Consider the following 57,671-nt stretch of genomic DNA (forward strand, 5'->3'; position numbering starts at 1 on the left):
ACCGTCCGCGCCGACGTCACCTCGACGTGGACGACGACCTCCGCCAGCAGCGTCCGCATCAGCACCGTCCGCTTCCTCGGACTCGGCCGCACCAGTTGTGCCTGACCCGATCCCGCCCTCGTGGGCGGGAGGTCACGACGTCCGCGAAGGCGCCACGCGGAGCCCGGTGGAGCGCCGCTCGAGATCGGCCAGCGCGCGGATGACCTCCGGATCCCGGTGCCGCCATCGGTCGACGACGTCGACGCCGAGCCGGCCGGCGGCGTTCCGGGTCGTCAGCGCGCGGACGGCGAGCAACTCGGCTCCGTCCGGCTGCTGACCGAGGCGCTGTGTGAGCGTGGCGAGCCGGATGAAGCCGCCGCGGTACCGGATCCAGACCACCACCAGGACGATGATCAGCACCGCGGTCGACGAGGTACCCAGGAGGTGCGCCACGTGCAGCGTCTCCTGCTGCTGTTCTGCTCCGGCAGCCGCGATCCGCTGCGCGCTCTGGCTCGCGTCCTGCAGCGGTGCGCTGACCGACTTGCCGATGAACGGCACCTTCTCGAGTGCCGTTGCGGTGCTGCGCAACTGCTCCTGGAACGCGGTGCCCTGGTCGTGGACACGAGTTCCGATGTCGGCGAGGGCGCTGATCGATGCGGAGACCGCTCGCCCGAGCAGAACCGCGGCGACCATCCCGGCCACCACGACGACATCGAGCAGCACCTGCCCTGCCGTGCGGATCGGACGTGCGTCGTAGAACACCATGGACAGGTCCTACCACTCGCGCGATGCTGTGCCTCTCGGCCATCGGCCCATGTGGAGTCGGCGGGGCCGGCCCCCGTCGTCAGGCGCTGGGGATCGTGGGCAGGTCCCAGTAGGCGGGTCGTTCGTAGTGTTCGGTCCAGCCCCGTCGCATGCGCGACGCGGCGCGGTCGAAGGCGTCGACGACGTCGGTGTCCGGTGTGAGGAGCGCCTGCAGGCGGATGCCGTCGTAGAGGGCGAGGAGCTGCTGTGCACCGCGGATCGGATCCATCGTGGCGGGTTCCCGCCCGGCACGGACGTCTTCGGCGAGGGCGGTGCGCACGGTCTCACGGAACTGGAGGTAGGCGGACCGGTAGTAGTCCGCTCCGTCGGTCGACGGGTCGGTCGACGTGGCGAGTGTGGACGCGATCAGGCGCATCAGGGCGGGTTCCTCGGCATGGGCGGCGAGGAGCGCGTGCAGGAACGCGATCGTGCCCTTCTCGGCGGCGAGGGGGAGCAGGGGAGCGGAGACTGCTCGGGTCCACCGCATCACGGTCGCGGCGAGCACGGCGTGCTGCGACGGGAAGAGCCCCAGGACCTCGGGGACGGTCATCCCCGCGCGTTCTGCGACGTCCTCGAGGGTGAACCGGGACGCGCCGCCGGCGTGGACAGCGGTGATCGCGGCGTTCAGGATCCGGGTTCGGGGGATCTCCTCGTCGGCCGCGTCCTGGTTCGTCAAGGGAGCGAGCGGGTGCTTCCGGAACCAGTCGAGCAGAGCACGCGCGCGGGACGCACCGAAGGTGGAGTCGTTGGGGCGGTTGGCGGTGAAGAGGTCGCTGAACCCCGGCACGTCGTGCAGCAACGGGTCGAGCGGCTGGAACGCCATCGACCAGTCCGGGAAGGACCGGTGTCGGATCGGCTCGTTGAGGAGCACTCGGACGTTGGTGTGGCGGGGATCGGCTCGGACCTGATCGAAGCGTTCAGCGACGACGTCGTCGTTGCCCTCGATGATGCCGATGCAGTTGTCGTCGCGGTGTGCGAGCATCCCGGTGACACCGAGGCGGGTGTTCTTCTCCCGGCCGACGGCGAGGATCTGCGCGAGTTCCGAGTCCGTGATCGGTCGGGTCTGCGTGCTGGTGTAGACGAGCGATCGCATGATGGTTTCCCCTCAGGTGCTGACATGACCGGACCGACCACAGCGTGCTCCACCTCGACCGCCGCGGCAACCCCCTGAACGGGAGACGCCGCGGCGACCGCAGTACTCACACGGATGACGTCTTGGTGAGACCGTGCTCCGTCTTCTCCCAGTAGTGGGGTCGGGTGATGAGCTGCCACAGGCCCTTGTAGGCGGCGACCGAGTGCAGCACCCAGTACGCGGGGTTCAGCAACGCCCAGAGCATCAGGTCGAACCGAGCGCGTTTGTACGGCCCCATCATGGTCAGGTAGATCATCGTGGCGTTGCCGAGCAGGAAGTCGAGCACGCACAGCCAGAGCACCGGGGCGGGGAACACCGGGGCCGTCCACGCCGTGGGCAGCACGAAGGTGGCGATCGTCACCGCGATGCCGGGCAGCATGCCGAGGAACGTCAACGGTGTCCCGGCGATGAGCAGCGCGAACGCAGCAGCCCGGCGCAACCCGATCTCCCGCACGAGCGCACGGGGGCGCCGGGCGTGGACGAGGGCGGTCTGCATGTACCCCTTGATCCACCGCGACCGCTGCCGGACGAAGTTCGGGATCGAGGTGTTCGCCTCCTCCATCGTGGTCGAGTTGACGACGGAGACGCGGTACCCGACCGCGGACGCACGGATCCCCAGGTCGGCGTCTTCGGTGACGTTGTAGGGGTCCCAACCACCGAGCTCGCGCAGGAGCTCGGTGCGGAAGTGGTTCGAGGTCCCGCCCAGCGGGATCGGCAGGTTCCGGGCGTCGAGGCCGGCGAGCATGTAGTCGAACCAGTACGAGTACTCCAGCGTGAACATGCGCGTCAGGGCGTTCTCGTCGGCGTTGAAGTAGCTCAGGGCGGCCTGGACGCACACCGTGTCGGTGCCGGCCCGCTCGAACGTGGTGAACACCTTCTTGAGCTGGTCGGGGTCGGGGCGGTCCTCGGCGTCGTAGATGACCACGTACTCGCCGCGGGCGATCGCGAGGCCGACGTTGCAGGCGCGCGGCTTGGTCTGCGGCGCCCCGGGAGGGACGATGACGATCCGCATCCAGGCCGGTGGTTCAGCGTCGAGGACGGCCTGGCGTGTCTCGTGGTCCTCGGCCTCGACGAGGACCAGGACCTCGAGGCGGTCCTTCGGCCAGTCGAGGACCTCGAGGTTGCGGACGAGGTCGCCGACGATGTTCGCCTCGCGGAACACCGGGACCAGGACGGTGTACGTCGGCAGCGTGGTGTCATCGAGCGCGGCGACGTCGGCCGCTGAGACCTGCTCGACGAGGTCGAAGCGCGCGCCGACCATGGAGACCCAGAACTTGAAGACGATGCCGGCCAGGAACCCGAGCGAGAGCACCGCGGTGACGATGGCGGCGGTCGTACCCGGAGCGATCACCAGGCAGCCGGCGAACGCGAGCAGGGCGATGCCGCCGCCGACCTGTTGACCGCGGGACAGCACCGTGCGGGCGGACATGGCCGGGATCGTGCGGGCGAGGTCGTGTGCGGCGAGGTCGGCGACCTCGTCGTCCAGCTCCCACATGATGCGCTGGCGGACCTCGGCCTCATCGACCGTCCGGAGCACGACCGGCTCGCCGAACTCCTCGGTCAAGGCGGCCCGGAGCACATCCGGGTCCGACCGGCCGCTGGTCAGGACGAGGACACCCTCGCGGATCCGTGCGGAGGCGACCCAGCCCTCGTCGACGTGCCGGCGGACCGAGCACCGGTGCGGCGGGCGCCAGTCGGACTCGCCGCCGCGGTGCCGGGCGGTCGTCTCGTCGATCGACGGGGCGTCGGTCTCGCTGGAGACGGCGGACGCACCGGACACGACGGCGGTCATGCGCCCACCGCCGAGACCAGGGCGTGCATCCACTCGGCGACGACCTCGCGTTCGAACGCCGCGGTCCACGCGAGCGGGATCTGGAGGGCGGCGAGCACCATGACGAGAGCGCTCGTGACCCGGCTGCTGACACGCGGGAGGATCGCGATCGCGACGGCGAGCATCGTGACGAACGTGTTGCCGGCGGTGGCGACCGGGATGAGCCCGATCGCGTAGCCGGCGAGGATCCCGGCGAACAGCGCGACCACGATGACGATCGCACCGGGTCGGTGCACGAGCAGGGCCAGAAGGCACCCCGCGACGACCATCGCGAGGAGCAACAGCCCGTCGAACGAACCCACCAGGTGCTCGAGGCCGCTCAGCCGGGTGCTGTCGGTGTGCACGGTGTTCCGCAGTGCCGCGAACGGGTCGCGGAGGACGAGCAGGTCGAGCACGGACATCGAGCCGATGACGGCGATGCTCGGGAACACGAGGACGAGCGTGTTCGCTCGGCGGATGCCCGGCTGTCCGTGCCGGGCGAGCTCCAGCAGCGGGGCGGTCAGAGCTGCGATGACGACGTAGACGAGGCCCATCGGGTCGACGAGCGTCGACACCATCAACGACAGGCCGGCACGGAACCCCGCCTGGGTGTCGCCGTACGAGAAGAACCGCACCATGTCGGCGATCGCGAGCGCGAACAGCGCGATGCCGAGGAAGGCCTGCAGGTCGTTGAGGGCGACGAAGGCGTAGAGCGGGTTCGCGCCGAGCGCGATCGTGAAGACGACCACCTTCCGCATCCGGAGACCGCGCCGGAGCATGGCCTGCGCCAGGAGTTGCAGCAGCACGCCGGCTGCGAGGCCGCCGAGGACCGCTGCACCGTGCACGCCGAACGGCAGGAACCGGAGCAGGACGCCGGAGAGCAGCGGGTAGAGCTGACCGACGGCCTGCACGACGCCGCCGTCGAGTGCTGCCGTCGCCCGGTCGAGGGTCGTCTGGTTGCCGGTGAGCTCCAGGATCGGTGTGGTCGGGATCTCGATCGAGAGCACGGCGACCACGACGTAGGGCACGGCGAACGCGAGCCGGAGGAGCCACCGCGTCCACGCGCGGGGGAGCGGCCGGAGCGCCGATCGGTGCGGCGGCTCGGCCGACGACAGGACGGCGCTCAGACGCGGGACGGTGACGGTCATGCGCGCTCCTTCGGGTGGATGCGGACAGTGGAGCCCAGGCACCCATCACAGTCGGAGGACAGACGAATCGGTACACCCAGAACGGGGTACAGGCGAGTCCCCTAAAGTGAGGACCCCTGCGCGTCTCGTGAATGGGGGTGCCGCCGCGTCGAACCCGAATCGACACGCCGGCACCCACCGTGACCGCCCCGCCCGAGGGAGGTCACCTTCGCTTGGTGCCAAAGCTCCGCGCGGATCTCGTCCGCAACGGAGTTGCTGACTCGATGACCCAATCAGGCGACGCCCCTCGTTGGTATCCCCCAAACGGGGAACGCGCGTTCTCTGGATGGCAGCGGGGCCGCTCCCGTGGATTTCCGCGTACCTGTGCGCCCGGAGAGCGGCACGTCCGTACCGTCTCGTGAGCTACCCCGCGCCGCTCAGCTGCGGGGGCCCGATCCCTGTTCCGGGCTGGCATCGTCGCGGACCGCCGCGCCGAACCCGACGTCGTCGTAGCGCGAGGGCGCCTGCTCCTCGACCCGAACGAGGAGCAGACGCCCTCGGTCACCGTCCGGTGTCCGACGAGGCGGTCGCAGCTGTCCGGTCTGCGCATCCATGCCTGGCGGGGTACGTGCGCGAGCCGGGACCACAGCGGCCGCCCGGTACAACGACACGATGACCACTTCTGCCCGCACCCCGCTCGGCGTCACGCTCGTCGACGGCGGCGCCAACGTCGCACTCTTCTCCAGCACCGCGGAGCGCGTCGAGTTCTGCACGTTCGACGACGACGGGAACGAACACCGCACCGAGCTGCAGCACCGCACCGGCTACATCTTCCACGACATCGTCCCCGGCGTCGCCGTCGGCACCCGCTACGGCTTCCGCGTGCACGGCGCGTGGGACCCGGCCAAGGGCCTGCGCCACAACGGCGCCAAGCTCCTGCTCGACCCGTACGCCACGGCGGTCGACGGCTCGTACGAGTGGGGCCAGGCTCTGTTCGGCCACGACATGAACGACCCCGAGACCCGCGACGACACCGACTCCGCCGCCGCGATGCCGAAGTCGGTCGTCGCCGACCGCTCGTTCGACTGGGGCGACGACGTCCGTCCCTCGACCAGTCTGGCCGACACCGTCTTCTACGAGGTCCACGTCAAGGGCTTCACGAAGCAGCACCCGGACGTCCCCGAGGCGATCCGCGGCACCTACGCCGGCATGGCGCACCCGGCGGCGATCCAGCACCTGGTCGATCTCGGCGTCACGGCCGTCGAGCTGCTCCCCACGCACCAGTTCGTCCAGGACTCGACCATTGCCGACAAGGGGCTCCGCAACTACTGGGGTTACAACTCCATCGGGTTCTTCGCACCGCACGACGAGTACTCGTCCAGCGGCACCGCCGGCGAGCAGGTCGCCGAGTTCAAGGAGATGGTCAAGGCCCTGCACGCCGCGGGGCTCGAGGTCATCATGGACGTCGTCTACAACCACACCGCCGAGGGCAACCACATGGGCCCGACGTTGTCGTTCAAGGGCATCGACAACGAGTCGTACTACCGCCTCGTCGAGGGTGACGAGGCCAACTACTTCGACACCACCGGCACCGGCAACTCGCTCAACGTCGGCCATCCGGCGGCGCTCGGGCTCATCATGGACTCGCTGCGCTACTGGGTCGAGGAGATGCACGTCGACGGCTTCCGCTTCGACCTGGCGACGACGCTGACGCGACAGGACGGCGAGGCCGAGAAGCATTCAGCGTTCCTCGACATCGTCCACCAGGACCCGGTGCTCCGTCGGGTCAAGATGATCGCCGAGCCGTGGGACACCGCGGGGTACCAGGTCGGCGGGTTCCCGGCCGACTGGTCCGAGTGGAACGGCAAGTACCGCGACGACCTCCGTGCCTTCTGGCGCGGCGACGAGGGGGCGCTCGGTGACGCCGTCCAGCGTGTCCTCGGCAGCCCGGACGTGTACGAGGGGTCCCGCCGCTCGCCGCTGTGCTCGGTCGACTTCGTCACGGCACACGACGGCTTCACCCTGGCGGACCTGACCTCGTACGCCGAGAAGCACAACGAGGCGAACGGCGAGGACAACAACGACGGCGAGAGCGACAACGCCTCGTTCAACGGCGGCGTCGAGGGGCCTACGGACGACGCCGGCGTCAACGCGTACCGCGATCGACAGCGCCGGAACTTCCTCGGCACCCTGCTGCTGTCGGCCGGTGTGCCGATGATCCTCGGCGGCGACGAGATCGCTCGGTCCCAGGGCGGCAACAACAACGCCTACTGCCAGGACGACGAGATCTCGTGGTTCGACTGGGAAGCGGCCGACCGGGACCTGCTCGCGTTCACGACCGCGGCCATCGCGTTCCGGGCGCAGCACCGTTCCCTGCGTCCGGAGTGGTACCGCACGGCACCCGGTGACTCCGACTCGACCGTCTCGGTGCTCCGCGCCGACAACGCCGGCTTCGAGGACGCGGACTGGGCCGACGGCGGCAACCGGGCGGTGATGCTCGTCCTCGAACAGGGCGACGACACCGTCGCGGTCCTGCTCAACGCCTCGGACACGACCGTCGAGTTCACGCTGCCCGCGAAGCCGGGTGGCGGCGACTGGCAGCTCGGGTTGTCCAGCGACCCGCAGCAGCAGGTCGCTGCCGGAGCCGCAACTGTGCTCATCCGCGACGCGTCCTTCTCCGCCCTGTCCTGACACCGACAGGTCATCGGCGATCGGCTCGTCCGGGCCGATCGCCGGTGACCTGTACGTTCGACCCATGGGGACTGATGACGTGGCCGGACAGCAGCGGCGGGAGCGGAACCGGTGGTGGCTCTGGTGCGCCGGCGGGTTCGTCCTGTCGCTCGGGCTGCTGCTCGTGCTGGGGCAGTGGTTCCCGGTGAGCGCTGGGGTGCCTGGGGTGTGGTTGGTGCTGGCGATCTCGACGTCTGCGCACCCGCAGGCCGCTCCACGCGCGGGGAACCGTCCCGCGACGATCTTCGCGTTCGTACTGGTGGCGACCGGTCTGAGCCTGCTGATCGGTGCGCTCATCCCGAACCGCGACGACGGTGAACTCCGCGTCGAGGGGACCGTCCTCGGCGTCGCGATCACCGCGGTCGGCTCGATCTGGGCCGCGCTCGTGGCGAAGCGGTCCTCGCGGCGGCAGGTCGATGCCGAGATCGAGCGCTTCCGGCGCGAACAGGCAGCGGCGCCGGAGGACCGTCAGTGAGTCGGCGTCGCCTCGCATCGCTCGGGTGGTTGCTGCTCGGCTTCGCAATGGGGATCTGTACACTCACGATCCTCCAGCGCTGGTTCCCGGTCGAGAGCCTCGTCTTCGTGGCGTGGGCTGCGTTCGGCACCGCCATGTGGTTCGAGACCGGGCGAGATGCCCCGCGGAAGGAACGGCGTCCGCACTGGGCACGGAACCTTGCGGTGTTCTACACCGTCGAGACCGTTGGGACGGGACTGCTGTTCGGCGGTCTCTGGCCCGACGACGACGCAAACGGTGACCGCGTGACCGGCGTAGTGATCGGTGGCGTCCTGGTGCTCAGCGCGTTCCTGGTCCCGCTGCGCAGTCGACGTCGACGAGTGTCCGAACCGGTGTCAGTGGGGCCGGGTGAGCAGGAAGGCCACGGTGTTGCACAGGACGTGCGCCAGGATCGCGCCGCCGATGCGCACGGTCATGGTGACGAGCGTCCCCGTCAGCAGGCCGAGCACGAACATCGGCTCGAAGCCCGCGACTGACGATGTGGTCGTGCTGATCGCCAGGTCACGTGCGCTCTCGGCGCGCCGGTTGCGCGGGCAGCGCGGAGGCCACGGTCGCCACCGGTGCTCGTCGGATCGCGATCACCGTCACGTCGTCGTCGTGCGCGACCTCGTCCGCCCGCGCGGACAGTGCGGCCACCAGCGCCGTGGGTTCGGAGCCGCAGGCCCGTGCGAGATCGGCCACGGCGTCGACGGTGTCCTCACGCCCGCCGAACAGGTCGAGCACGCCGTCACTGAACGAGATGAGCAGGTCGCCGGTGTCGAGGAACCCCTCGGTCGTCGCCCACTCGTCGCGGAGCCCCATCCCGAGCGGGAGGTCGCTCGACCGGAGCCGGTCCACGGCACCGTCGGACCGGAGCACCAGGCTCAATCCGTGGCCCGCGTCCGCCCACCGGAAGGTGCCGTCGGTCGAGATGCGCGCGTGGAACAGCGTGGTGAACGTCACGTCGGTCGCGCTGCCCTCGGCGGCGAGCCCGTCGGCCGCCCGCAGGAGCGCCTCGGACGGGTCGTCGACGGCACGGGAACTGCGGACCGTGGCCCGCACGGCCGCTGCGATGAGCCCCGCCCCCACGCCCTTGCCCATCACGTCACCGAGGCTGACGGCGATCCCGCTGTTCGTCTCGTACCAGTCGAAGAAGTCACCACCGACCGACTTCGCCGGCAGGCAGGCGCCCGCCACCGCGACGTCGGCGCCCAGGTGGTCGGTCGGCGTGGGGAGCAGCGAGCGCTGAACGGCGGCGGCACGGTCGATCTCCGCGCGGACGCGTTCCTCGCCCAGTCGGGCAGCGCGGACGTTGCGCCGCGCTCGCCGTGAGAGCTCCTGCACGACTGCCGCGACCGTCCCGAACACGATCACGGTGACGCCAAGGCGGACCAACTCGCTCGCTCCGGGCACGTTCGTCGGCGTCAGGACGTAGGGCGCCATGATCACGAGCGTCACGCCCAGCGCCGCGTACACGACGGTCAGGCGGCCACGGAGCGATCCGCACCAGACGACCGGCAGGACGGCGAGCGAGGTGAAGACCGAGGCACCTGCGCCCGTGCTCGTCCGGAACAGCGCGATCGCCACGAAGTCGAGCACCAGCAGCGCCGGCACGAGCCCGACGGAGTGCGGCAACGCCAGTGCCACCGCAGCCACGACCGTCGCGAGACCGGTGACCGCGAGGCTCGCGACGAACAGGCCGCCGTCCGTCACCTGGAGCGACGGCACCGTGATGCTCAGGACGGCGCTGAGCGCCAACAGCGCACTCAGGGGAGCCTGCCGCGCGAGGGGGCTCTCGAGGATGCTGGTTGGGCGAGACATTCGAGGAGGACGTTACCGGTCGGTGCGTCTGCTGGTGCGATCGATGTCAGCGCGGCCAGGTGAGCACGACGGCCACGGTGTTGAACAGGACGTGCGCCAGGACCGCCCCGCCGATGCGTCCGGTCATCGCGACGAGCGTCCCCGTCAGCAGGCCGAGCACGAACGTCGTCACGAAGACCTCGAACCCCGCGACCGACGATGCGGGCGTGCTGATCGCCAGGTGCATCAGCGCGAACGCGAACGCGGTCACCAGCACGGCCAGGAACCGCGTGCGCGGCGTCAGCTCGGCCGACAGCCGGCGCTGCATGAGACCACGGAACACGATCTCCTCGAGCACCGGACTGACCAGGCACACCCCGATCGCCGAGACCACGAGCAGCAGCACGTCCGGCGTGCCGAGGGTCGGCTGCGGCGTCAGCCCGGTCACACCGAAGAACGCGACGGACAGCACGGCGTCGAGCCCGCGGCACACGATGAAGATGCCGATGGCCGCGACGGCGTCGGCCCACCCGAGCCCGAGCCGGCGCACCAGCAGTGCCGGAGAGGACCTCCGGAGCACCCACCCGACGCCGAGCACGAGCGGCACCCACACGGCCAGGTCGGCGACCAGCACCTGCGTGATCGGGGAGGGCAGACCCCCAGTCCGGGCGACGCCACCGACGACCCGGGACAGCAGCACGGCGACCAGGAGCGCGATCACGATGACCTGCAGGTCCCGCACCGCCGAGGAAGGGCGGGCGGCGGTCGGCGCGTCCGGTTCGGGCTGCATGTCGCCACCGTACGGGACGCAGAACGAGACTCGACGTCGCGCGACCCCGAGCGCGTCTCATCGGTGTGGCAGTATTTCCCTGCCGAACGCTGGGACGATCCCGGTCGACCTGCGACAGGGACTCTGCAGGGCGCGGCGACTTCCGGGGAAGGGTGCCGCGTGGAGCTACGCGACTACATAGCGGTCTTGCGCAAGGGATGGGTCTTCATCCTGGTGCTGGCACTGGTCGGGGTCGCGGCCGCTGCGGGCTTCTCGCTGGTGAAGAAGCCGGTCTACGCAGCATCCGCGCAGGTCTTCGTCTCCACGGAGACGTCCGGCAGCGCGAGCGACCTGGCGCAGGGCAACACGTTCACCCAGCAGCGCGTGCTGACGTACTCGAACCTGGTGTCGACGCCCATCGTCCTGTTGCCGGTCATCTCGTCGCTCAAGCTCGACATGAACGCCGATCAGCTCGCGACCATGGTGTCCGCGACGGCGCCGACGAGCACCACCCTCATCTCCATCTCGGTGGAGGGCACCGACCCGGTGCAGGCCGCGAACATCGCGAACGCGACCTCGCAGAGCCTGACCAACGTCGTGCAGGACATCGAGGCCACCGACGCGAGCGGCAAGAGCACGGTCAAGCTGACCCGCGTCAAGCAGGCGGACGTCCCGAGCACCCCGGTCAGTCCGAACGTGCCCGTCAACGTCGCACTCGGCCTGCTCGTCGGGCTCGCACTCGGCATCGGGATCGCCGTGCTGCGCGAGACCCTGGACAACCGTGTCCGGACCGAGCTCGACGTCGAGAAGATCAGCGACAAGCCGGTCATCGGCGGGATCGCCTACGACGCCAAGGCCGCCGAGCGTCCGCTCATCGTGCAGGTCGACCCCCGCAGCCCCCGCGCCGAGTCCTTCCGGACGCTCCGCACGAACCTCCAGTTCCTCGACATCGGCACGGGCGCTCGGACCTTCGTCATGACGTCGTCGATGCAGTCCGAAGGCAAGAGCACGACCGTGGCGAACCTCGCGATCGCCCTGGACAGCGCCGGATTCCGGGTCATCCTGATCGACGCCGATCTGCGCCGCCCCCGCGTCGCCGAGTACATGGACGTCGAGGGCAACGCCGGCCTCACCGACGTGCTCATCGGTCGTGCCGACCTCGAGGACGTCGCACACCCGTGGGGGCGCGGCAAGCTCGTCGTCCTGCCCGCCGGACCGATCCCGCCGAACCCGTCGGAACTCCTCGGCTCGCGCGCGATGCAGGACCTGATCGAACGCCTCGAGCAGCAGTTCGACTACGTGCTGTTCGACGCGCCGCCGTTGCTCCCGGTGACCGACGCGGCGATCCTGGCGAAGAAGGCATCGGGCGCGATCATCGCGGTCGCGTCGGGGCACACCCACAAGGGGCAACTGGCGGCAGCCATCGCGTCGCTCGAGAACGTCGGCGCCCCGATCTCCGGCTTCGTCATCACCAAGATGCCCGTCAAGGGTCCCGGCGCCTACGGGTACGGCCGGTACGGGTACGGCTACGGCTACGGCCAGGACGACGGCGCCACCGCATCGGTGACGCCGCCGAAGCAACCCGGCAAGAAGCTCGGCGTGCTCCGGCGAGCCGGACGCTGAGCGGAGCCGCGACCATGACGACGCGCCGGGGGACCCGAAGCCTCGGCCGCGCACTGCCCCGAACCACACTCATCGTGGTGGCGGCCGTCGTGGTGGTGCTGGTCGCGATCGACGTCGTGCTCGTCTCCCTCGCCCTGGGGCGCACCGCGCCGGAGCAGAACGGACCTGCGGGCCCGATCCCCACGTTCACGAGCACACCCGACACGACCGAGACGCCGCGCGCGAGCGCGTCTACTGACGCAGACTCCGCATCCACCGCTCAGCGGGGGCGGCGTCTGTTGGCAGCCGTGGACGACCGGGAGGCATGGCGTGCGTCCGGCGGGTCGTGCGGCGGCCCCCGGCCGGTGCTGGAACACACCGTGAACGGCGGGTCGACGTGGGTCCCGGTGGGACTCGGGACGGATGTCGGATCGCTCATGGCGATCCGGGCCTCCAGTGCGGAGCTCTCGATCCTGGCGGGCGTCGGTGACGACTGCACCACGACGGCGCGGACCAGCACCGATGCGGGCGTGACGTGGAACGCGGGGACGCCCGGCGCCGCAGGCGCCGGGATCAGCACCGACGGTGTGGTGCTCGCGAGCGGGACGATCCAGGCCCCGTGCGCGGACCCGATCGAGGCGTTCCAGGGGGAGCGGACGTCGGTCGTGATCTGCGACGGCCAGCTCGAGTGGCGGGCCGGGACGGATGCATGGGTGGACGTGCCGATGGGCGGTGTGCGCTCGATCGCGGTCGACGGCGGCGAGTACACCCTGGCCCGCGTGGACGTGGCGTCCTGCTCCGGCGTGCAACTCGTGACCATGCCCGCGGCGGACGTGACCCCCAGCACCGCGGTCTCGCCGGTGGGCTGCGCCGACGGGGCGGACTCCGACGGCACCGTCACGATCGACCGTGCCGGACAGGACGTCTGGCTGTGGGACGGCGAGACGGTCAGGGTCTCGAGTGACGGCGGTGCGTCGTGGTGATGCGACCGTGACGGCGGACGCGCTCCGCGCACCGAGCGTGGTCGGGGCCCGCGACGAGTGGAGCCGCTCGTACTCGCGCCGGGTGCTCATCACGGATCTGCTGGCGCTGATCTGGGTGGTCTTCGGCGTGCAGATCGCCTGGCTGGGGATCGAGTCGAACCTCGCCACCAACACCGCGGACCTCCGGCTCAGCTACTCGGCCATCTCGATCGTCGTGATCGTGGTGTGGATGAGCGCGCTCGCCCTGTACGACACCCGCGGGGCGCGAGTCATCGGTGTCGGGAGCACGGAGTACCGCCTGGTCGCAGACTCCAGCGTCCGGGTGTTCGGGCTGCTGGCGATCGCGGCGTTCCTGCTGAACGTCGACCTCGCCCGGGGGTACGTGCTCATCGCCTTCCCCATCGGGATCCTGGTGCTGCTCTTGTCTCGCTGGATGTGGCGGCAGTGGTTGGTCGCCCAGCGTCAGCAGGGTGCGTACTCGGCGACGGTGCTGCTGGTCGGTTCGCCGGCCAGCGTGCTGCACATCGGCCGCGAACTGGCTCGTTCACCCGAAGCCGGGTACCGCGTGGTGGGTGCCGTCGTGTCCTCCAACCACCGCGGGATGCTGGCGGGCTCGACGATCCGGAGCCACGGCGGATTCGACGACGTCGGCTCCGCCTTGCGCGAGACCGGTGCGGACACCGTCGTGATCACGAGCTCCGACGACCTGCCGCCGGAGCGGGTCCGTGAACTCAGCTGGTCGCTCGAACCCGGCAGGCAGCACCTGGTCGTCGCGCCGAGCTTGACCGACATCGGCGGTCCACGCATCCACACCCGACCGGTGCAAGGACTGCCGCTCATCCACGTCGAGACGCCGACCTACTCGGGACGCAAGCTCTACACGAAGCGGGCATTCGACCTCGTCGGCGCGACGCTGCTCGTCATCGTCCTGTCACCGCTGCTGCTCGTGCTGACCGTGCTGGTGAAGACCACGACACCGGGTCCGGTCTTCTTCCGTCAGGAGCGCGTCGGCCTGAACGGCAGCACTTTCCGGATGATCAAGTTCCGGTCGATGGTCGTCGATGCCGAGGAGCGCTTGCAGGAACTCAGCGCCCTCGACCGGGCGGAGGGGAACGACGTCCTGTTCAAGATGCGGAACGATCCCCGCGTCACCCGGGTCGGCGGATTCATGCGGCGGTACAGCCTCGACGAGGTGCCGCAGCTGTTCAACGTCCTCGCTGGCAGCATGTCGCTGGTCGGTCCACGTCCTCCGCTCGCCCGCGAGGTCGCGCGCTACGACACCCACGTCCACCGTCGGTTCCTGGTGAAGCCGGGCATGACGGGTCTGTGGCAGGTCAGCGGTCGGTCCGACCTGTCGTGGGAGGATTCCGTGCGGCTCGATCTGTACTACGTGGAGAACTGGTCGATCCTCGGGGACCTCGTGGTGCTGTGGCGGACGCTGAAGGTGGTGCTTGCAAAAAATGGGGCATATTGATCTTCGGGATGACTCTCCATTGAAATGGCTGTGGCTTCCAGGGATGCCGCTTTGATCCGCGCGATGTTCCTGTCATCCGGTGCTCGCGCGCTCGGGCTTCCCGTGACGGCGCTGGCGGCCGCTCTGACGACCTTCCTGATTGTCGACTCCCGCGGTGCCGCTGCGTACGGATACGTCATGCTGGTCGGCTTGCTCTTCCAGCTGATCCCTTTCGCAGATCTCGGTATGGGGGCTGCCGTCACGACGACTGTTGCGCTAAGCGGGCGCGGCGCGCAGGACCAGGAGCGTGCAGACAAGACGATCCGAGCTGCATTTTGGCTACTAGTAGCGTCCGGTTGCGTGGTCGTTCTGTTGGCGCTCGTACTGGGTGTGGGCAGCGCATGGGGGCACCTGCTCCAACTACCGACCGGGCTGGTGGAGGACGCGCAATGGTCGCTCCTGATCACTCTCGTGCCGTTTGCGGTCTCCCTGCCTTTGGGCATCGGGCAACGAATGCTCCTCGGTCTCGGCAAGAACCACTACGTGAACATGATCTCGGTCGGCGGTCCGATCATCGCGCTCGGCGCGACATGGCTGCTCCTGCATGCGAATGCGCCGTCGCTCTATCTTGCGGTCGCCACTCCGCTTGGCGTGCTCGCGGTCTCTGCGCTCTGCTTCGTCGTCGCGGCGCGGAAGTACCAGCGTCCTCTTCGTGACCTTCTCAACCCGTCTCGCATCAAGCGGGAGGCTGTACTCGAAGTCTGGCATTCGGCGGGCCCCATGCTCGTAATCAGCATCGCGGTTCCGATCGCGCTGCAGAGCGACCGTCTCGTGCTCTCGTGGGTGTCGAATGGGCACGCGCTGGCCAGCTACTCGGTCGGTGCCCAGTTCTACACCCCGACGTTCTCACTCATCTCCACTGCCGCAGTCGCGCTATGGCCCATCTTCGCGCGCGAGACCACCAACGCGCTCCGGCAATGGCGCCGCGCACTGCTTGTACTCGTCGGTATCGGTGCGACGGCAGGAGCCCTCTACGTACTCCTCATCCGACCCATTGCATCGGTGGTGACGAAGTCCGAAGTGCCCGTGGACCTTCCGCTTGCCGTCGCATTCGGCGTGCTCATCATGGTCATGGCGGCACATCAGCCGTCGGCGATGATGCTGACAACTCCTGCCGGTCTCCGCTTCCAAGCGGTGTGCGTGGTGCTGATGTTGCTACTGAATCTGCCCCTCTCGGTCTACCTCGCTTCAGTCATGGGGGCGCCAGGACCAATCTGGGCTTCCGTCATCTCTGCTGCGCTCTTACAGCTTCTACCGATCGGCCTTCGCTCCGCTCGGTATGCGCGCGAACGAGCCGAATCAACGGAGCGTCCATGAGTCGAAGTCCACGCCGTCGTGTCACTGTCTACGACCCGAACGGACAGAATCCCTACGGGAACGAACTCGCGCTGATCCTTCAGGCCACCGGGAGGCCTGTCGATCATTGGGTACCGGCGTCGCGGGCGTACCAAAACGATGACGGTATTCGAGTCCGAAGTAGTCTTGGCGGACCGGTCGAAGATTCGCGTCACCGGCTCGCAACAGCAATACGGCGCCTCCTCTTGCCGGTACGTGCCATCCTGTTCGCACCATTCGGTTCCCCAGTTGTGGCCGCGTGGACCGTCGACACCTGGGATACGTTGATTCTGGGGGCTCGCTCACTCTTCAGCGACGAGGTGTACATTGTTTTGCACAATCCTCGTCAAGTTCGGGGACGGGCCGGAAGGCGGTGGCGTCTCGAGCGCCTGGTGCTTCGCCGTTCCGTCATCTGCCTGCATTCGGATCGCCTGTCCGCGTTGGCTGCCGCTGACTTTCCGCGACGTGCTGTCATGCCGCACCCTCCCTATTCGAGCTTGGTTCGATCGTCACCGACATGGAATCTGAGCCGTGCAGTCGAGCGCGGTGGACTACCGCGGATCAGCTTCATAGGAGAGCCCCGTCCGGACAAGGGAATTGCCGATCTTGAACTGATGGCCGAACTTGTCTCGGTTCGATTCGACTTGTGCATCCTGAGCGCAAAGCGACTACCGAACGGCATGGCGAACCGTATACGAGCACTCGGTCACGCGGTGACTGAGATGGCCGACGGCGGGAGGCCTGCCGATGCAGACATCGTGTCCGCCCTTCTCGCATCCGTGGTCGTTGTTGCGCCGTACAGGGCGGTGACCGAAAGTGGCTCCATCCGTTTGGCGACCGCAGTGGGAGTGCCGGTTGTCGCCTACGACACCGACGGCGTCCGCGAGCTCCTGCCCGCCGAACAGCTAGCGAACGACATTGATTCGCTCTCAAGACTCGTAGAAGCACGACTCTTGGATCCGACGCTGCCGAGCGGGCAATTGAGCGTTTCGTTACAGGCCGAACGAGCCGTGACAGCGTGGGAAGGAGTTCTCGATGGTGAGCACTGAGAGGCCATTGATCAGCGTCATCATCGCGACGTACAACGCGAGTCAATTCATCGACCGAACTCTGCGGTCGGTCGCGAGTCAGGAACTCGAAGGCTACGTCGTCGAGGTGGTGTTGGTTGACGGCGCTTCCACCGATGACACAGTTGATCGTGTGCGTGCATCGGGGCTTCCGGTCGTTGTGCGGAGCGAGCCGGATGACGGCATATACGACGCAATGAACATCGGTGCCGAGATGGCGTCAGGACGCTGGGTTCAGTTCCTTAATGCAGGAGACACCTATTCCCGCACCGACAGCTTGTTGCGAGTGGCACGGGTGATCGACCGAGTCGCAGGAACCGGAGTGACGTGGGCGGTTGCTGGGGCGCAGAACCTCCAAGGCGGTGCGGGACCTGCTCGAGTCATCGAGAATCTGCCCTACAAGCGATTGAGACACCTCTTCGGTCTACAGCCTCACTGCCACCAAGCATGCTGGTTTTCAACCGAGCGTTTCAGGGCGTTAGGAGGGCATCAGCTCGACATGGGAATCGTAGCGGACTACGACCTCATCGCTAGGTTCGGTTCTGACAGGAGACCGGCATCCGTGAATCACGTAGTTATCGACTACTTGGGCGGGGGCGTCTCGGAAGTGCCTGCGAGGGAGATCGCGGACCGCTTGCACGAGGCGCGTTCCCGTCGTTTCGAACTGGGACGCCTTGCGCGGACTGCGGACCGTGGAGCTTCCCGCGTCATCGGTCTGCTCAACGGGCTGAGGATACGAGCTGGGATGGTCCGAAGGCGGTATCAGGTTCGTCGGACCGACTGATGGACCGCGCGCTGCGGCCGAGCGCTGCGGTGGACAGAAGAGCGACACAGAATATTGTCTGGTAGAGGTTGGAGCCGATTGGGGAGAACGCCAGGTTCCACAGTGCTATCACACTGAGAAATACAATCAGCGGGTTAGAGACAACGCCCGATGCACTTGCGGTGAGGCTGCGAGCTGCGAAGACTGCCAAGGTCAGCGCAAGGAGGATCCCCGGTATCCCGAAGTTGACCCAAAGATCGCTCGTAATCGAATGAAGTTTGAAGCCAGTCCCGAAGAGGTAATCCCGCACGTACTGACCAGTCAAGTCAAGGCCACGACCGGCGAGGCCTTGTTGCCCGATCGCTACATCAGCCGCTGACGGCAGGACACCGGGGCCGTACCCGAGCGGCCGGTGGACGAACAGTGCGGCTGCCGCACCAGATTCACTCCGGCCCGACGTGAGCACGGAGCCGGACGCCTCGAGTTGGGCCGCCGTGACGATTCTGTTGCGTTCACCGAGGTAACCGGCCAGTGCGAGCGCGACACCTGCCGAGTAGACGACAGCGCCGGCGGCGAGCAGGCCAGCGACGGCGAGTATCGATCGTCCGGGCGTTCTGCGTCGGCGGGCTCGTGGCATCAGGACCACGATCATCACGATCGCAACGAATCCGAAGTAGCTTCGGTCCCCGGCTGAAATCGCGATGCCAGCGATGACTGCGAGGGCCAGGAGGGTTGGGACAAGAGACTTCAAGCGCGAGGTCAGAGCGAGAAGGATCACTGAAACCGGGAAGGCGAGGCCGAACTTCCAAATGTTGCCCTCCCAAGTATCGGGCGAAGCGAGTACCTCTACAGTCGATCCCGCCGCAAATACGATGGCAACGCCCGAGATGCTCAGGAATCTGCGAGACCAGGCCAGGGCCGGTATCAACACGTACGCGGCACATGCGAGCGAACTCACGGTGACCCAGAAGTAGCTGACGTTGATCGAGTGGTCGCTCTGGGCAAAGGCGGTCAAGACGAATCCTGAAGCTAACGTGAGTAACACGATCAAGCTCAGAAGCTTGAGGCCTTTGTGCCGAACGAGCGTTCGGAGTACGACTGGGAGAAGGGGGATGGCAAGAAGGAACCCCCAAGAAAGAACGCTCGAGGCAAATGGGATGCCGACGTGGATCGGAAGCAGGAACACCAGGGCACGTGCCGCAACTCTGGACCAGGTCGATGTAGCGTCGACCTCGGCGCAGGCCGTCTTATTCTCAGCCAATTCGATCACCTGTCGCTTCTCGCAGAACCGCTACCCATCGCTGAGCGACCCGTTCCCAACCAAATTCCGCAGCAGCGACTTCAAGTGCAGCTTCTCGGAGTGCGGATTGCTCCTCCGTAGCGAATTCTTCCACCAGACGCGCAACCATGTCCGGGTCAGGAGAAGTGGCCAACTTCACCGCAGGTGAGTAAGCAGCGATTGAAGCCGCCTGTACGTGTTCGCTCGCGACCACGGGGACACCGTTGGCGAGGGCTTCAGCTACGACGATGCCGAAGTTCTCATCCTCGCTGGGAAGCAGGAAAACGTCGGCACCCTCGAAGACTTTTCTCTTAGCTTGTCCGGTCACTTCGCCGACAAAACGCACGCTGTCTTCGAGTGAATTGTTCCGGGTCAAGCGCTTGAGGTTAACGAGTTCGTCCCCGGCCCCTGCGATGACAAGTCGTGCCTCGATTCCCATGGACCTGAGCTTGCCTACGGCGAGGATTGCGACGTCGATCCGCTTCTTCTTGGCAAGTCTGCACAGGGTGAGAAGGCGAAGATGTGTCGTCACGTCGCGTGAAACCGGAGCGCCGACCATTGAGGTGCCGACTCCGCAAACAGCTGCAGCCACACCGGGCAGGACCACCGCAGCTTCTTCGGCTTCTCTGCTGGATCCGACTGCCAGGGCTCGAACTGTGCGACGAACGAGGGGCCGGAATACCCTGCGGAACCAGGCTTTCTTCGCGCTCTTCTTCGATGTCTCGTAGGAGGTCAACGCGCCATGCGGCATCAGGACGACGGGCTTGCGAAGGATGAATGCCGCGGCCAGTACAAAGGGGACCCACGGCAGGTAGAAGCCGTGGACGATCACCGCGTCGTTCTGTCGCAGGGCACGAACGACAGAGCCGAAAGAGACGAGGTCGGCGTCGCCGGGGCGGGCTCGCCATTTCAGTTGGCGCGGGCCCGGACGGGTATTTCGAGGCCGCTGTGCGGACGGTAGCTCCAGCACCGAGGCCTGTCGGTCGCCACGTATCCAAACCAGGTCGACCTGCAATCCGGTACTCGCATTGAGAGCGCGGTTCAGTTCGAAAGCATTCCGGGCAGGCCCGCCGTTCGAAGTGGCGAGCGTGTCGCAAAACTGGAGCACGTGCATCAGTGGATGTCCAGACCTGAACGCTGGAGCTCTCGAGTTTTCACGCCGATCTGCCAGTAGTACGCCGAAAGAGCGAACGCATAGTCGAACCCCGCGCGCCCGTCGAGGAATCCGGCGCGGAACAAGTACGAATACAGGAAGAACGCGGCCGGCTTGAAAGGTACCCGGTCAAACAGCTGTCCTTGTCGGGTTCGTCGTTGCGCGACGGCGGTCCGCACATCGCGCTTCAGGCGAAGGTGGGCTTCCCAATCCGAGTAGCGGTTGTGGCGGTCGAACCAGCTGCTGACGGGATCCTGGTCGTTGTGGAGAATTGCCCCGGAGAGTCGCCCGGTGTTCCCATCGACTTCAGGCTGATAGTGCCCTTCAACTTCTCGGATTCCGGGGACGAGCTCGTCGCCGACGTCAGGGAAATGGCACTTCCCGGCTCGCAAGAGGGACCTCTTTGTCACCTTGTGGCCGTGGCGGAGGACGGTCCCGGCGAATCGGTATCGGAGTGGGAGATCGTAGGCGCTGTAACTACCCGAGTCTGCCTGCAGCACCTGGTTGAGGTCGCTATAGAGCTCTTCGGTAGGCGTCTCGTCGGCGTCTAAGAGCAGTATCCACTGGAGATCTGTCTTGACATGTTCGAGTGACCATTGCTTCTTCTTGGGATACTGACCGTCCCAGCTGAACTGAAGCACACGTGCGCCGTGAGTTACCGCTATCTCGGCCGTTCGGTCCTCGCTGTTTGAATCGACAACTGTGACTTCGGCAAATCTGTCGAGGCTGGCGAGCGTTTCGCCGATCTGAGCCTCCTCGTTCTTCGCGAGAACGATCACTGAGATCGGCAGGAGGCCGCTTGAGCGTCGGGAGGAGTTCATGCTCGAGTCTCAGTTTCTGCTTCGGTGCCGGGATCGAGTGCCCGTATGAGGCGGGCTGGAACTCCCGCGTAGACAGAGTTGTCGGGTACGTCGCTTGTGACGACGGCACCAGCGCCAACGACACACCCGGAACCGATACGCACTCCCGGGAGGATCGTGGCTCGAGATCCGATCCAGGTGCCGTCGCCGACCAGGATCGGTTGAACTGCCGCCGCGCCAGCTCTTCTCGTCGAATTCGCGAGCTGATGCGAAGCAGTCGTGAAGAGGACCTCGTGACCAATAGCGCACTCCTTCCCGATCGTGATCCGTTCGGAGAGGTCGAGGTAGATTCCCTCGTTGAGGAAGGTCTTTTCACCAACGGTGAGAGTGGCCCGTCCCGCGATTGTTACATGCGCATTGATCACTGCGCTTCGGCTTATGTCACTCCCCAGGCACCCCAGTGCTCGAGAGCGTAAAAGTCGAGGGAATGATCGCTGCCTGATGAGATGGTGCATCACACCGGAGGTCGAAGCGATGAGCACTTCCTCCACCATGGCCCTCAAGGCAGTGAACCTCTTGACGCGCAATCCGCGGCTCATCGGTTGCTCTCCGGACGGGAGAAGCGCCAACCGACCTGGACGGCCGGATTTCCTCCGTAGATGGCGTTTTCGGGGATGCTTGAGCTAATGAGACTCATTGGGCGAACAAGAGCAGACCTACCAATTCTCACTCCGCCGGTGATCATGGAACGCGAAGTGACCCACGCGCCGTCATCAATGACGACTGGCTTCGTCAGCAAAGCCATGTCTCGACGATGGGCGTGGCTCCCGGTTGTGATGAAGGTGTCTTGCGAGATGACGACATCATGTCCGATGCTGACTTGGGCCTGATTGTGTATCCAAACACCCTCGCCGATCCAGGAGTCTGCGCCAATGCGGAGCTTCCAGGGGAAACGCACTCTGGTGCGTGGTCGATAGACGACACCCGACTCGATATCGGCCCCAAACCGGCGCAAGGCCCAGACGCGTAAGCGGGAACTGATCTGCCAGGGGTTGGTCACGAGGAGGAGTTCAACGATTGACCAAAGAACAACGAAGAGCAGTGGGCGGTCCCAGGAAGCCCTCTCACCCGGCGCCCGGCGGAGCGAGATCACGGGGACAGCCTGACCATCCAGAGGTCCTGACGCTCGTTCCACTTTCGCTCCTCGGGTTGTCCCGGGTACCGAGGGTCGGGCGCCCCACGTCAGCATAGGTCGTGTGGGCCTCCGGCGAGAGGACCATGTCCTCGACGCTTCGGTCAGTGGGGAAGTAGCCGCCGGTTCACGGGCAGCTTGACGAGGGTACGAATGCCTTCAGCGACCAGAAGATTGGGGCGTCGTAGGCGGACACGCAAGAGCACGGTCGGTCGCCGCACGCGTGGGGGCGGAGGTGGGAGCGTCGCTCTGGCCGAGGGATACCCCCTGCGCAGAGCGGCTGATCGGCTCCGGCTCATCACTGGTGTGCGAGAGGCAACGTCTGGCAGACGCTCACGCCTCGGTCTGCGTTCACCACCACCAAGCCTTGGCCTTCGCCGGCGCTAGTCGATACGTCTTCGGTGACTCACGTTGTCGAAGTTTTCGTGCAGGCACGCCCCCGTAAAGGCCGTACGGAGCCAGATCCTTCGTCACGACAGACCCCGCGGCTACGACAGCGCCTTCCCCGATCGATACGCCCGGGAGAACGGTGACTCGGGTACTCAGCCAAGCGTGGTCGCCGATGGTCACCGGAGCAGAGACGTAGGCAAAGTCGGCTGAGTCCCACGCGTGCTGCGCAGTCCAGATGTGCACTTGTGTCGACAGATTGACGTCGCTCCCCAGCGTCAGGCCTCCGCGAGCGTCAAGGATGGCGCCGTCCCCGACACTGGTCCGCGCCCCAATACTGAGCCGACGTGCGGACCTGACCTGGAAGCCGTGGTACAGCGTCGCGGTACGGTCGATCTCCGCTCCCCAGGCTCGTAGCGCACTCACCCGTGCGACGTGAAGCGGCATGCGGGCTGCGAGTGCGAGCGCCAGCATCTCGAGGTTCCCGATTCGAGAGCCGACGAAAGATCGCAGAGTCATCGAAGGCCGACGGTGGCCGAGGGACGTTCAGATCGGTCCGACATGGCGCGACCATACCAGCGGGTGGGTCGCCACGGCGTGCCATCACCTCTTCCTACCGCTGCCGAGAGCACGGAGGCCCCGCGCGCCGAGCCGGCCGTGCTGAAGGTGTCGTCGGCGTCTGACCGCCGCCGCTCTCAGTAGGCAGGCAGCTGTTATGTTCACACCGTGAATCTGCCACCCTCCGTCCTGCTGGTCGGACTGAACTACTCACCCGAGAGCACGGGGATCGCTCCATACTCGGCTGGGTTGGCGAAGGACCTCGCTGCCCGCGGCTGGCAGGTCCGCGTAATCTCTTCTTTCCCCCACTACCCGCAGTGGTCTTTCCTGGGGGGACGTCCCCCGCGGCAGGAAGTACGCATCGAAGATGCGGTCCGAGTGGTGCGTCGGCGCCACGGATTACCGAAGAAGCCTGGCGGTGTTGCCCGGGCTCTGTCCGAGCTGTCGTTCGGCCTGGCAACGCTCACTGCGGCGTTTGGGCGTCCCGATGCAATTGTGCTCGTTTCACCGGCGCTGATCTCGTCCGCGCTCGCCCTCGTGAAAGCCAAGGTGATCACGCGCCGTCCCGTCGTCGTGTGGGTTCAAGATCTTTACACCCTTGGTGTGAAGGAACTCGGTGGTCGACGATCGGCGTTGGCCGGCCGAGCCATCGCGGCCATCGAAAGATGGGTTTTGCGTTCCTCTGACAAGGTGGTCGTGATCCACGAACGCTTCCGCGACACGGTCATTCAGGAGTTTGGCCTTCAGCCCGAGGCGGTTTCGGTTGTTCGGAACTGGTCTCACCTGGCCGACGCTGAGCCGCCGAACCGGCTAGAGGCACGGGCGACGTTCGGTTGGAAGCGAGAGCACTTCGTCGTGCTGCACGCGGGCAACATGGGATTGAAGCAGGGGCTGGAGAACGTCGTAGAGGCAGCGCGTCTTGCGAGCGCTCAACGCAGCGACGTACGTTTTGTCCTTCTAGGCGACGGCAACCAGCGAGAGCGCCTCGCGGAGCTCTCATCGGACGTCCCGACCCTTTCCATGATCGGGTCCCTGCCGGCTGATAAATTTCGGCTGGCCCTTTCGGCTGCTGATGCGCTCTTGGTGAACGAGCGAAGCGGTGTCGAGGGCATGGCCGTACCGAGCAAGCTCACTTCGTATTTCAGTACTGGTCTACCGGTGATCGCAGCGACGGACCATGGCAGCATCACGGAAAGCGAGGTCTTGATGGCGGCGGCTGGCCCGGTCGTCCGGCCAGACGACCCGCAAGCGCTGCTCGATGTGGCTGCTTCACTTCAGGCGGACCCTGCTCGCGCGGCGAAGATGGGTGAGAGCGGTCGTCAATTTCGAGCAAGTCATCTCGACCCGCGAGCTTCCTTCGATAGATTTGCTCAGCTGCTCAACGATCTGACTGTGGGCCAAGGGACAGACGCACCAAGTGAATCGGGGAACGATTGACCAAGCGCGCGCTCATCACGGGCATCACCGGACAGGACGGCTCGTACCTCGCAGAGCTGCTGCTCCGCAAGGGGTACGAAGTCCACGGCTTGATCCGTCGCGCCTCGACGTTCAACACGTCGCGGATCGAACACCTCTACGTCGACCCGCACGAGTCGGGAGCGAAGCTGTTCCTGCACTACGGGGACCTCGGTGACGGAGCACGGCTCGTCAGCCTCCTCAGCGAACTGAAGCCGGACGAGGTCTACAACCTCGCGGCGCAGTCGCACGTGCGGGTGTCGTTCGACGAGCCGGAACACACGGGTGACGTGACCGGCGTCGGCACGATGCGCATGCTGGAGGCGGTCCGGGTGTCGGGCATCCACACGCGCTTCTACCAGGCGTCGTCCTCCGAGATGTTCGGGGCGACCCCGCCGCCGCAGAACGAGGAGACGCCGTTCTGGCCCCGCTCTCCGTACGGAGCGGCGAAGGTCTACAGCTACTGGGTGACCCGGAACTACCGCGAGGCGTACGGCATGTTCGCGGTGAACGGCATCCTGTTCAACCACGAGTCGCCGCGACGTGGCGAGACGTTCGTCACCCGGAAGATCACTCGGGCGGTCGCACGGATCAAGGCCGGTGTCGAAGACCACCTGTACCTCGGCAACCTCGACTCCGTCCGTGACTGGGGGTACGCCGCCGAGTACGTCGAGGGCATGTGGCGGATGCTGCAGGTCGACGAGCCGGACGACTTCGTCCTGGCGACCGGTGGCGACTTCACGGTGAAGGACTTCCTCACCACCGCGTTCTCGCACGCCGGGCTCAACTGGGAAGACCACGTTCGGTTCGACGAGCGCTACCTGCGACCGAGCGAGGTGGACGCCCTCGTTGGTGACGCCTCGAAGGCCAAGGAGAAGCTCGGCTGGGAAGCGACGGTCGACACCGCCGAACTGGCGAGGATCATGGTGGACGCGGACATCGCCGCCCTCGAGCACGAGGGCCGCCCGTGGATCGACACCGTCCGACTCGAGAGCTGGGGATCCTGATGACCACGACCGACTTCACGCCCGGTCCGATCGACCGAGCGGACCGCGTCTACGTCGCGGGACACCGAGGTCTGGTGGGCTCGGCGGTCTGGCGCAAGCTCGAGTCGGAGGGCTTCACGGACCTGATCGGGCGGAGTTCCTCCGAGCTCGACCTGAAGGACCGCGGCGCCGTGTTCGCCTTCTTCGCCGAGCAGCAGCCGAAGCACGTGGTGCTGGCGGCAGCGAAGGTCGGCGGCATCATGGCGAACAACACCTACCCCCACGACTTCCTGAGCGAGAACCTGCAGATCCAGGTCAACGTGATGGACGCGGCCGTGGAGCACGGTGTCGAGCGCCTCGTCTTCCTCGGGTCGTCCTGCATCTACCCGAAGATGGCCGAACAGCCGATCCACGAGGACGCGCTGCTCACCGGGCACCTCGAACCCACGAACGACGCGTACGCGATCGCCAAGATCGCCGGCATCCTGCAGGTGCAGGCCGTCCGGCGACAGTTCGGCCGTCCGTGGATCTCGGCCATGCCGACCAACCTCTACGGCCCGGGCGACAACTTCTCGCCCACTGGTTCGCACGTCCTGCCGGCCCTCATCCGGCGGTACGACGAAGCGGCACGAACGGGTGCGGCGCGCGTCGAGAACTGGGGGACGGGGTCACCCCGTCGGGAGTTCCTGCACGTCGACGACATGGCGGCGGCGGTCTTCCACCTGATGGAGCACTACGACGGTCCGGACCAGGTCAACGTCGGGACCGGGTCCGACGTCACCATCAAGGAGATCGCCGAGACGATCGGCAGGATCGTCGGCTTCACCGGTGAGACGGTCTGGGACACCACCAAGCCGGACGGCACGCCGCAGAAGCTGCTCGACGTATCCAAGCTCGCGGATGCCGGCTGGACTGCGCAGATCGGCCTCGAGGACGGTCTGCGGAGCACCATCGATTGGTATCGCGAACACGTGGACACCGTGCGTCAGTGACGTGGGCTGGACACGGGGGACCGTAGGATCGCGTCATGTCCGACCTGCCCGAGTCGCGACGCACTGCAGCACACCGGGGATCCAGGGCCCGGATCGTCTTGTGGGTCGTCCTCGCCCTCGTCCTGCTGCTCATCCTCGCCGTCGCCTGGGTGGGAGTGCGTGGTGCGCTCGCGAAGGGACACCTCGAACGAGCGGTCGCTGACGTCGACACACTGCGCTCTCAGCTCACCGGTGGCGACACCGACGCCGCGCAGGAGACCGCGGAGCACCTGGAGCGTGAAGCGGGGGCAGCTCGTTCGTTGACGGGTGATCCGATCTGGGGGGCTTCGCAGAACGTCCCGTTCTTCGGGGACAACCTGCGTGCAGTCCGCCAGGTCTCCGTCGTCGTGGACGATGTTGCCCGGAACGCGGTCAGCCCCGTCGCCGACGTCATCGGCGGTCTCGGAACCGACTCGTTCGCGCCGAAGAACGGCAAGGTCGACCTGCAGCCGATCGTGGACGCGCAGCCGGCCGTCGCGAAGGCGACGACGACCCTGGCGCGGGCGGACCGCGATGCGGACGCGATCGACACGAGCGACACGCTGTCCCCGGTGACGACCGCGGTTGCCGAGCTGCGGAATGCGTTGTCGTCCGCCTCCGCGCAGGTGACCACCGCGAACCGGCTCGTGCAGCTCGCGCCGGCGATGCTGGGCAACGACGGTGAACGGAACTACCTGCTGTTGTTCCAGAACAACGCCGAGTTGCGCGCGGGTGGCGGGATCCCGGGAGCCGTGGCGCTCCTCCAGACGGATGACGGCGCTATTCACCTGCAGAACCAGACGTCCGGGGGCTCGTTCGGTCCGTACGCGCAGCCGATCCTGCCGCTGACCCCGGACACGACTGGTCTGTACGGCAGCATCACCGGGAAGTACATGCAGGACGTCACCCTGACCCCGCGTTTCGACGTCTCGGCGAAGCTCGCTCGGGCCATGTGGAAGCAGAAGTTCGGCGAACAGGTCGACGGCGTGCTGGCGATGGACCCGGTGACGCTGAGCTACATCCTCAAGGCCACCGGACCGGTGGAGCTGCCGACCGGGGACACGCTGACGTCGGACAACGCGGTCAAGCTGCTGTTGAGCGACGTCTACGCGAAGTACCCGGATCCGGTCGTGCAGGACGCCTTCTTCGCCTCCGCCGCCAGCGCCGTGTTCGACAAGGTCGCGAGTGGCGACTTCGACCCCCAGCAGTTCGTCTCCGCCCTGACACAGAGCACCGGTGAGGACCGGCTGCGCCTGTGGAGCGCGGACCGGGCAGAGCAACGCCGCATCAGCGGTACCGCCGTGGCCGGCGAGCTCCCGACCGAGTCGGCGTCGTCACGGGAGTTCGCCGTGTACCTCAACGACGGCACCGGCTCGAAGATGGACTACTACCTCGAGAAGAGCGTGTCGGTCGGCAGCTCGGTGTGCCGGAAGGACGGCCGGCCGACGTCGGTCGTCGAGGTCACCCTGAAGAACACGGCACCGGCCGACGCGGCCACGAGCCTGCCCGAGTACGTCACCGGCGGCGGCGCCTTCGGGGTGGAGCCAGGTCTGATCAAGACCTTGATCGCCACCTACGCGCCCGAGGACGCGATCTTCCTCGGCGCCACGAAGGACGGCAAGACGACTGCTGTGCAGACGGCGACGGATGGCGGACACCCCGTGGCGCAGTTGCAGACGCTGCTCGCACCGGGCCAGAGCCTGACCTACCGCGTTGCCTTCCTCGGCGAGAGCAAATACGCGAAAGCCCCCGTGCAGGCGAGCTCCACCCCGGGTGTCCGACAGTCCGAGACCAAGCCGATCGCGTTCGAGTGTGACCGGCCGCTCACAGCCAACTGAACACGGCGTCCCGTTAACGCATCTCGAACGCCCCCACTCCGGGGGTGGTCGGTTGCGGCTGTCCGCCGCTACAGGTTGCCGACGCGGCGGTCAGGCTCCGTGAGGGATGGGGCTGGATGCCCGTCTGATCTGGGATTCCCTCGTTCGACGCAGGCGGATGCCCCTGTGATGTCGGCTCGATCGCCCGCCTGTTCAGGATGAACACATGACGACCAATGACCGAAATCCACGCCATCTGGTACCGAGCTGTGAAACTCCGGTAGATTGAGACAACTTCGCCATCACAACCGCCAGTTTCTTGGCAGGGGACAACCACGGGCGGATCAGCGGGCTCTGGGTGTCAGGGTCTGGATTTTCAGATCTTTAGGGGAACCACATGAAGAAGCTCATCGCTGCGGTGGTGCTGGCTGGGGCCGCACTGCTCGCCACGCCGACCGTCGCCAACGCCGCCGGCTACACGCCCGACTCCGACGTCTCCGTCTCCGGCACCGCCGTTGCCGGTGGTACCGCCTCCGTGAACTTCACCGAGGGTGCGTTCCAGGACAACGAGACCGTCAACGTCCAGGTCACCGGTGCCGGTGCGGTCACGCTCGGCGCGCTGCCGACCACGACCGTCTCGAAGACCTACACGGCTGCCTCCGACGGTTCACTCGCCGTCAAGGTCACCTTCCCGAAGGGCGCTTCGGGTACCTACAACCTGACCGCCACCGGCGCGACCTCGGGTGTCGTCGGCTTCGCCGCCTTCACCGTCGCCCCGGCTGACGCTGCTGCTGCTGTCCCGGCTGCGGGTGCTGGCTCCGGCACCGACGGCACCCTCGCCTTCACCGGTTCGACCGTGTCCGCCCTGGCCCTCTGGGTCGCCGGTGGCGCAGTCGTCCTCGGTGGTGGCCTGCTGCTGGTCCGCGGCTCGGTCCGTCGCCAGCGCGAGTCCGTCTGAGACTCGAGCCTCTGAAGGAAGCCCCCGGAGCGCATCGCTCCGGGGGCTTCGTCGTGTCCGCGCGTCAGTGACGCCGGCGGTGTGCCGCCCACGCGAGCGCGAGGACGCCCAGGACGGCTCCGATGACCGCTCCCAGGCCGTTCGCCAGGACGTCGGCCACTGATGCGGTGCGCGCGGGCAGGAAGAGCGCCTGGCCGGTCTCGATGCCGACGCTGACGACCAGGCCCACAGCCCCACCGGCCCACCACCAGCGAGCGCCCGCGAGCAGGACCACGAGCAGGCCCAACGGGACGAAGAAGACCACGTTCGACAGCGACTCGACCGTGCCGTAGCCGAACCAGTCGGGGGCCCCGTGCCGATGGGCGATCGCGATCACCCGGTCGAGCGTCGGACCGGCCGCCGCGTCGACGGGTGAACCCCAGAACCCGACGAGCACCACCGCGACGCCGTAGGCGGCGGCGAGCCACGTCGCGACCCGACGGCTGCGGCCGGTGGCCGGGGCGCGCCCTGGATCGCGGGGACTGTCGGAGGTCACCCGACCGACGGTAGTGAGTCGGGCCTCCCGGATGGGCGTCTCCGTCATTCCGTGACGCATCTCGGAGGTCCGGAAAACGAGTACCCCGATCTGAAGCCTGTACCCCGGAAAGACGTCACACCGCCCCGGAAACCCGGGGGACGCCGATGGGCCGCATTGACAGAACCCGTGAATCAACGGGCATCGCTGGCGGTTCGAGCCGTGGTTCTCGTAGCGTTCTGGTGTCAGCAGATGTACCCCGGATCGTGAAGGAGAGCGACATGAGCATCACCGTCAACAACGCGACGCAGGCCGAGGTCACACTCGACACCGACACGGTCGACACCATCGCGATCCTCGAAGCCGACGCGGCGACCTCGACCCGTCCGACCCGCGCGAAGGTCACCTGGGTGCAGGAAGACCAGGGCGAGTGGATCGCCGGCTACGGCGGGTACTTCGGCGGCAGCGTCGACAAGCGCGACGGCCGTTTCGTCGCCTCGGACACCTTCGGCCTCGTCGTCGGAGAGTTTGCATCGCTGGAAGAAGCGCAGACCAAGCTCGAAGACCAGCTCCACGTCATGCTCCCGTCGGTCATCCGACCGGTCGAGTAGGCGCCACCGCGCCACGGGCACCGTCGGTGCCCGTCCCACCACGCACCATCGGCGTCCGCGACGCCCGCAGCACCAGTACGCAGCACGCAGCACCAGCACGCAGCACAGCCCGAAGGAGCACCACCATGAGCATGACCGCCGATCACCACCAGCAGACCGAAGTGACGCTGGACACCCGGACGATCGAGGTCATCGCCGAGATCGAGGCGCAGGTCGTCGCCGACACCGCGCCGGCTCGCGTCCGCATCAGCTGGGCGCAGCCCGACACGGGGCTCTGGGTCGCCAACTACGGCGGGTACTACGGCGGCACCGTCGACCGGCAGGGCACGCACTTCTTCGTCGCCGACACGTTCGGCGAGTACGTGGGGGACTTCCGCTCCCTCGACGAGGCGAAGGGCCGTCTGGCCGAGCGGCTGCACGTGCTGCTGCCGGACGTGATCCGGCAGGCTGTCTGACGCGCTGAGCCCCGCGAACCCCGAAACCCCACCGGATCCGGTGGGGTTTTCGTGTGCCCCGAGCGGGTGACGCGGGTCTGAGGTGCGGTCACCCCCACAACGAGTGGTCCCCCCTATTGGGGACCCGTTCCGTCCCCACTTCGGTATCGAGACCTGCCAGTATCGACCCGGCGCCAACGACCGTTCTCCCTGAACCGGCGGCTGTTGATCAGCGCCCGCATCGTCTCGACCCGAAAGTGATCATGCTGCCTGGAAACCAGGGCACCGCTGTGCCTCGACGCCGCTTCGGCGTCCGAACCGTCGCCGTGTTCGGCGCCGCGCTGCTCGTCGGCGCCGGTCTCTCGACGACCACGGCGGTCATCGCGGCCGAGCCGGCCTCGGCCGTCGATGCGACCCAGAACGGTGCGCTGGTCTGCTACCCGCAGAACACGCTGTACGCGATCGACAGCACCGGCAAGGTCGTCGCCGTCGACGTCAGTTCGGACGAGTCCAAGGTCGGTCAGACCGCGGACGTCACGAACCTCGGTGCGGGCGCGAACAACGGTCTCGGTATTTCGCGCGAGGGTGTCTCGATGTTCGCCGCGGCGAACGGCGGGACCGCGACCCTTCGTCAGTACGACCCGAAGACGGGCGTCGCCAGCGACCCGGTCGCGACCGACACGACACGGTCCGTGATCCGTGGTGCCGTGAACCCGGCGACGGGCATCTACTACTACGGCGACGGCACCGGTTGGCTCGGGGCGTACCGCCCCGCGACGGACACGACGCCGGCGAAGTACCTGGGTCAGGTCGGACAGATCAACGGCCTCGCCACGCGGAACGCCGCCGACACCGCGAACGCGAACGGTGACTTCGCGTTCAGCTCCCGCGGACTGTTCTTCGTCGTCGCGGCGAACCACGTGTACCGCGTGAACACGAACGAGGTCCCGACGACGTCGGGCAACACGGCGATGACGACGACCGAGATCGCGACCCTGCCGTCCACCACCAACAGCCCCGGCATCGCATTCTCCTCCGACGGCTTCCTGTACGTGTCGAACACAGTGACGACCAACCGGGTCCCGACCACCACGATCTTCCAGCTGGACCCGACGTCTGGCAAGGAAGTCCGCAACTTCCGCATCGTCGGTGACTACGCAGCCAGCGACCTGGCCAGCTGCAACTACGCCGACACCGTCACCGGTGAGTCGAGCGTCGACAAGCGCTGGAACAGCGGTGACCAGTTCAAGCTGTCGATCACCGGCGGCGGCATCACCCCGAACGACGGTACGACCGGCACCACGAGCGGCAGCGCCACGGGCGTCCAGGCACAGAAGGCGGGCGCGGTTCTGACCACGCCGAACAAGGACTACACGGTCACGCAGACCGCCGACGGCACCACGGACATCGCGAACTACGACACCACGTGGAAGGCCGTCGACCAGGGGACCAATGCGGTCATCGCGAAGGGCAACGGCAACACCGGCACCTTCACGTTCCCCGCAGCCACGACCGCCGACGGCACCGACGTCATGGTGACGTTCACCAACACGCTCAAGGCCGTCCACGTCACCACGACCTCGGACACCGGCAACACGCCGAACGGCACGAAGCTAACCGTGCCCGCGAAGGGCGTCTTGGCGAACGACAGCGGCACCGGCCTGTCCGTCGTGTCGAACACCACGCCCGCCCACGGCACCGCGACCGTGAGCCCGAACGGCTCGTACACGTACACGCCGGCCGACGGCTTCTCGGGCACGGACACCTTCCAGTACACGGCGAAGGACTCGTCCGGCCAGACGTCGACCAGCACCGTGACGATCACCGTCGCCCCGGCGGGCACCGACGACGCGTTCAGTGTGCACGCCGGCCAGACCGCCACTGCCGACGCCAAGACGGGTCTGCTCGCGAACGACCACGGCACCGGCCTGACGGTCACGGGCAACACGAAGCCCGCCCACGGTGACCTGACCGTCGAGAAGGACGGCTCGTACTCGTACACCCCGATCGCCGGTTACTCCGGCCCGGACTCCTTCACCTACACGGCGAAGGACGGCGACGGCGCGGAGATCTCCGGCACGGTCACCATCACGGTGCTGCCGACCGCGGTCGCCGACACGATCACCGCGACGGCGGGGGCCACCACCCCCGGCACCGCCCCCGGCCTGCTCGCCAACGACCTCGGCTCGGACCTGACGGTCACCGGCAACACCAAGCCCGCCCACGGTGACGTCGTCGTCGCGAAGGACGGCAGCTACACGTACACCCCGGCCACCGGCTACTCCGGCCCCGACTCCTTCACGTACACCGTCACCGACGGCACCGGGGGGACCGACACCGTGACCGTGACCGTGAACGTGGCCCCGCTGGCGAAGGACGACACCGTCCGCGTCGCCGCCGGCACCACCTACACCGTCGACACCCGCGCCACCGGCGTCCTGGGCAACGACCTCGGCACCGGCCTGACGATCTCGTCGAACACGAAGCCCGCGCACGGCGAGCTCACCCTCGACAAGGCGACCGGTGCGATCACCTACACGCCGGCCGACGGCTTCTCGGGCACGGACTCGTTCCGGTACACCGCGATGGACACCGCCGGTACGCCGACGACCGCCACGGTGACCATCACGGTCAACCCGACGATCGCGAACGACACCACGACGACGAGTGCCGGCACCCCGGTGAACGTCGACGTGCAGCACAACGACCGCGGCTCGGACCTGGTCACCACGATCGTCACCGGCCCGGCGAACGGCACCGCCGTGGTGGCCGAGGACGGCACCGTCGAGTACACGCCGACGGGTGACTTCTCCGGCACCGACTCGTTCACCTACACCGTGACCGACGGCTCGAAGGTCACCACCAGCCCGGCGACGGTCACCGTCACCGTCAAGCCGGTCGCGAACGGCGACACCGTGTCGACGAAGTCCGGCGAGACGCTGACCATCGCGCCGACGACGCTCACCGGCAACGACAAGGGCACGAAGCTGACCGTCACCGACGCGGCTGCCGTGCCGGACGCCGACGGCACGACGCACGGTGACGTCACGATCGACCCGACCACCGGCGTGATCACGTACACGCCGAAGCCCGGCTTCTCGGGCACCGACACCGTCACCTACACGGTGCGGGACGACTCCGGCCAGACCACGACCGGCACGATCACCGTCGTCGTCGGCCCGATGGCCACCCCGGACACCGCGACCGCCACCGCCGGCACCACGCTGACCGTGGGCGGGGACGGCGACGACCGCACGGGCGTGCTCGCGAACGACGAGGGTACGAAGCTCACCGCCAGGGTCGACCTCGAGCCCGCGAACGGCGACCTCGAGCTGGCGGAGGACGGGTCGTACACGTACACCCCGAAGGACGGCTTCTCGGGCACGGACACCTTCACCTACACGGCGAAGGACCCCTCCGGCGGGACGGCCACGGGTGTCGTGACCATCACGGTCGAGCCCGGCACCGAGCCGGACGAGATCACGGTCAAGGCAGGCGGCAGCAAGACGGTCACCTCGGCCGAACTGACCGGCAACGACCACGGCACCGGCCTGTCCGTGCTCGACATCCCCGTCGGCAAGAGCGGCACGAACGGCACCGCGGTCCGGAACGACGACGGCACCGTCACATACACGCCGAAGCCGGGCTTCTCCGGCACCGACGAGTTCACGTACACGGTCACCGACCGCAACGGCCTCACGAACACCGGCACCGTCTCCGTCCGGGTCACCCCCGTCACGGCGGGCGGCTCCACGTCCACCGACGCCGACGGTTCCATCACCGTCCCGGCCGACAAGGGTGTGCTCGACGGCGCCACCGGCACCGACCTGCACGTCACGGACAACACCGACCCGTCGCACGGTGACGTCGTCGTCGACGAGGACGGCGGGTACACCTACACGCCGAAGCCCGGCTACTCCGGCCCGGACTCGTTCGACTACACCGTCTCCGACGGCTCCGGCGGCACGACCACCGGCACCGTGACGATCGTCGTCGCCCCGAAGGCCGTCGCCGACACCGCGACCACCACCGCCTCGACCCCGGTCGACGTCGTGGTCACGGGCAACGACTCCGGCACGAAGCTCGCCGTCACCGCGGTCACCAAGCCCGGTCACGGCGAGGCCGCGATCACCGGAGGCGGAGGCGGAGGCGGAGCCGGAACCGGCAACACCGGCACCGTCACGTACACGCCGGCCGACGGCTTCTCCGGCACGGACACGTTCACCTACACGGTGACCGACCCGACCGGCGGCACTGCGAAGGCGACCGTCACGGTGACGGTCAAGCCCGTCGCCGTCGCGGACACCGTGCGCACCAGCGCCGGCACCGCGCTGGCCATCGCCGGCACGACGCTGACCGCCAACGACCACGGCACGACGCTCACGGTCACCGGCCACGGCGACGCCGCGCACGGCACCGTGACCAAGGGCACCGAGCCCGGCTCGCTCGTCTACCTGCCGAAGAAGGGCTTCTCCGGCACGGACACGTTCACGTACACCGTCACGGACGGCTCCGGCCAGACCACGACGGCGACCGTCACCGTCCTGGTCGGCACCATGGCGACCCCCGACACCGGCCGCACCGCCACCAACGGCACCGTGACCGCGACCGTCGGCACGGGCGTCCTCGCCGACGACGAGGGCACCGACCTGTGGGCGAAGCTCGACCGCAAGCCGGCACACGGCTCCGTGGCGCTGGCGAAGGACGGCTCGTACGTCTACACGCCGGAGCACGACTGGTCCGGCATCGACACCTTCACCTACACGGCGGTCGACCACGACGGCAACACCGCGACCGGCCTCGTGACGATCACCGTCACCCCGACGGCGACGAACGACAAGGCAGCCACGAAGGCCGGCAAGTCGATCACCGTCGCCGGCCCCGGCGTGCTCGGCAACGACCACGGCAGTGACCTGACGGTCGTGACCTCCGGCAAGGCGGGGCACGGCACGGTCTCGATCGCCGCGGACGGCACGTTCGTCTACACCCCGGCGAAGGGCTTCTCCGGCACCGACACCGTGACCTACCGGGCACAGGACGGCTCGGGTCAGCAGGTCGACGCCACCGTCACCGTCACCGTCGGCATCGACGCGACGAAGGACGCCGGCCACACCATCGCCGGCACCCCGATCGCCCGCGACGCCGCCCACGGTCTGCTCACCAACGACCAGGGCACCCGCCTCACCGCAACGCTGGACCGCAAGCCGGCCCACGGCACGGTGACGGTCCAGCCCACCGGCGCGTACGTCTACACCCCGGCCGCCGGCTTCACCGGCACGGACACCTTCACCTACACGGTGACGGACGCCTCGGGGCAGACCACCACCGCCACCGCCACGATGACGGTCGTCGCCGCCGCGGTCGCGAAGGACGACTCCGCCACCGGGACCGTCGGGCACCAGGTCACGATCGACCCGCTCGACAACGACTCCGCCTCGGGCGGCGCCACCTTCGAGACGGGCACCCTGCACCTGATCGACCCGGAGACGGGCAAGCAGTCCGACCGCGTCGTCGTCAGCCACGAGGGCACCTGGACCGTCCGCGACGGCAAGGTCGTCTTCACCCCGGCGAAGGGCCACACCGGCACCACCTTCATCGGGTACGTGGTGACGGACGGCAACGGCCAGACGGTGACGGCGACCATCACGGTCACCTACCCGACCGGCATCGCGGCAGCGGTCCACACCGCGGAGCTCGCCTTCACCGGTGCGACCGGCCTCGTCGGCCTCGGCCTCGCGGCGATCGCACTGCTCCTGGCCGGCGTGCTGCTCGTGACGCGCCGCCGCATCGCGGCGGGCATCGCAGCCACCCCGGGGATCCGACGCAGCGCGCGTCCGTAACCACCGCGGTCGACCGGGAGGCCCGGATCACGTCAGCCGACAGGCGCACGTGATCCGGGCCTCCCGTCGTCGTGCCGTGGTCGCGTCCGACGCACGCCGTCACGCGGGGCGGTGCGGCTCCGCCGCTCGCTAGCCTCGGAGGATGAGCGACCGACCCACCGCACCCGGCCGCCCCACCGCGATCGTGACCGGTGGGACCAGCGGCATCGGACGCGCCGTCGTCGAGGAGCTCCGCCGGACCCACGAGGTGATCGCCGTCGGGCGTGACCGCGTGCGGCTCGACGAGGTCGGGGCGCTCGACCACGTCACCGCCGTGCAGCTCGACCTGACCGACGCCGCCGGGTTCCCGGCCTTCGCCGACTCGGTACCGGAGCTCGACGTCCTGGTGCACAACGCAGCGATCGTCGAACGCCTGCGTGTCGAGGACGCCCGCGCCGAGGACTGGCAGCGCGCCTTCGCCACCAACGTCATCGCGCCGGCCGAGCTCAGCCGGGTGTTCCTGCCACACCTGCGCCGGGCCGCCGGGTCGGTCGTCGTGATCAGCTCGGGTGCCGCGCGACGGGCCGTGCCGAACAGCACCGTGTACTCCGCGTCGAAGCACGCGCTGCAGGCCGTCACCGACGGGCTCCGCCAGCAGGTCAGCGCCGACGGGATCCGGGTGAGCACCGTCGCGCCGGGACCGACCGACACCCCGCTCGCGCACACCGGCGATCGGTACGGTCCGGCCGACCCCGACGTGGTGCGAAGCGAACCGTCGACCGTCGCCTCGGCCGTGCGGTTCGTGATCGACGCCCCGCGGGACTCCCAGATCGCCGAACTGTGGGTGCGCCCGAGCGTCGAGTAGGGCGCCGGGCCGGGTGGCGTCTCGCTGGCTACGCCACCGGTTCGATGAGCTGCGGGCCGTCGTTCTTCACGCTGTTCACGGTGCGGGCGACCTCGTACTGCTCCAGGCCGGCCGCGACCGTCAGTGACTCGTGGTCGAGCAGGGCCAGCAGGTCGTCGGTCGGCAACTCGCCCCCGAGCCAGTCGTCGTAGCCGTCGGGCGTCAGGAACGCCGGCATCCGGTCGTGCACCTCGCCCGGGGCCACGTGGGCGTCGCGCGTGATGATCGCCAGCGTCAGCCGCCACTTGTCCGGGTCGCCATCGGGCTTGGTCGGGTCCGGCCAGGCACTCACGACCCCGGCCATCGCCAGGGCACCGCCGGGCTCGTGCACGAAGTGCGGCTCCTTGCCGTCCTCGCGCACCACCCACTCGTAGTAGCCCTGCGCCGGCACGATGCACCGGTTCGTCGCGAAGGCCCGCTTGAACATGCCGCTCGTCGCGACCGTCTCGATGCGGGCGTTGATCGGCTTCGGACGCTGCTTCTGGAAGTCCTTCGCCCAACTCGGCACGAAGCCCCAGCTGATCTGCGGCAGCTCGCGTTCGCCGTGCCGCTGGCGCACCGCGGACACGGGGTCGGTCGGGGCGACGTTCCAGCTCGGCACCAGGCCGGTCCCCACGACGCCGGTGTCCTGGTCGACGTGCTCGGTCCGGCCGGCGAGCTCGCCGAGGAGCTCGGGCAACAGATCAGCCGTGGTGTCGGAGACGACGAACCTTCCACACATGCGCCCAGTGTGCCCCGTGCCCCCGACAGTCGCGCGGCTGGGGTCGTTCCCCTGCCCCGTATCCCGTTCCGCTTCGTGAACAGAAATGGTCGGGTCCCGTCACGCCACCCGACCATTTCTGCTCACGAAGTCGGGCCGGCGGGGACCTCGAACGGCTCGGCGGCCTCGGCGGCGACCCGCGCGCGTTCGGAGCGGCCGAGGCGGACGACGTACTCGGGCAGCACGAGGACGTAGAGCGCGACGGACACCACGGGCCACCAGGGCGCGACGTCGAGCAACGGGCCAGCACCGACGGCGGCGACCCCTGCCCCCAGCAGCGGGGTGACGCGGGCGAGCGTGCCGATCAGGCCGCGGCGGAGCAGGACCGTGTCGGTGCGGACCGCCTCGCGGTCGTCTGGACGGACGGGGCGTGGCCGTCGCAGCAGGTACGGCTGCACCGACCACCGCACCGAGTTCTGCCACGAGGCCCGCACCTGCCGCCCGTTGATCGTCGCCGAGGGGTCCGGCGGGCGCCGCGTCGAGAAGCACGCGAACGTGAGCAGGCCCACGCCGGCCGCCAGCAGCACGATGGCCGCCACGCTGCGGAGCGGAGGCTGTGCGGTCCAGCCGAGCCGGGCCTCCAGGACGAGCATGCCGACCAACGCGACCACGGCTGCTGCGCCGGACCACGCTGCCGCGCGGCGGACACGACGCGGGTCCAGCACGTCGTCGACGTGCCGGAAGAAGATCCGCCAACCGAGTGCGAACACGGATCAGTCTCCGGGCAGCGAGAGCTTGCTGCCCTTCGGGGTGCCGGGCCGGCCGCGGGCGGGCGGTGCCGGCGGGACGGGCGGGAGCGCCTCGGCCTCGACGCGCAGCTGCTCCTGACGGCCGAGGGTGCGGATGCCCATGACGCCGGTGCCGCTCGAGATGACGAGCCACATGAACCACACACCGAGGAGCACGATCATCCGGTCGCCGTCGACGGGGAACGTGAGGACGAAGACCACCGTGCCGAGGACGAGACCCACCCAGCTGACGAACTGCAGGAACGAACGGGTGGCGAAGCGGACGATCTGGTCGCGGCTCTCCAGCAGACCGTGGAGCACGGCATCGCGGTGCTGCGGGTCCACCGCCGGAGGGTTCCTGCCGTAGTAACGGGCGATGGCCTCTTGCGTGCGCCAGCCGATGCCCGGGATCGGTGGGACGGCCCATCCCTTCGGACCGACCGGCGTCAGCGATGCGCCGAAGCACCCGAAGCCGGCGGCCACCACGACCGCGACGACGACACCGGCGGGACCGGGAACGGGGTCGTCCAGGCGGTCCAGGAGCACGCCGACGAACAGCAGCACGACGAACGCGGTCGCCGCGACGATCGCGCCGACGACCACCATGCGTCGGCGGATGCGCTCACCGATGACCTCGGGCAGTCGCTCCCGGTACACCTGCCACCCGATCTTGAACACGTGTCATGTCTACCCGGGCGCGGGGTGTCGTGGGCCGGGCGCTCGGTACTTCGTGAGCAGAAATGGTCGAGTGCGCTCGTGGGGCCCGACCATTTCTGCTCACGAAGTTCACGAACGAAGTGCGCCGCGGGCACCCCGCGGCACGCCCGCGGACACGCCCGGCGGCGCGGGCACGCGCTGGCGCCCGGCCCCGGCACCCCGGGCACGCGCAGCACACGTCCAGGTGGGCGCGATGACCTCGGCTCCATGAGTCTCGACATCGTCTACACCGCAGCCGCCCACGCCACCGGAGGCGGCCGCGACGGGCACGTCCGCAGCGAGGACGACCGGCTCGACCTGGACACCCGCCCGCCGAAGGAGATGGGCGGCAGCGGCGAGGGCACCAACCCCGAGCAGCTGTTCGCCGCCGGGTACGCCGCGTGCTTCCTCGGTGCACTGCACGCCGCGGGCAAGGAACTCGACCTCGACACCACCGGCGCCGAGGTCTCCGCCGAGGTCGGCATCGGCGGCGCCGGCAACGGCACCTTCGGCCTGGCGGTCGAGCTCGACGTCTACGCACCGGCCGCCCCGCAGGAGCAGCGCCAGCGCCTGGCCGAGCGCGCGCACGAGATCTGCCCGTACTCGAACGCCACCCGCGGCAACATCACCGTCGCGCTGTCGATCGTCGACTAGCGTTCCGGCGTGGTCACCGACGAGACGCGCTGCCCCTGCCTGAGCGGCAATCCCTACGGCGAGTGCTGCGGCCCCCTGCACCGCGGAGCGGCCGCACCGACCGCGGAACGCCTGATGCGCTCACGCTTCAGCGCGTTCGCGCTGGGACTGCCGGAGTACCTGCTGCTCACCTGGCACCCGCGCACCCGACCGGCGGCCCTCGAGTTGGACGCGTCCCAGCGCTGGACCCGGTTGGACATCCTGACGACGACCTCGGGAGGCCCGTTCGACTCCCAGGGCACGGTCGCGTTCCGTGCGTGGTGGCGTTCCGACGACGACCGCGGGACGCTCGAGGAGACGAGCGAGTTCGTCCGCGAGCAGGGACGATGGTTCTACGTGGACGGTGTCGTCGCCTGACGGCTCCGCACCACGCCAGCCGACAGGAGTCGACATGCCCGCACGCGACCTCACCCGCTTCGGCGACCGGACCACGGCCGCCGAGGTCGTCGACGGCCTCGACCTGACAGGACGCACGGCGATCGTCACCGGCGCCGCGTCCGGCATCGGGGTGGAGACCGCCCGAGCACTCGCCGGAGCCGGAGCACGCGTGACGCTCGCCGTGCGGGACGTCGACGCCGGCCGCCGGGTCGCGGAGGACATCGCCCGGTCGACGGGGACGGACGCACCGGCCGTCGTCGAACTGCACCTGGACCGCCCGGCCTCCGTCGAGGCGTTCACCGCAGCGTGGTCGGGGCCGCTCGACGTGCTCGTCGCCAACGCCGGCATCATGGACGCGCCCGAGTCGTACACGCCCGCCGGGTGGGAGGCGCAGTTCGCCACGAACCACCTCGGGCACTTCGCCCTCGCGGTCGGGCTGCACGACGCCCTGGCGGCCTCGGGTTCGGCCCGCATCGTCTCGGTGTCGTCGAGCGGCCACGGCGGTTCGCCCGTCGTGTTCGACGACCTGTTCTTCCGCCGGCGTCCCTACGAACCCGGACTCGCCTACGGCCAGTCGAAGACCGCGAACGTGCTGTTCGCCGTCGCTGCCGGCCGGCGGTGGGCCGCCGACGGCATCACCGCGAACGCCCTGATGCCGGGCGGGATCTGGACCGGGCTGCAGAAGCACTGGGACCCGGAGGTCCTCGCCGCCACGAAGATCGCCGCCGCCGACGCCGTGAAGACCCCCGAGCAGGGAGCCGCGACCTCGGTCCTGCTCGCCACCGCACCGGAACTCGACGGGATCACCGGCCGCTACTTCGAGGACTGCCACGAAGCAGCGGTGGTCGAGCGGATCGAGGACGGCCTGCACGGCGTGCTGCCCTGGGCGCTCGACCCGGACCAGGCCGACCGGCTGTGGGACGTGTCCGTCGCCCTGCTCGACGCCGAGGCGCGGACCCGCGGCTGACCGCGGGTCGCCGGTGTCGTCGTCGGCTAGCTGCTGATGACGGCGGGCAGGCCGACAGCCGAGCGCATCGCACGACGGACGGCGGCCTCGTCGGGCAGCAGCTCGTCCTCGTCACCGGTCAAGAAGAAGCGGATCTGGCCGATGGCCTGCTCGGTGAGCATGTCGAGACCGTTCAGCACCCGGCCGCCCGCACCGGCCCAGCGCGACGCGACGGCGGTCGGCCACGGTTCGTAGGCGACGTCGAACAGCACGGCGTCCGACCCCGACGGCACCAGCTCGAGCGGGTCGGCCGCGCCGCCGGGAAGCGTCGACAGGACGAACCCGTGGCGGGTGCCGGGCAGGTCGGTGAGCGGCAGGACCTCGAGCGATACGCCGAGCCGCACGGCCAGCTCCACGAGCGACCCGGCCTTCGCGGTGTCGCGCAGGAACACCCGCACGAGCGAAGCCCCGAGCCGCACGGCTGCGGTCAGGGCGCTCGCCGCAGTCGCCCCGCCGCCGAGGATCGTGGCCTCGCCGGGCAGGTGCCCGAGGGCCTCGACCGGACGGACGAGCCCCTGGACATCGGTGTTCGCGCCCGCGCGGACGATGCTGTCGCCCTCGTGGCGGAACGCCACCGTGTTGGCGACCCCGAGCTCATCGACCAACGGGGTCGTGCGGTCGAGGAGCGGCAGCACCTCGCGCTTGAGTGGCATCGTGAGACTCAGCCCGCGCCATCCGGGACCCAGCCCCGCGACGAACGCGTCGAGCCCGCCGGACGCGACCTCGTGCCTCCCGTACGACCACCCCAACCCGAGCGTGTCGTAGGCCGCTTCGTGGAGCGTGGGGGAGAGTGAATGCGCGATGGGGGAGCCGAGCACCGCGAGGCGCGTGCGGTCTGGATCTGGGACGGCCACGATCACCCAGCCTATCCAGCTGATTTCCTGTACGCCCCGTTAGGTTAGGCTACCCTTCGTGATCCGCTCATCCCTTCGTCTCCGACGTGTCCTCGCCGCTGCGGGTGCCGTCGCCGCAGCCTCCCTCGTCCTCGCCGGCTGTGCCTCGGGCTCCGGCTCGTCCACCGACACGGCTTCGTCCGGCTCGTCCGACGGTGCCTTCCCGGTGTCCATCACGACCGGCCTCGGCACCACGACGATCGACTCGCAGCCCAAGCGCGTCGTCGCCCTCGGCTGGGGTGACGCCGAGACCGCGCTCGAGCTCGGCGTGCAGCCGGTCGGCGCGAGCGACTGGCTCGCCTTCGGTGGCGACGGCGTCGGCCCGTGGCTCAAGGACGCGTACACGAAGTCGCCGAAGATCATCCAGACGCTCGAGCCGAGCTACGAGGACATCCTCATGCTCAACCCGGACCTGATCCTCGACGTGAAGTCGTCTGGTGACAAGGACCGCTACGACAAGCTGTCCGCGATCGCGCCGACCGTCGCGATCCCGAAGGGCGGCGAGAACTACCTGGCGTCAACCGAGCAGCAGACCACGATGATCGCGAAGGCGCTCGGCAAGGAGTCCGAGGGCAAGAAGCTGCTCTCCGGCCTCGACGACGCGTACGCCGCGGCGCGCAAGGCGCACCCGGACTTCGAGGGCAAGACCGCCGTCGTCGGTGCGTACAGCTCCGAGGGCTTCGGCGCGTACGCCTCCACCGACAGCCGCTCGTCGTTCATGAAGAACCTCGGGTTCACGATCCCGTCGGCCATCGACAAGGAAGCCGGCAAGGCGTTCTCCGTCACGCTGTCCGACGAGAACCTCGACCTGCTCGACGCCGACCTGACGCTGATCCTGCCGATCTACGTCGACGCGTCGAAGGCCGAGGCTGACCCGCTGTTCCAGAAGGTGCCGTCGGTCGAGGCTGGCCACTACATCGTCTTCGACGACAAGGACGTGTCGTCGGCGTTCTCGATGGGCACCACCGCTGCGATCGAGTGGGCACTCGACAAGCTGCCGGCCCAGTTCGAGGACAAGCTCGGCTGACCTGGCCGGTCTTCACCCGCGAAAGCGACAGGGTGCCGCCGAACTTCGGTGGCACCCTGTCGCTTTTGCGTGGCGGGGCTGACGATCTGGTCGGGACGACTCAGACGGGGAAGCTCGAGCCGAGCAACGCGAAGAGCAGGGCGATCAGCGGGAGCGTGCCCTGCTTGAACGCGGAGTTGACGTACTTGCGGCCGGAGCCGACCAGGATCACCGCGGCGCCGAGCATGCTCGCGGTCGAGAACACGACGAGGGTCCAGCCGGTCGCGGTGTTGCCCGCCAGCACCAGCACGACGCCGAGGATCGCGCCGATCGCCAGGAACAGGTTGTAGAACCCCTGGTTGAACGCGAGGGAGCGGGTCGCGTCGGCCTCGGTCTCGGTCGCGACGCCGAACACCTTGCGGGCGCGTGGGCTCGTCCAGATGATGGATTCGAGGAACCAGATGTACACGTGGACGAGGCCAGCGAGGACCGCACACACGCCCGAGATCACGAGCAAGACCGACATGTGCTCATTCTCGCAGGCGTCGGCGGGGTTCGGCTGCGCGTCCGCCAGTAGGCTCGGGGCATGAGCGACGACGTCACCCCGCCCGAGCCCGAAGCGACGGCCGAAGCGACGGCTGTCGCCGAACTCCGGAGCATCCGGCAGAGCATCGACAACATCGACGCCGCCGTCATCCACATGCTCGCCGAGCGCTTCAAGTACACCCAGCGAGTGGGGCACCTGAAGGCCGAATCGGGCATGCCCGCCGCCGACCCGGACCGCGAACAGATCCAGGTCGCACGGCTCCGCAGCCTCGCCGCCGAGGCGCACCTCGACCCCGCGTTCGCCGAGAAGTTCCTCAACTTCATCGTCGCCGAGGTCATCCACCACCACGAGCGCATCGCCGGACGCGACGAATGAGCGTCGACCTGCCGACCCTGCTCGTCGGTTCCTACACCGCCACCGGCGGCGGGAACGCGACCGGCATCTCCCTGGTCGACGGCGGGGCTGCCCGCGCGGGCGCGGGCGCTCGTACCGTCGCGGTGCTCGACGATCCCTCGTTCCTCGCTGTGTCGGGCGACCGTGTCTACGCCGTGTCCGAGACGAACGACGGCGGGGTCTCCGCCTTCCGGATGCAGAACGGCGCGCTCGAACACCTGTGGGACGCCTCCGCCGGCGGTGACGCCCCGTGCCACCTGCGGGTCGACCCGTCCGGGGCGCTCATCGTCACCAACTACGTCTCCGGCACCGTCACCGCCGTCTCGCTGGCGGCGGCTGAGTCGTTCTCCGCCTCGGTCCTCGCGAGCGACGGCGTCGTCCTGCCCGCAGACGGCGTGCACGGCCGAACCGACCGGCTCGCCGTCCCTGCCTCGGCCATCGCAGTCGCGACCCTGCCCGCCGCCACCGGCCCGGTGCAGGACCGGCAGGATGCGCCGCACGCGCACCAGTCCGTCGCGACGCCGGACGGCACGGTGCTCGTCGCCGACCTGGGTGGCGACGCGCTGCACGAGTTCCGCGTGACCGTGTCGGCCGACGGCGTCCCCACGCTCGAGGCGCTGCGCGTGCACCACGTGGCGCCCGGCGTCGGCCCGCGGCACCTGGCCTGGTACGCAGGCGACCTGTTCGTCGCCGGTGAGCTCGACGGCGCGGTCCACCGACTCCGCCGTGACGAGTCCGGCTCGCTCGTGACGATCGCCTCGACCCCGACGTTCGAGGGTGCCGTGGGGGAGTCGCTCCTCAGCCACATCGAGGTCGACGATGCCGGACTCGTCACCGTCGCCGTCCGTGGCCGCGACCTGATCGTCGTGCTCGACGCTGCCGACGACGGGCTCGCGCTCGTCGGGTCCGCCTCGTGCGGGGGTGCCTGGCCGCGCCACTTCGCCCGGGTGCCGGGGTACGTGCTCGTCGCCAACGAGCGGTCGGACGCCATCGCCGTGCTGCCGATCGGTGCCGACAGTGTGCCGGGCGAGGCCGTGGAGCAGATCGCCGTCGGGACCCCGACGTGCATCGTCCCGCTCTGACCGTGACCGAGGTCGACCCGTACACCCTGGTCGTCGGGGCGCCGCCGCTGGCGGACTACCTGCGTCTGCGCCAGGACTCCGGACTCTCACCGAAGAACGCCGAGCAGGGCGCCGGGGCGATCGCCGGCAGTTGGTCGGCGTGCCACGTCGTGGACGCCGGCGGCACACCGGTGGCAATGGGCCGGACGATCGGCGACGGCGGGTGGTACTTCCACATCGCCGACATCGCCACCGATCCCGACCACCAGCGCCGTGGGCTCGGACGCCGTGTGGTCGAGTGGCTGCTCGAGGACGTCCGCGACCGAGCACCCGCCGGGGCCTACGTCACGCTCGTCGGGGATCCGCCCGGTCAGCGGCTGTACCGATCGCTCGGGTTCGACGACGTCGCGCCGAGTCTCGGCATGGCACTCCGACTGGACTGACGCCGACAGGTCGCTAGCGCTCGATCAGGTTCTCGAACGGGCGACCCTCGGCCAGCGCGGCGACCTGCCGACGCATCAGCTCGATCGACCGCGGGACACTCAGGTCGGTGTTGCCCCCGACGTGCGGCGTGAGGACCGTGTTCGGCGTCGTCCACAGCGGGTGGCCGTCGGGCAGGGGCTCGGGGTCGGTGACGTCGAGCGCCGCGAACAGCCGCTCGGACTGCAGCTCCGCCACCAGTGCATCGGTGTCGACGACCTTGCCGCGGGCGACGTTCACCACCAGGGCGCCGTCGGGCAGCGCGGCCAGCAGCTCGGCGTCGACCAGCCGTTCGGTCTCGTCCGTCAGCGGCGCGATGAGCACGAGGACGTCCGTCGTCGGTGCCAGCTCGGGCAGCTCGCCGAACGCGTGCACGTGGCGACCGTCCTGGTCGCGAGCCGTACGGGCCACCACGGTGACGTCGGTGCGGAACGCCTCGAACCGGGTGGCGATCGCCGACCCGATCGCGCCGTAGCCGACGACCGTGACCCGGCGGTCGGCCAGGGAACGGGTCTTCCGGGCGTCCCAGACACCGTTGGCGCGATCGGCCTGGAACGCCCCGAGCTCGCGCAGCGAGGTCAGCGCCAGGCCGACGGCGAGCTCGGCGGTCTCGTCGTCGTGGATCCCCCGACCGTTCGCCAGCTGGGCGTGCCCGGGCACGTGCGGCACCGCGTGCTCGTAGCCGGCGCTCGGCAGCTGCAGGAGCTCGAGCGCCGGCAGGTCGTGCACGAACTGCCAGCGGTGCCGTCCACCGAAGTAGAACGGCAGGAACGTGATGGCGACGTCGTCCGGGCGACCGTACGGCGCCTCGACGTCCCACACGTCCAGCTCGATGCCGTCCGGCACGGGGCCGAACCGGTCGACGAGCTCCGCGAAGGGCAGGGTGACGATGGGCACGCGGTGTCCGCCGGGCCTAGGAGTCCGTGCGCGGCGAGAACGCACCGTCGGAGTCGAGCGGCCCACGGCCGACGTACCCCTCGGTGACGTCCTCGACGATCACGTCGCCGAAGCGGGCCGGCAGCGTCGCGTTGTGCGTGCCGCGGAGCTCGTCGAGCGTCGCCGTGAACGCACCCTGGACCTCGAGCGCGTTCGACGTGGCGTCGGTCACGCCGATGCGCAGGACCGGGAAGCCCCGACCGGCGCACAGGCCCTGGAAGCGGACGTCGTCCTCGCGCCGGACGGTCACGATGACGCGACCGGTCGACTCGGAGAACAGCGCGGTCGCCGTGTCGACGCCGTCGCGGGACTCGAGCTCGTCGAGGACCACGCGGGCGCCGAGGCCGAAGCGGAGCACCGACTCGGCGAGCGACTGGCCGAGGCCACCGTCCGCCAGGTCGTGCGCGCTCGTCAGCAGCTGCTCGCCGCTCGCTGCGAAGAGCAGCTCGGCGAGCTCCTTCTCGCGACCGAGGTCCACCGCCGGCGGACGACCGCCGAGGTGTCCGTGCACCGTGCCGGCCCAGGCCGAACCGTCGAGCTCGAGGCTCGTGGTGCCGAGCAGGTAGATGTTGTGGCCGTCGTCCTGCCAGCCCGACGGGACGCGCTTGGCGACGTCGTCGATGACACCGAGCACACCGACGACCGGGGTCGGGTGGATCGGGGTCGAGCCGGTCTGGTTGTAGAACGACACGTTGCCGCCGGTGACCGGGATGCCGAGCTCCATGCAGCCGTCGGCCAGTCCCTCGACCGCCTCGGAGAACTGCCACATGACCTCGGGGTTCTCGGGGGAGCCGAAGTTCAGGCAGTCGGTGACCGCGGCGGGGACGGCACCGGTGACGGCGACGTTCCGGTACGCCTCGGCCAGGGCCAGACGCGCGCCCTGCTTCGGGTCGAGCTGGCAGTAGCGGCCGTTGGCGTCGGTGGCGATGGCGACACCGAGACCCGTTTCCTCGTCGACGCGGATCATGCCACCGTCGTCGGGGAAGGACAGGGCCGTGTTGCCGAGCACGTAGGTGTCGTACTGGTTCGTGACCCAGTTCTTCGACGCCAGGTTCGGCGAACCGAGCAGGCTGAGGAACTGCGCCTTGAGCGCGGGGCCGTCGGCCGGACGGTCGAGCGACGCCGCGGTGTCGGCCTGCAGCGCGTCGATCCAGGTCGGGTAGGCGACCGGGCGGTCGTAGACCGGGCCGTCGACGGCGACGGTGCGCGGGTCGACGTTGACGATCTCCTGGCCCTGCCAGTCGATGACGAGACGGCCGGTGCCGGTGACCTCGCCCAGGACGCTGGTCTCGACCTCCCACTTGCCGACCACGGCGAGGAACTCGTCGAGCTTGTCGGGGCGGACGACCGCCATCATGCGCTCCTGGCTCTCCGACATCAGGATCTCTTCGGCCGTGAGCGTGGGGTCGCGCAGCAGGACGTCGTCGAGCGAGATGTGCATGCCGCCGTCGCCGTTGCTCGCGAGCTCGGACGTGGCGCAGGAGATGCCCGCGGCGCCGAGGTCCTGGATGCCCTCGACCAGTTCCTTCTGGAACAGCTCGAGGCAGCACTCGATCAGGACCTTCTCGGCGAAGGGGTCGCCGACCTGGACGGCGGGACGCTTGGTCGGGCCGCCCTCGGTGAAGGTGTCGGACGCCAGGATCGATGCGCCGCCGATGCCGTCGCCACCGGTGCGGGCACCGAACAGCACGACCTTGTTGCCGGCTCCGGACGCGTTCGCCAGGTGCAGGTCCTCGTGCCGCAGGACGCCGACCGCCAGGGCGTTGACCAGCGGGTTGCCCTGGTACACCGGGTCGAAGTAGGTCTCGCCGCCGATGTTCGGCAGGCCGAGGCAGTTGCCGTAGAACGAGATGCCACCGACGACGCCGTGCACGACGCGTGCGGTGTCCTCGTGGTCGATCGCGCCGAAGCGGAGCTGGTCCATCACGGCGACCGGGCGTGCGCCCATCGAGATGATGTCGCGGACGATGCCGCCGACGCCGGTCGCGGCGCCCTGGTACGGCTCGACGTAGGACGGGTGGTTGTGCGACTCGACCTTGAAGGTCACCGCCCAGCCGTTGCCGACGTCGACGACACCGGCGTTCTCGCCCATGCCGACCATCAGGTTCTTCGTCATCTCCGGCGTGACCTTCTTGCCGAACTGACGGAGGTAGTTCTTCGAGGACTTGTAGGAGCAGTGCTCGGACCACATGACGGAGTACATCGCCAGCTCGCCCGAGGTGGGGCGGCGGCCGAGGATCTCCTTGATGCGGGCGTACTCGTCCGGCTTCAGGCCGAGCGCGTCGTACGGCTGGTCCTTGTCGGGAGTCGCCGCGGCATCCTGCACGGTGTCGGGCTTCGGGCGCACGTAAGTCGTCACGGTGTTGTCGTTCCCTGTCACTGGAGTCGCGGCCGTCACTTGACGAGCGTCGACTCGATCACGGAGGTGAAGAAGGTGAGGCCGTCCGTGCCGGAGGCCATGGCAGCGGCGGTGTCCGGGCCGAAGCCGGGCTCGGTCGCGTGCTCGGGGTGCGGCATCAGGCCCACGACGTTGCCGCGCTCGTTCGAGACGCCGGCGATGTCGTCGATCGACCCGTTCGGGTTCACCCCGACGTAGCGGAACACGACCTGGCCGTTGTCCTCGATGCGCTTGATCTCGTCGGCGTCGGCGACGAAACGGCCGTCGGCGTTCTTGAGCGGGATCGTGATCTCCTGCTGCGCGGTGAACCCGGAGGTCCAGGCGGTGGAGGTCGTCTCGACGCGGAGCTTCTGGTCGCGGCGGATGAACTGCTGGTGCGCGTTGCGGGTGTGCGCGCCGGGGACCAGGCGGGCCTCGGCCAGCATCTGGAAGCCGTTGCAGATGCCGAGCACGGGCATGCCCTTGCCGGCGGCGTCGATGACCTCGGCCATGATCGGCGCCTTCGCGGCGATCGCACCGGCGCGCAGGTAGTCGCCGTACGAGAACCCACCGGGCAGCACGATGGCGTCGACGCCCTGCAGGTCGTGGTCGCCGTGCCAGAGGGCGACGGGGTCGGCACCGGCGAGACGGACCGCGCGCTGGGCGTCACGGTCGTCGAGGGAGCCGGGGAAGGTGATGACGCCGATGCGCATCCGGGTCACTGGCCTTCGACGGTCACGGAGACGACGTCCTCGATGACCGCGTTCGAGAAGACGTCGGCGGCGATGTCGCGGACCTCGGCCAGCTTGGCGTCGTCGACGGGGCCGTCGACGGTCACCTCGAAGCGCTTGCCGATGCGGACGTTGGTCAGGTCGGCCTTGCCCAGACGGGCGAGGGCGTTGCCCACCGCCTTGCCCTGGGGGTCGAGGATCTCAGCCTTGGGCATGACCTCGACGACGATCGTTGGCACGTGTTCTCTCCAGCGCTTCAGGGGTGGGGGACGCGACCAGTCTACGGGGCGCGCGCGACACGCCGGGACGGATCCGGGCCTCCTGTGGAGAACGTGCTGTGCGTTTGCTCACCTGTGTTCGACTCCGTATATTCGAAGTCGAATAGTCCAGTCGGAAGACTGCCGCATCGATCCGTCAGGAGGCCCGCATGGCGTCGCTCACGCCCCTCGCGTTCGCCGCGCTCGACCTGCTGAACGAGGCACCGATGCACCCGTACGAGATGTTCCAGACGATGGTCCACCGGCAGGAGGAGCGGAACGTCAAGGTCCGCCCGGGCACCCTGTACCACCAGGTCGGCCGCCTCGCCGAGCTCGGGTTCGCCGAGGTCGTGGGCACCGACCGCGACGGCAACCGGCCGGAACGCACCACCTACACGATCACCGAAGCCGGCCGCGCAGCACTCGCGGACGGCCTCCGCCGCATGGTGGCGGAGCCCGCGGACGAGTACCCGGAGTTCCACCTGGCCCTCTCCGTGCTCGAGAACCTGCCGCACTCCGAGGCGGTCGATGCCGTCCGGGCCCGGATCGTCGCACTCGAACAGGAGCGCGACGACTACGACCAGGCACTCCAGCGCGTGCAGGCCAAGCAGCTGACCGAGCGGTACTGGCTCGACGTGTCGTACGTCCGTGCGATGCTCGCCGCGCAGATCGAGTGGCTCAGCACCACCGTCGACCGCATCGCCAGCGGCGACCTCCCATGGGACGGCCCGGCCGTCCCCACAGACACTGACTTCCCCACGAACAGCAAGGACACCACTCGATGACCACCGTCACGCCTCCGCGGACGACCGAGAAGAAGCCGTGGCCCGCGCTCTGGGCGCTCGTCGTCGGCTTCTTCATGATCCTCGTCGACTCGACCATCGTGTCGGTCGCCACCCCCACCATCGCCCAGAAGCTCGACGCGGACATCAACTCCGTGATCTGGGTGACGAGCGCGTACCTGCTCGCCTACGCGGTGCCGCTGCTCATCACCGGCCGCCTCGGTGACCGCTTCGGCCCGAAGGTCATGTACCAGATCGGCCTCGTCGTCTTCACGCTCGCCAGCCTCTGGTGCGGTCTGGCCGGCTCGATCGAGATGCTCATCGTGGCCCGCGTCGTGCAGGGCCTCGGCGCCGCGATGATGAGCCCGCAGACGATGTCCGTCATCACGCGCATCTTCCCGCCGCAGAACCGCGGTGCCGCGATGGGTCTCTGGGGCGCCGTCGCCGGTGTCGCCTCGCTCGTCGGCCCGATCGTCGGCGGCCTGCTCGTCGACGGCTTCGGCTGGGAGTGGATCTTCTTCGTGAACGTCCCCGTCGGTGTCGTGGCGTTCGTCCTCGCGCAGCGCTTCGTGCCGTCGTTCGACCGCCACGGGCACCGCTTCGACTACCTCGGCATCTTCCTGTCGGCGGCCGGCCTGTTCCTGCTCGTCTTCGGCATCCAGGAAGGCGAGACCTACGACTGGGGCGTCATCGCCGGACCGATCTCGGTGTGGTCGCTCATCATCGTCGGGCTCGTGGTGCTCGCCGGGTTCGTCGTCTGGCAGGGCGTGCAGAAGGGTGAGCCGCTGCTGCCCCTCGGCCTGTTCAAGGACCGCAACTTCACCCTGGCCAACGTCGCCATCACGGCCGTCGGTGTCGCGATCGCCTCGTTCGCGCTGCCGATCATGCTCTGGGCGCAGGACGTCCTGCGGTTCTCGCCGACCCAGGCTGCACTGCTCCTCGTGCCGCAGGCCGTGCTGTCCGCCGGCCTCGCACCGCTCGTCGGCAAGAACCTCAACCGGTGGAACCCGCGCTGGGTCGCCGCGTTCGGCCTCGCGTGCTTCTCGGCCGGGCTGTTCTGGTTCGGTGCCCTGCTGTCGTCGAGTGCCGACTGGGGATGGGTGCTCCTGCCGAGCGCGCTCCTCGGCATCGCCAACGCCTGCATGTGGGGTCCGCTGTCGGTCTCGGCGACGCGCAACCTGCCGCCGAAGCTGGCCGGTGCCGGCTCGGGCGTCTACAACACGACGCGTCAGATCGGTGCCGTGCTCGGTTCGGCCGGCATCGCGGCGCTGATGGAGGCCCGGATCACCGCGAACTTCCCGGCCTCGACCGGTGGGACCTCCGCCGGTGGTGCCGAGCAGCAGGTCGGCGGACTGCCCGGGTTCCTACTCGAGCCGTTCTCGCGGGCCATGGGTGAGTCGCTGTTCCTTCCGGCGATCGTGCTCATCGCGGCGATCGTGGCGGCGCTGTTCCTGGCGAAGCCGAAGCAGACCGTCGCCTGGCAGCAGACCGGTGGCGTGACCGCGCAGCCCGACGCGGAGGGCACTGCGCCGGCCGAGGGCGACGCGAAGCCGGCCGAGCACGGCGTGCACGCTGCGGCCGCTGCTCCGGCGACGGCCGAGGCCGAGCTCGCCGCCATCGACCACCACGGCAAGCACGCCGACGCCTGACCCGCGCCGACCACCCGGGCCCCGGGCTGCTCCCACGAGCGGCCCGGGGCCCGCGTGTAGCCGGGGTCCCGGCGCAGTCGTTGCGGCCGCGGGGGTGCGACACCGTCGACGTCGTACGACAACGGGTTCGTCGCAGTCCCGCGTCTGCAACAGTTGCGGCCGCGGGGGTGCGACACCCTCGACGTCGTACGACATCGAGGTCGTCGTTCCGGGTCGGCGCCCCGCCCGCGCGCTCAACCCCGGCGCTGCAGGTGCTCCCGCGTCAACTCGTCGATCTGCTCGTCGGTCAGGGCGTCGACGGCGCGGGCCTCGCGGCGATCGGTCCGCTGCCACCGGATGAACAGCGAGATGAGCACGGGGATGTCCGCCACCTCGGCGATGAACCACAGCAGGTCGCCCGCCAGGTGCTGGTCGCGCAGCGGCGACGGGAACCACGGCTGCCCCACGGCCTGCACCACCGACCCGTCGAGCACGTGGTTCGTGATCCGGAGCACGATGCCCGGCACCGCGTCGATCATCAGCTCCACGAAGGCGAGCAGGAACTCCGCGGTGACGAACGTCGACGACCGCAGCACACCGGGCTCGGACAGCGGAGCGAGCAACCCGAACCCGAGCATCGGGACCGTCACCGTGATCACGACGGCCCAGACGGACGATTCCCGCAGGGTCGCCGCGAACGGTGTCAGCAACAGGCCGAACAGGACGAGGGCGACGAGCGGCGCGACGATCGCGTTGCCGAGCAGGCGCACTGGACGCGACCGCATGGCGGCGTCGGCGGCGTGCGCGAGGCGATCCGGGCCTCCTGTCCGGAGCAACGAGACGGGCGCACCGAGCGCGGCGAAGGTGGGGACCGCGAAGAAGAGCAGGGCGGACCGCAGCACGAACGCCCACCGCAGCTGCTGGTCGTACACGCCGACGATGCCGAACTGCAGGATCCCGAACAGCACCAGTGCGGCGACGAACGCGAGGGTGCGCCACCAGGGCCAGCGTGCGCCGCGACGTGCGGCGGCGACGACCCACCAGCCGTAGGCGACCGCGGCGACGGCGATCATCACCGCGGACAGGGGATCGAACCGCCAGGTGCTCCAGAACTCGGGTGTCGACGGCGTCGGGTGCCTCCAGGGGATCGGCCTGCCGCCATCCTCTGCCCGGCGCGTGTGGCGGTGCAGGTCGGAGTGGCCCCGAACGGTGAGAACCGTTTCAGATCCGGGTGACGCCCCGGGCCGGCGTGGTCCGCGAGAGCAACCACACCCCGATCGGCACGGCCACGGCGCCGATGACCGCGATCCCGAACGACAGGTGCAGCTGCATCACCAGGAACGCCGGACCGATCGTGCAGAGCGCAGCGACAGCGACGACCGGCCAGGACGGGCGGTCGGCCGAGGGCAGCAGCCGGGGGAGCGGGCGGTCGAACCAACGGAGCGCGCGAGCAACCCCGAGCGCGACGGCGAGCACCGCGACCAGCGCGATCAGCCGGGACGCCCACCACCCACCCGAGCCCGGCGACGGGAACGGCACCCCGACCAGCAGGGCGACCCCGTTCAGCGCGATGAACAGCGGCAGGTGCCACAGGTAGATGGTCATGCCGTCGCGGCCGAGGACGAACACGGCTCCGAGCGCGGCCCTGGTGCGCATCAGGCGACTGAGCGGGGCGTGCACGAGCTGGACCAGGCAGGCCTGCGCGATCGCGAGGAACGCCAGCGGGAGCATCGGCGGGTTGAGGTCCTGCAGCATGTCCGGTGCCCACAGCCCGATCGAGGTCATCGGGACGAGCAGGGCGTAGGCGACGACCGCCACCGCGAGCAGGAGCGCCTTCGACCGCCGTGCGAACCACCCGTCGGCCCAGAGGAACCCGAGCTGCTGCGCGAAGAGCCACACCGGCCCGAGGTTGAGCAGTCCGACCTCGGCGACCCCGGTGGCCAGGCGGACCGCATCGACCACCGCGGCGAGCACGAGCAACACGCCGAGGGTTGCCCAGGGTGCGCGCTCGTGGAACCGCATCATCAGCGGCACGCAGCACTGCGTGATGCCGTATGCGGCGAGGAACCAGAGCGGTGAGCCGATGCCGAACGCGACCTCGGCGAGGAGGTCCGGCGGGGTGCCGACGGCCGTGGCCACACCGAGCCCGAGCGCGAGGAACACGAACAGCGGGACCGCGGGCCGGAACAGGCGCACGAGGCGGGTGGCCAGGTAGTCTCGAGCAGGGCTCGGCGCACCGCGCGCGACGGTGCTGCGCCAGCCGACTGCGCTCGCGAAGCCGCCGACCACGAAGAAGAGGGGCATCACCTGCCCGACCCAGGTGGCGGCGACGTACCACGGGAGTTCCTGCAGGGGGCTCGTCACCCGCACTCCGTGGTCGTCGGACGCGACGCCGACCATCGTGACGTGCACGATGACGACGAGGACGACGCAGGCCGTCCGGATGAGGTCGACGACCAGGTCCCGCTTCGCGATGATCCCCCGGACGTCCGGTGCGCTGTTCGCCTGTTCAGACAGGCCGTGGCTCGTGGACATGTCGGGACGTTAGCGTGCAGACCGATCGTTCCAGGGTCCCTCCAGGTGATCGCCGCCAGATCGTGACACGTCGCATACCGGTCGCGGAATGTGTTCCGACGGGTACGCGCCACGACGGCTCGTGTACAGTGGCCGTGTTGTCTTGATTCCTGCAAAAGAAAGGCTCAGCATGGACGCCGACGCCGATCTGCTCCGCACCTCGGGCCTCCGGGTCACGACGCCGCGACTCGCGGTGCTGCGGGCCACCGAATCGATGCCGCACGCCACCGCCGACGACATCGTCACGGCGCTCACGGCGGAGCTCCCGACGACCAGCCACCAGGCCGTGTACGGCGTGCTCGCCGCGCTGACCGGCGTCGGCCTCGTCCGACGCATCGAGCCGGCCGGCAGCCCCGCTCGGTACGAGCGACGCACCGGTGACAACCACCACCACATCGTCTGCACCCTGTGCGGCGCGATCGAGGACGTCGACTGCGCCGTCGGGCACTCGCCTTGCCTGACCCCGTCGGACGCGCACGGCTTCGCGGTCACCACCGCCGAGGTCACCTACTGGGGCATCTGCGAGCGGTGCGCCGCGGCCGAGCGCGACGACGCGGGCGATGACGCAGCCGGCGACGCAGGCGCAAGCGCAATCGACGCAGGCGCAAGCGCAATCGACGCAGGCGCAAGCGCAAGCGACGCAGGCGCAAGCGCAGACGAGCCCGACGCAGCCGCGCCCGACGCCCCGCGCGTCCCCTGAACCACCCGAGCACCCCTGACCGAACCAACCGTTCCACCCAAGGAGGAACCGTGTCCGACCAGAACACGACGCCCGGCCAGCCGGCCGGCACCCCCACCACGACCACCAACTCCGGCGCTCCCGTCTCGAGCGACGAGCACTCGATGGGCGTCGGGGCCGACGGCCCCCTCGCGCTGCACGACCACTACCTGGTCGAGAAGCTCGCCCAGTTCAACCGCGAGCGCGTGCCGGAGCGCGTCGTCCACGCGAAGGGCGGCGGCGCCTTCGGTACCTTCACCGTCACGCAGGACGTCAGCAAGTACACCCGCGCCGCGTTCCTGCAGCCGGGCCAGCAGACCGAGATGCTCACGCGCTTCTCGTCCGTCGCCGGTGAGCAGGGTTCGCCCGACACGTGGCGCGACCCCCGCGGTTTCGCGCTGAAGTTCTACACGTCCGAGGGCAACTACGACCTCGTCGGCAACAACACCCCCGTCTTCTTCATCCGCGACGGCATCAAGTTCCCCGACTTCATCCGCTCGCAGAAGCGCCTGCCCGGCTCGCACCTGCGCGACCACGACATGCAGTGGGACTTCTGGACCCTGTCGCCCGAGTCGGCGCACCAGGTCACGTGGCTGATGGGCGACCGCGGCCTGCCCGCGTCGTGGCGTGAGATGGACGGCTTCGGCTCGCACACGTACCAGTGGATCAACGCCGAGGGCGAGCGCTTCTGGGTGAAGTACCACTTCATCACCGAGCAGGGCCACAAGACCCTGACGCAGGAGGACGCCGACCGCATCGCCGGCGAGGACGCGGACTTCCACATCCGTGACCTGCACGCCGCGATCGAGCGCGGGGACTTCCCGCGCTGGACCCTCAAGGTGCAGGTCATGCCCTACGGGGACGCCGAGTCCTACCGCTTCAACCCGTTCGACCTGACGAAGGTGTGGCCGCACGCGGACTACCCGCTCATCGAGGTCGGCACGATGGAGCTCAACCGCAACCCGGAGAACTACTTCGCCGAGATCGAGCAGGCGACCTTCGCCCCCTCGAACTTCGTTCCCGGCATCGCTGCCAGCCCGGACAAGATGCTCCTCGCGCGCATCTTCAGCTACGCGGACGCCCACCGCTACCGCGTCGGCACCAACCACGCGCAGCTGCCGGTCAACGCCCCGAAGAACGAGGTGCACTCGTACTCGAAGGACGGCGCGATGCGCTTCGACTTCCAGAAGTCCGAGGTGCCCGTGTACGCGCCGAACTCGCTCGGTGGCGCACACGCCGACCC

The 57,671-nt window shown here is 68.8% G+C and carries 52 protein-coding genes and 1 pseudogene (1 of these 53 running past the window's edge); 29 read left to right on the plus strand and 24 right to left on the minus strand.

The window, feature by feature from the left end:
* Positions 1 to 132: 132 nt before the first annotated feature.
* The 4 genes from EDF33_RS17625 to EDF33_RS17640 all read right to left on the minus strand — a co-directional run bounded on the left by EDF33_RS17625 (position 133) and on the right by EDF33_RS17640 (position 4,873).
* Complete coding sequence (locus EDF33_RS17625; protein WP_131880649.1) at positions 133 to 744, minus strand: hypothetical protein; 612 nt, start codon at positions 742 to 744, stop codon at positions 133 to 135.
* A 79-nt stretch (positions 745 to 823) separates the two neighbouring features.
* A complete protein-coding gene (locus EDF33_RS17630; RefSeq protein WP_131880651.1) occupies positions 824 to 1,876 on the minus strand; it encodes a BLUF domain-containing protein in 1,053 nt (350 codons plus the stop codon).
* A 106-nt stretch (positions 1,877 to 1,982) separates the two neighbouring features.
* Positions 1,983 to 3,707 carry a glycosyltransferase gene (locus EDF33_RS17635; RefSeq protein WP_131880653.1) on the minus strand — a complete coding sequence of 575 codons (1,725 nt, stop codon included), beginning with the start codon at positions 3,705 to 3,707 and terminating at the stop codon, positions 1,983 to 1,985.
* Positions 3,704 to 4,873 carry a hypothetical protein gene (locus EDF33_RS17640; RefSeq protein ID WP_132100731.1) on the minus strand — a complete coding sequence of 390 codons (1,170 nt, stop codon included), beginning with the start codon at positions 4,871 to 4,873 and terminating at the stop codon, positions 3,704 to 3,706. Before EDF33_RS17640 ends, EDF33_RS17635 begins: the two co-directional genes overlap by 4 nt.
* 651 nt (positions 4,874 to 5,524) lie before the next feature.
* On the opposite strand from EDF33_RS17640, the gene glgX reads away from it, so the two are divergent.
* From glgX to EDF33_RS17655, 3 genes are all read left to right on the plus strand, one after another.
* Complete coding sequence (gene glgX, locus EDF33_RS17645; RefSeq protein WP_132100732.1) at positions 5,525 to 7,543, plus strand: glycogen debranching protein GlgX; 2,019 nt, start codon at positions 5,525 to 5,527, stop codon at positions 7,541 to 7,543.
* 64 nt (positions 7,544 to 7,607) lie between these two features.
* Positions 7,608 to 8,057 carry a hypothetical protein gene (locus tag EDF33_RS17650; RefSeq protein ID WP_132100733.1) on the plus strand — a complete coding sequence of 150 codons (450 nt, stop codon included), beginning with the start codon at positions 7,608 to 7,610 and terminating at the stop codon, positions 8,055 to 8,057.
* Positions 8,058 to 8,086: 29 nt separating this feature from the next.
* A complete protein-coding gene (locus EDF33_RS17655; protein ID WP_132100734.1) occupies positions 8,087 to 8,572 on the plus strand; it encodes a hypothetical protein in 486 nt (161 codons plus the stop codon).
* A gap of 25 nt (positions 8,573 to 8,597) precedes the next feature.
* Here the strand turns inward: EDF33_RS17655 and EDF33_RS17660 are convergent, their stop codons facing one another.
* Positions 8,598 to 9,896 (minus strand): SpoIIE family protein phosphatase, encoded by a 1,299-nt coding sequence (locus EDF33_RS17660; protein WP_132100735.1) that lies wholly within the window; start codon positions 9,894 to 9,896, stop codon positions 8,598 to 8,600.
* A gap of 46 nt (positions 9,897 to 9,942) precedes the next feature.
* Entirely contained in the window at positions 9,943 to 10,665 is a 723-nt protein-coding gene (locus EDF33_RS17665) for a type II CAAX endopeptidase family protein (protein WP_131847461.1), read from the minus strand.
* Between the two features lie 159 nt (positions 10,666 to 10,824).
* Between EDF33_RS17665 and EDF33_RS17670 the strand changes: the two genes are divergently transcribed.
* From EDF33_RS17670 to EDF33_RS17695, 6 genes are all read left to right on the plus strand, one after another.
* Entirely contained in the window at positions 10,825 to 12,267 is a 1,443-nt protein-coding gene (locus tag EDF33_RS17670) for a polysaccharide biosynthesis tyrosine autokinase (protein ID WP_111086127.1), read from the plus strand.
* A 77-nt stretch (positions 12,268 to 12,344) separates the two neighbouring features.
* On the plus strand, positions 12,345 to 13,229 hold the full coding sequence (locus EDF33_RS17675; protein ID WP_132100736.1) for a hypothetical protein: 885 nt from the start codon (positions 12,345 to 12,347) through the stop codon (positions 13,227 to 13,229).
* Complete coding sequence (locus EDF33_RS17680; protein ID WP_132100737.1) at positions 13,216 to 14,703, plus strand: sugar transferase; 1,488 nt, start codon at positions 13,216 to 13,218, stop codon at positions 14,701 to 14,703. The genes EDF33_RS17675 and EDF33_RS17680 overlap by 14 nt, the downstream gene beginning before the upstream one ends.
* A gap of 51 nt (positions 14,704 to 14,754) precedes the next feature.
* A complete protein-coding gene (locus EDF33_RS17685; RefSeq protein ID WP_165918867.1) occupies positions 14,755 to 16,059 on the plus strand; it encodes an oligosaccharide flippase family protein in 1,305 nt (434 codons plus the stop codon).
* A 269-nt stretch (positions 16,060 to 16,328) separates the two neighbouring features.
* On the plus strand, positions 16,329 to 17,126 hold the full coding sequence (locus EDF33_RS17690; RefSeq protein ID WP_132100739.1) for a glycosyltransferase: 798 nt from the start codon (positions 16,329 to 16,331) through the stop codon (positions 17,124 to 17,126).
* A complete protein-coding gene (locus tag EDF33_RS17695; RefSeq protein WP_132100740.1) occupies positions 17,113 to 17,928 on the plus strand; it encodes a glycosyltransferase in 816 nt (271 codons plus the stop codon). Before EDF33_RS17690 ends, EDF33_RS17695 begins: the two co-directional genes overlap by 14 nt.
* Here EDF33_RS17695 and EDF33_RS17700 read toward each other — a convergent pair.
* From EDF33_RS17700 to EDF33_RS20740, 6 genes are all read right to left on the minus strand, one after another.
* Positions 17,864 to 18,922: a hypothetical protein gene (locus tag EDF33_RS17700; protein WP_132100741.1), complete on the minus strand. Its 1,059-nt coding sequence runs from the start codon at positions 18,920 to 18,922 to the stop codon at positions 17,864 to 17,866. The two genes, EDF33_RS17695 and EDF33_RS17700, sit on opposite strands and share 65 nt — an antisense overlap.
* Before the next feature lie 238 nt (positions 18,923 to 19,160).
* Positions 19,161 to 20,300 carry a glycosyltransferase gene (locus EDF33_RS17705; RefSeq protein ID WP_132100742.1) on the minus strand — a complete coding sequence of 380 codons (1,140 nt, stop codon included), beginning with the start codon at positions 20,298 to 20,300 and terminating at the stop codon, positions 19,161 to 19,163.
* Positions 20,300 to 21,160, minus strand: coding sequence for a glycosyltransferase family 2 protein (locus EDF33_RS17710; RefSeq protein ID WP_132100743.1), 861 nt, complete (start codon positions 21,158 to 21,160; stop codon positions 20,300 to 20,302). Before EDF33_RS17710 ends, EDF33_RS17705 begins: the two co-directional genes overlap by 1 nt.
* Complete coding sequence (locus EDF33_RS17715) at positions 21,157 to 21,738, minus strand: acyltransferase (protein ID WP_132100744.1); 582 nt, start codon at positions 21,736 to 21,738, stop codon at positions 21,157 to 21,159. Before EDF33_RS17715 ends, EDF33_RS17710 begins: the two co-directional genes overlap by 4 nt.
* Positions 21,735 to 22,292 (minus strand): acetyltransferase, encoded by a 558-nt coding sequence (locus EDF33_RS17720; RefSeq protein WP_243692488.1) that lies wholly within the window; start codon positions 22,290 to 22,292, stop codon positions 21,735 to 21,737. The genes EDF33_RS17715 and EDF33_RS17720 overlap by 4 nt, the downstream gene beginning before the upstream one ends.
* 390 nt (positions 22,293 to 22,682) lie before the next feature.
* Positions 22,683 to 23,237, minus strand: a complete 555-nt coding sequence (locus EDF33_RS20740) for an acyltransferase (protein WP_132100746.1) — start codon at positions 23,235 to 23,237, stop codon at positions 22,683 to 22,685.
* Between the two features lie 207 nt (positions 23,238 to 23,444).
* On the opposite strand from EDF33_RS20740, the gene EDF33_RS17730 reads away from it, so the two are divergent.
* From EDF33_RS17730 to EDF33_RS17750, 5 genes are all read left to right on the plus strand, one after another.
* The gene (locus EDF33_RS17730) at positions 23,445 to 24,713 is read left to right on the plus strand and encodes a glycosyltransferase family 4 protein (protein WP_279388078.1); all 1,269 of its coding nucleotides are present in this window, start codon (positions 23,445 to 23,447) and stop codon (positions 24,711 to 24,713) included.
* A complete protein-coding gene (gene gmd / locus EDF33_RS17735) occupies positions 24,710 to 25,738 on the plus strand; it encodes a GDP-mannose 4,6-dehydratase (protein WP_132100747.1) in 1,029 nt (342 codons plus the stop codon). The genes EDF33_RS17730 and gmd overlap by 4 nt, the downstream gene beginning before the upstream one ends.
* Positions 25,738 to 26,709, plus strand: coding sequence for a GDP-L-fucose synthase (locus EDF33_RS17740; RefSeq protein ID WP_132100748.1), 972 nt, complete (start codon positions 25,738 to 25,740; stop codon positions 26,707 to 26,709). Before gmd ends, EDF33_RS17740 begins: the two co-directional genes overlap by 1 nt.
* A gap of 35 nt (positions 26,710 to 26,744) precedes the next feature.
* Positions 26,745 to 28,565, plus strand: a complete 1,821-nt coding sequence (locus EDF33_RS17745) for a DUF4012 domain-containing protein (RefSeq protein WP_132100749.1) — start codon at positions 26,745 to 26,747, stop codon at positions 28,563 to 28,565.
* Positions 28,566 to 28,941: 376 nt separating this feature from the next.
* Positions 28,942 to 29,502 carry a sortase gene (locus tag EDF33_RS17750; RefSeq protein WP_111086114.1) on the plus strand — a complete coding sequence of 187 codons (561 nt, stop codon included), beginning with the start codon at positions 28,942 to 28,944 and terminating at the stop codon, positions 29,500 to 29,502.
* 64 nt (positions 29,503 to 29,566) lie between these two features.
* Here the strand turns inward: EDF33_RS17750 and EDF33_RS17755 are convergent, their stop codons facing one another.
* On the minus strand, positions 29,567 to 30,037 hold the full coding sequence (locus EDF33_RS17755) for a VanZ family protein (protein WP_165918869.1): 471 nt from the start codon (positions 30,035 to 30,037) through the stop codon (positions 29,567 to 29,569).
* Positions 30,038 to 30,297: 260 nt separating this feature from the next.
* Here EDF33_RS17755 and EDF33_RS17760 point away from each other — a divergent pair, with 260 nt between their 5' ends.
* From EDF33_RS17760 to EDF33_RS17775, 4 genes are all read left to right on the plus strand, one after another.
* Entirely contained in the window at positions 30,298 to 30,627 is a 330-nt protein-coding gene (locus tag EDF33_RS17760) for a hypothetical protein (protein ID WP_111086112.1), read from the plus strand.
* Between the two features lie 125 nt (positions 30,628 to 30,752).
* A complete protein-coding gene (locus EDF33_RS17765) occupies positions 30,753 to 31,082 on the plus strand; it encodes a hypothetical protein (protein WP_207913272.1) in 330 nt (109 codons plus the stop codon).
* Between the two features lie 269 nt (positions 31,083 to 31,351).
* Positions 31,352 to 36,901, plus strand: a complete 5,550-nt coding sequence (locus EDF33_RS17770; protein WP_165918870.1) for an Ig-like domain-containing protein — start codon at positions 31,352 to 31,354, stop codon at positions 36,899 to 36,901.
* A gap of 142 nt (positions 36,902 to 37,043) precedes the next feature.
* Complete coding sequence (locus tag EDF33_RS17775) at positions 37,044 to 37,745, plus strand: SDR family oxidoreductase (protein WP_111086110.1); 702 nt, start codon at positions 37,044 to 37,046, stop codon at positions 37,743 to 37,745.
* A 28-nt stretch (positions 37,746 to 37,773) separates the two neighbouring features.
* Here the strand turns inward: EDF33_RS17775 and EDF33_RS17780 are convergent, their stop codons facing one another.
* From EDF33_RS17780 to EDF33_RS17790, 3 genes are all read right to left on the minus strand, one after another.
* Entirely contained in the window at positions 37,774 to 38,505 is a 732-nt protein-coding gene (locus EDF33_RS17780; protein ID WP_132100753.1) for an SOS response-associated peptidase, read from the minus strand.
* 122 nt (positions 38,506 to 38,627) lie between these two features.
* On the minus strand, positions 38,628 to 39,254 hold the full coding sequence (locus EDF33_RS17785) for a hypothetical protein (RefSeq protein ID WP_132100754.1): 627 nt from the start codon (positions 39,252 to 39,254) through the stop codon (positions 38,628 to 38,630).
* A gap of 3 nt (positions 39,255 to 39,257) precedes the next feature.
* The gene (locus EDF33_RS17790) at positions 39,258 to 39,950 is read right to left on the minus strand and encodes a hypothetical protein (RefSeq protein ID WP_131880700.1); all 693 of its coding nucleotides are present in this window, start codon (positions 39,948 to 39,950) and stop codon (positions 39,258 to 39,260) included.
* A gap of 246 nt (positions 39,951 to 40,196) precedes the next feature.
* On the opposite strand from EDF33_RS17790, the gene EDF33_RS17795 reads away from it, so the two are divergent.
* Genes EDF33_RS17795 through EDF33_RS17805 form a run of 3 tightly spaced genes read left to right on the plus strand, consistent with a single transcriptional unit; the run spans position 40,197 to position 42,006 of the window.
* Entirely contained in the window at positions 40,197 to 40,622 is a 426-nt protein-coding gene (locus EDF33_RS17795) for an organic hydroperoxide resistance protein (protein ID WP_123293624.1), read from the plus strand.
* Between the two features lie 9 nt (positions 40,623 to 40,631).
* Positions 40,632 to 41,018 carry a YchJ family protein gene (locus tag EDF33_RS17800; RefSeq protein WP_123340113.1) on the plus strand — a complete coding sequence of 129 codons (387 nt, stop codon included), beginning with the start codon at positions 40,632 to 40,634 and terminating at the stop codon, positions 41,016 to 41,018.
* Between the two features lie 34 nt (positions 41,019 to 41,052).
* The gene (locus EDF33_RS17805) at positions 41,053 to 42,006 is read left to right on the plus strand and encodes an SDR family NAD(P)-dependent oxidoreductase (RefSeq protein WP_132100755.1); all 954 of its coding nucleotides are present in this window, start codon (positions 41,053 to 41,055) and stop codon (positions 42,004 to 42,006) included.
* A gap of 26 nt (positions 42,007 to 42,032) precedes the next feature.
* On the opposite strand, the gene EDF33_RS17810 is transcribed toward EDF33_RS17805, so the two are convergent.
* On the minus strand, positions 42,033 to 42,899 hold the full coding sequence (locus tag EDF33_RS17810) for a shikimate dehydrogenase (RefSeq protein WP_132100756.1): 867 nt from the start codon (positions 42,897 to 42,899) through the stop codon (positions 42,033 to 42,035).
* Positions 42,900 to 42,957: 58 nt separating this feature from the next.
* Between EDF33_RS17810 and EDF33_RS17815 the strand changes: the two genes are divergently transcribed.
* On the plus strand, positions 42,958 to 43,965 hold the full coding sequence (locus tag EDF33_RS17815; protein ID WP_132100757.1) for an iron-siderophore ABC transporter substrate-binding protein: 1,008 nt from the start codon (positions 42,958 to 42,960) through the stop codon (positions 43,963 to 43,965).
* A 100-nt stretch (positions 43,966 to 44,065) separates the two neighbouring features.
* Here the strand turns inward: EDF33_RS17815 and EDF33_RS17820 are convergent, their stop codons facing one another.
* Positions 44,066 to 44,470, minus strand: coding sequence for a DUF1304 domain-containing protein (locus EDF33_RS17820; RefSeq protein ID WP_132100758.1), 405 nt, complete (start codon positions 44,468 to 44,470; stop codon positions 44,066 to 44,068).
* A gap of 60 nt (positions 44,471 to 44,530) precedes the next feature.
* Between EDF33_RS17820 and EDF33_RS17825 the strand changes: the two genes are divergently transcribed.
* The 3 genes from EDF33_RS17825 to EDF33_RS17835 are packed head-to-tail and all read left to right on the plus strand — an operon-like array spanning position 44,531 to position 46,388.
* Positions 44,531 to 44,866 carry a chorismate mutase gene (locus tag EDF33_RS17825; protein WP_123293629.1) on the plus strand — a complete coding sequence of 112 codons (336 nt, stop codon included), beginning with the start codon at positions 44,531 to 44,533 and terminating at the stop codon, positions 44,864 to 44,866.
* Positions 44,863 to 45,966, plus strand: coding sequence for a beta-propeller fold lactonase family protein (locus EDF33_RS17830; protein ID WP_132100759.1), 1,104 nt, complete (start codon positions 44,863 to 44,865; stop codon positions 45,964 to 45,966). Before EDF33_RS17825 ends, EDF33_RS17830 begins: the two co-directional genes overlap by 4 nt.
* Positions 45,967 to 45,968: 2 nt before the next feature.
* The gene (locus tag EDF33_RS17835; RefSeq protein WP_123293631.1) at positions 45,969 to 46,388 is read left to right on the plus strand and encodes a GNAT family N-acetyltransferase; all 420 of its coding nucleotides are present in this window, start codon (positions 45,969 to 45,971) and stop codon (positions 46,386 to 46,388) included.
* Between the two features lie 13 nt (positions 46,389 to 46,401).
* Here EDF33_RS17835 and EDF33_RS17840 read toward each other — a convergent pair whose 3' ends face one another.
* From EDF33_RS17840 to purS, 4 genes are read right to left on the minus strand one after another with little or no spacing between them, the layout of a single operon-like run.
* Entirely contained in the window at positions 46,402 to 47,322 is a 921-nt protein-coding gene (locus EDF33_RS17840; protein ID WP_165918871.1) for a 2-hydroxyacid dehydrogenase, read from the minus strand.
* A gap of 16 nt (positions 47,323 to 47,338) precedes the next feature.
* Positions 47,339 to 49,720, minus strand: a complete 2,382-nt coding sequence (gene purL, locus EDF33_RS17845) for a phosphoribosylformylglycinamidine synthase subunit PurL (RefSeq protein ID WP_243692490.1) — start codon at positions 49,718 to 49,720, stop codon at positions 47,339 to 47,341.
* 35 nt (positions 49,721 to 49,755) lie between these two features.
* On the minus strand, positions 49,756 to 50,451 hold the full coding sequence (gene purQ, locus EDF33_RS17850; RefSeq protein ID WP_111085606.1) for a phosphoribosylformylglycinamidine synthase subunit PurQ: 696 nt from the start codon (positions 50,449 to 50,451) through the stop codon (positions 49,756 to 49,758).
* 5 nt (positions 50,452 to 50,456) lie between these two features.
* Entirely contained in the window at positions 50,457 to 50,708 is a 252-nt protein-coding gene (gene purS / locus EDF33_RS17855; RefSeq protein ID WP_017886272.1) for a phosphoribosylformylglycinamidine synthase subunit PurS, read from the minus strand.
* A gap of 188 nt (positions 50,709 to 50,896) precedes the next feature.
* Here purS and EDF33_RS17860 point away from each other — a divergent pair, with 188 nt between their 5' ends.
* Both EDF33_RS17860 and EDF33_RS17865 read left to right on the plus strand, forming a co-directional pair.
* Positions 50,897 to 51,511 (plus strand): PadR family transcriptional regulator, encoded by a 615-nt coding sequence (locus EDF33_RS17860; protein ID WP_131880708.1) that lies wholly within the window; start codon positions 50,897 to 50,899, stop codon positions 51,509 to 51,511.
* Complete coding sequence (locus EDF33_RS17865) at positions 51,508 to 53,157, plus strand: DHA2 family efflux MFS transporter permease subunit (RefSeq protein WP_132100761.1); 1,650 nt, start codon at positions 51,508 to 51,510, stop codon at positions 53,155 to 53,157. The genes EDF33_RS17860 and EDF33_RS17865 overlap by 4 nt, the downstream gene beginning before the upstream one ends.
* Before the next feature lie 233 nt (positions 53,158 to 53,390).
* Here EDF33_RS17865 and EDF33_RS17870 read toward each other — a convergent pair whose 3' ends face one another.
* Positions 53,391 to 54,209 carry a cytochrome c oxidase assembly protein gene (locus EDF33_RS17870; protein ID WP_131880827.1) on the minus strand — a complete coding sequence of 273 codons (819 nt, stop codon included), beginning with the start codon at positions 54,207 to 54,209 and terminating at the stop codon, positions 53,391 to 53,393.
* 148 nt (positions 54,210 to 54,357) lie between these two features.
* Positions 54,358 to 55,671: an acyltransferase gene (locus EDF33_RS17875; protein WP_131880712.1), complete on the minus strand. Its 1,314-nt coding sequence runs from the start codon at positions 55,669 to 55,671 to the stop codon at positions 54,358 to 54,360.
* Positions 55,672 to 55,840: 169 nt separating this feature from the next.
* Between EDF33_RS17875 and EDF33_RS17880 the strand changes: the two are divergent.
* Together EDF33_RS17880 and EDF33_RS17885 are read left to right on the plus strand one after the other, a co-directional pair.
* Positions 55,841 to 56,233, plus strand: a pseudogene (locus EDF33_RS17880) (Fur family transcriptional regulator); the annotation flags it as partial.
* Positions 56,234 to 56,460: 227 nt separating this feature from the next.
* Positions 56,461 to 57,671: the 5' portion of a catalase gene (locus EDF33_RS17885; RefSeq protein WP_131880713.1), read on the plus strand. Its footprint extends 319 nt past the window's final position; only the first 1,211 of its 1,530 coding nucleotides appear in the window; its start codon is at positions 56,461 to 56,463; its stop codon lies beyond the right edge, outside the window.

This window comes from Curtobacterium sp. PhB146 (assembly GCF_004342995.1).
Lineage (GTDB): Bacteria > Actinomycetota > Actinomycetes > Actinomycetales > Microbacteriaceae > Curtobacterium.

Excerpts from the sequence above, each read along its gene's own strand:
- EDF33_RS17715 (WP_132100744.1), bottom strand. The coding sequence starts at position 21,738 with ATGAGCCGCGGATTGCGCGTCAAGAGGTTCACTGCCTTGAGGGCCATG.
- EDF33_RS17695 (WP_132100740.1), top strand. The coding sequence starts at position 17,113 with ATGGTGAGCACTGAGAGGCCATTGATCAGCGTCATCATCGCGACGTAC.
- EDF33_RS17775 (WP_111086110.1), top strand. The coding sequence starts at position 37,044 with ATGAGCGACCGACCCACCGCACCCGGCCGCCCCACCGCGATCGTGACC.
- EDF33_RS17825 (WP_123293629.1), top strand. The coding sequence starts at position 44,531 with ATGAGCGACGACGTCACCCCGCCCGAGCCCGAAGCGACGGCCGAAGCG.
- EDF33_RS17710 (WP_132100743.1), bottom strand. The coding sequence starts at position 21,160 with ATGAACTCCTCCCGACGCTCAAGCGGCCTCCTGCCGATCTCAGTGATC.
- EDF33_RS17795 (WP_123293624.1), top strand. The coding sequence starts at position 40,197 with ATGAGTCTCGACATCGTCTACACCGCAGCCGCCCACGCCACCGGAGGC.
- EDF33_RS17665 (WP_131847461.1), bottom strand. The coding sequence starts at position 10,665 with ATGCAGCCCGAACCGGACGCGCCGACCGCCGCCCGCCCTTCCTCGGCG.
- EDF33_RS17805 (WP_132100755.1), top strand. The coding sequence starts at position 41,053 with ATGCCCGCACGCGACCTCACCCGCTTCGGCGACCGGACCACGGCCGCC.
- EDF33_RS17660 (WP_132100735.1), bottom strand. The coding sequence starts at position 9,896 with ATGTCTCGCCCAACCAGCATCCTCGAGAGCCCCCTCGCGCGGCAGGCT.
- EDF33_RS17765 (WP_207913272.1), top strand. The coding sequence starts at position 30,753 with ATGAGCATGACCGCCGATCACCACCAGCAGACCGAAGTGACGCTGGAC.
- EDF33_RS17705 (WP_132100742.1), bottom strand. The coding sequence starts at position 20,300 with ATGCACGTGCTCCAGTTTTGCGACACGCTCGCCACTTCGAACGGCGGG.
- EDF33_RS17750 (WP_111086114.1), top strand. The coding sequence starts at position 28,942 with ATGAAGAAGCTCATCGCTGCGGTGGTGCTGGCTGGGGCCGCACTGCTC.
- EDF33_RS17640 (WP_132100731.1), bottom strand. The coding sequence starts at position 4,873 with ATGACCGTCACCGTCCCGCGTCTGAGCGCCGTCCTGTCGTCGGCCGAG.
- EDF33_RS17625 (WP_131880649.1), bottom strand. The coding sequence starts at position 744 with ATGGTGTTCTACGACGCACGTCCGATCCGCACGGCAGGGCAGGTGCTG.
- EDF33_RS17860 (WP_131880708.1), top strand. The coding sequence starts at position 50,897 with ATGGCGTCGCTCACGCCCCTCGCGTTCGCCGCGCTCGACCTGCTGAAC.
- EDF33_RS17780 (WP_132100753.1), bottom strand. The coding sequence starts at position 38,505 with ATGTGTGGAAGGTTCGTCGTCTCCGACACCACGGCTGATCTGTTGCCC.
- EDF33_RS17820 (WP_132100758.1), bottom strand. The coding sequence starts at position 44,470 with ATGTCGGTCTTGCTCGTGATCTCGGGCGTGTGTGCGGTCCTCGCTGGC.
- EDF33_RS17865 (WP_132100761.1), top strand. The coding sequence starts at position 51,508 with ATGACCACCGTCACGCCTCCGCGGACGACCGAGAAGAAGCCGTGGCCC.
- EDF33_RS17635 (WP_131880653.1), bottom strand. The coding sequence starts at position 3,707 with ATGACCGCCGTCGTGTCCGGTGCGTCCGCCGTCTCCAGCGAGACCGAC.
- glgX (WP_132100732.1), top strand. The coding sequence starts at position 5,525 with ATGACCACTTCTGCCCGCACCCCGCTCGGCGTCACGCTCGTCGACGGC.
- EDF33_RS17870 (WP_131880827.1), bottom strand. The coding sequence starts at position 54,209 with ATGATCGCCGTCGCCGCGGTCGCCTACGGCTGGTGGGTCGTCGCCGCC.
- EDF33_RS17740 (WP_132100748.1), top strand. The coding sequence starts at position 25,738 with ATGACCACGACCGACTTCACGCCCGGTCCGATCGACCGAGCGGACCGC.
- purQ (WP_111085606.1), bottom strand. The coding sequence starts at position 50,451 with ATGCGCATCGGCGTCATCACCTTCCCCGGCTCCCTCGACGACCGTGAC.
- EDF33_RS17830 (WP_132100759.1), top strand. The coding sequence starts at position 44,863 with ATGAGCGTCGACCTGCCGACCCTGCTCGTCGGTTCCTACACCGCCACC.
- EDF33_RS17650 (WP_132100733.1), top strand. The coding sequence starts at position 7,608 with ATGGGGACTGATGACGTGGCCGGACAGCAGCGGCGGGAGCGGAACCGG.
- EDF33_RS17875 (WP_131880712.1), bottom strand. The coding sequence starts at position 55,671 with ATGTCCACGAGCCACGGCCTGTCTGAACAGGCGAACAGCGCACCGGAC.
- EDF33_RS17760 (WP_111086112.1), top strand. The coding sequence starts at position 30,298 with ATGAGCATCACCGTCAACAACGCGACGCAGGCCGAGGTCACACTCGAC.
- EDF33_RS20740 (WP_132100746.1), bottom strand. The coding sequence starts at position 23,237 with ATGACTCTGCGATCTTTCGTCGGCTCTCGAATCGGGAACCTCGAGATG.
- EDF33_RS17745 (WP_132100749.1), top strand. The coding sequence starts at position 26,745 with ATGTCCGACCTGCCCGAGTCGCGACGCACTGCAGCACACCGGGGATCC.
- EDF33_RS17630 (WP_131880651.1), bottom strand. The coding sequence starts at position 1,876 with ATGCGATCGCTCGTCTACACCAGCACGCAGACCCGACCGATCACGGAC.